Here is a 57095-nt window from a genome sequence, read left to right on the forward strand (position 1 = left end):
ATAGTCATTGAGACTATACGAACGTTTGGATTCGCAATTTTTTCGATGATAGTCCGTTGACCGTCGAGTTCTGGATGCAAGGATTGCGTGATTGCTTTTGATACTTTTATTTGTTCGCTTGCCGCTCCTCTCTCTAAAACGGTGTAGCAGTGACCTTGCTCTCTTAGTTGTTGAATAAGCGTCTGTGAACCAAATAAATTAATGGAACAGATTGTCCAACTTGAGTTTGTATTGTCTAACAATTCACTTGTGTATAGAGCCTGGTGTGCGCGATGAAAAGCCCCTAAACCAATATGAATAATTTTATTATCTTCTTTTATATATTGATTATTAACGTTTTTATTCATTCTATTGAACTCTTACCCTAATTTTGAAATTAGACAGCTATAAAAATTACCATTAGAGGGTAGCATTTATTTGTATGATTTAAATGGTATGTTAACAGTGATTTATTTTTTTGTGAGAAGCGTCAACCAATTGGTAGACCAATTTTGACAGTCAATATCTAGGGGCGATATAAAAGAAAGCGAAAGGTGTTTAGTTTTTAAATATCACGGTTAGGGCTCATTATGAATATCGATATACTTATAGTTATAGGCTACTTCGTTTTCCTCCTCGGAGTAGGTTGGATGTTTCGATCAGCAACGTCATCGACAAGTGATTACTTTAGGGGGGGAGGCAAAATGTTGTGGTGGATGGTTGGGTCCACAGCATTTCTTCAAGCACTGAGTGCTATGACGTTTACTGGCGTAATGGGAAAAGCTCTTGATGTTGGCTTATCCATCTCTGTTATCTTTTTTGCGAATGCTCTTGGTTACTTTTGTAACTACTTATTCTTTGCTGCAAGAGCTCGACAGATGCGAGTTATCAGTCCAATCCAAGGCATTCGCAAACGTTTTGGTCCTGTTAGCGAGCAAGTTGTAACGTGGGCGACGGTACCGTCGAGTGTACTTCAGGCTGCGCTATGGCTGAATGCATTAGCGATCTTTGCAAGTGCGGTATTTAATATCCCAATTGAAACAACGATAGTTGCTGCGGGTATGGTTGTACTTCTTATGTCTCTGGTCGGCGGAAGTTGGGCTGTAGTTGCGTCAGATTTTATACAGATGATCATCATTACTGTTGTTACCTTCATAGCGACAATCGTAGCGATATACAAATCTGGTGGTGTAACACCAATCCTAGAAGCAGGTTTGCCTGATCAAGGGTTTGTTGGAGAAGGGTATAGCTATACCTATTTATTTGTTGGCTGGTTTATCTGTATCTTCATCAAACAGTTCTTCAGTACAAACAATATGATTGATTCTTACCGCTATATTGCAGCCAAAGATACTAATAATGCACGTAAAGCTGCAATCCTGGCGTGTTGTCTCATGGCGTTTGGGCCTTTCATTTGGTTCCTTCCTGCTTGGTATGTAAGCGGGAATTACCCAGATATGTCTACATGGGGCCTCGATGTCCTAGGCAAAGATATTTCTAATGCCACCTATTTTGTCTTCGTTCGTAACGAGATGCCCGTTGGGATGGTTGGCTTGATGATGTCAGCTATGTTTGCTGCAACCATGTCGTCAATGGACTCTGCATTAAATAGAAATGCCGGCATATTCATTAAAAACGTTTATGAACCTTACATGGCAAAAGACAAATCAGATAAATCGATCTTGTTTGCAAGTAAAGTTTCTACCGTGGTATTCGGCTTGTTGATTATTGTTTGTGGCTTGTTCATGAGCAAACTGCAAGATTTTGGTCTATTTGATGCACTGATGATGGTGAGTACGCTTGTCGCGTTCCCTGTGCTTATTCCTTCACTGCTTTGTTTCTTTATCAAGAAGACTCCAGATTGGTCATGTTGGGCAACCATTGCCGTAGGCGCTTGCGTTTCAGCCGTTATTGCTTCAACAAATGCACCAATGATCGAAAGCCTGTTTAATTTATCTGAACCATTGTCTAGTCGTGAATTCGCTGAAATGAAATCGATAACCATGGGCGTAACAGGGCACATTATTATCACAGGTGGTTTCTTCTTGCTGACTCAACTTTTCTATAAAGAGCCAACAGGTAAGCGTGCTGAAGAAATCGCAGAGTTCTTTAGTAATGCAGAAACTCCAGTAATTGTAGAAGATTCGCCTCAAAGCTTCGAAGCTGATAGACAACAGTACATTTTACTTGGTCGAGTGTTATTGGCGACAAGTGCCGCGCTTCTTCTATTAACGCTGATACCAAACCCTATGTGGGGAAGAATGTTATTTGTATTAATGGCAGCGATTGTCGGGTTTATATCTTGGCTATTACTACGAGCTGGTAAGTTAAATGATGTAAAACTAAAAGCTTACACTGTCTAATTAAATAAAATATCAGATGAAGCCTTAATAAGGCTTCATCAAAAAATTAATAATAGGTAATAACTTATGAAGCAAACTTGGCGATGGTATGGTCCAAATGATATTGTAACGCTTAATGATATTCGTCAGGCTGGGGCAACAGGAATCGTAACGGCATTACATCATATTAAGAATGGTGAAATATGGTCTAAAGAAGAAATACTAAAACGTAAAAAGTTAATAGAAGAAAATTCACTTACATGGGAAGTTGTCGAAAGTATCCCTGTTCATGAAGAGATCAAGACTCAAACTGGAAATTTCATTCAATGGATAGAGCACTATAAGCAATCTATTATCAATTTATCTGAATGCGGAGTTGATACAGTTTGCTATAACTTTATGCCAGTTCTTGATTGGACGAGAACAGATTTAGAGTATGTACTCCCAGATGGCTCAAAAGCATTAAGGTTTGACCATATTGACTTTGCTGTTTTTGAGCTATGCATACTAGAACGAGAAGGTGCACATGAAGAGTATTCAAAAGAAGACATTGCACTTGCTCGAACTCGTTTTTCTAACATGCCTGATGACAAAATTGCACAGCTAACATCGAATATCATCGCTGGTCTACCAGGTGCGGAAGAAGGCTATACTCTTCAGCAGTTTAGAGAGCAATTGGATCAGTACCAACACATTGACGGCAATAAGTTACGTGAAAATTTAGTTTACTTCCTAAACGAAATTACCCCAGTGTGTGAAGAGTACGGCGTGAAGTTGGCCATTCACCCTGATGATCCACCACGCCCAATTCTTGGTTTACCGCGAGTGGTATCTACGATTGAAGATATCGAATTCTTGACGCATCGTGTACCGAGCAAAATGAACGGTATTACTATGTGTACCGGGTCTTATGGCGTGCGAGACGATAACGATCTTGTGAAGATGATTGAAACTTTTGGTGATCGAATTTATTTCACGCATCTACGTTCAACAAAGCGCGAAGAAGAACCCGGCAACTTCCATGAAGCAGCTCATCTCAATGGTGATGTTGATATGTATGAAGTGATATTTGCACTTCTTAAAGAAGAAAATCGTCGTACTAATAATGGACAAAGTGATTTAATTCCAATGCGGCCTGATCATGGTCACCAAATTATTGACGACTTAAATAAAAAAACAAACCCAGGGTATTCTTGCATAGGCCGTTTAAAAGGCTTAGCTGAGATTCGTGGTGTCGAGTATGCATTGACTAGGTCTCATTTTAATTAATGTGTTTTCAATTCGATATTGGGTTTTGAAATTAAGCTAACCCAGGGATATTATCGGCTTAGCTTATTTAGTGTCAGTGAAAATATTGATAATCAATAAGGGAAGTCATTACTGTTACTTCCCTTTATTTATAGGTGATGATGTGTCGGTTCAACAAAAATTTGGCGGTGAACTTTCGGATGAGGAATTTAGAAAATTCACCCTATATACAACACAAAGTAATAATAAACATGATGACGAGTCGAGAGCTCAAATCTTAGGCTTCACCAACAATAATGTTCGAGTTGCTCCAGGAGCTATCGTTCGCATTGGTGAAAACCAAATCGGAACACGAAGTTATATAGGCCTATATAGTTACATCAATGGTGATGTGGAGGTTGGTGAAGACGTTTTGGTAGGGCCACATGTTTCTGTCGTTGCGTCTAATCATTTATTTGACCCGACTTCAGAGAGCTTTAGTGGTCGTAGTGATTTGGAAAGCGGAAAGGTCACAATCGCAAAGGGTGTTTGGCTGACATCTGGTGTTGTTGTCACTCCAGGAGTGAACATCGGAAAATGTTCACTGATTTGTGCTAATTCGGTAGTGACATCCAATGTGCCTCCATATTCGATTTTTGCAGGGACCCCAGCGAAGCAAATTGGTCATATTGATGCAGAGACAGGGCAATATCATTGGTCGAAATAGAGGAGTAACACATGCTACAACTAGAAAGAACGCATGATTTCCAAGTTTTTTTGTCGCCTTGTAACGAAATTTCCTCAGTCAATCCCCCAAGTTTCAATTGGCCTCAAGGAGAGTATGGTTCTGCGTATAACATCGAACTTGAAGACAAAGACGGTGAGCAAACATGGGATTGGAAATCGGTGCAGTCTCCTTTACAACCGACATTTCAGTTACCTCAAGGCAGCTATCGCTGGAGAGTGACTTGCCTCAATACTCTAGCAAAATCTGATTGGATTGTTTTTGAAATCACGACGGAGTCAGAAAACTACTTGGCACCGGACGCTATGTCACTATTCTCGCTGTGTACTAATAAAGACCAGTTTATGATGTATCTCGATGAAGATATTGACGCAGTCAGCAATGCTTCATTAAGTGCAAGAGACAAGTTACGCAATAGTGTTGAACTAACTGATATAGATGACATTTTATATTCTAATCATTATCGCCGTGGTAATGAAGAAGGGAAGCGTACAGCTATCGCTAACGTAAGACGTTGGATTGATCGCGATCTTATCGCACTAACATTACTATATAAGGTGTGGGGTGATGAGGTGGCAGGACATAAGGCATGCCAAATTTTATTGCGCTTATCCGAGTGGAGCCCTGAAGGCCCGGCGTCACTGTTAAGGCCTTGCACGTGGGGAGATGAAATTGGCCTGTCAATGACGCGAAATTTGTATCTTGCCTATCATTGGTTGTCTCCATTGCTGACGACCGACGAGTGTTCATTCGTCAGGCCGCTCTTAATTCGATATGCCTATCAAATGGAAGAGCGCTTAGAGCAAGATAAGTTTAAACAGTACCCGGGACATTCACATACATCGCGTTTGCCTGCTTACTTAGGCGTTGCTGCCCTTGTGTTACACAAAGAGTTTGAAATTAAAACTTGTGAACGTTGGCTTAATTACGCCTTAATGATTTACCGAGGTGTGTTGCCTTTCTATGGCGGAAAAGATGGCAGTTGGGTTGAGGGGCCTTTTTATTCTTCTTCCTATACCAAGTGGCACCATCCGTTTTTCTTGTCGGTTGAGCGTTTAAGTGGCTTTTCTTTCTATAATCACCCGTTTTATAAGAATTACGTTAAGTTTGCTTTGGACTTTGTGGCGAATAACGATCGAATTCATCCCTTTGGTGATGGCTTCTGGTGCAAGAGAGAAGGTAAAGAGTGGCCTGGTTTCTTTGCGCAAAATCCACTCAGAATATATGCACCACGGTATGGTTGTACGAAGTCGATATTAGAGTCCAAGAAGTTAGAGTCCAATATTGAGACTTACAAGCTCCATTTATTAGATATAGTACCGACGTATCCGCAGTTACAATTTGAAAAATCGGATCAACATTCAACCGTTTCTAATACGTTAATGACTTCAAATGAGGCGTTTGTTTCTGACGAGACTACTCTGTGCGTGAGCCCTGCGTCGAACAACATTTACTATTCATACGCAGGGTTAGGTAAAACTGCCCATAGTAAAATGTCGGTGTACTACCGAGCAAGTAAGTTTGGTAATAGTTCTCATCGCCATGCTGATCAAGGGAATGTTGCACTAGTCGATGATGGCGTTAATGTTCTTACTCCGAGTGGCAGTTATGGCTATAGGTTTGGTAGCAAACATCATAGTTTATGGACTCGAACTACGCAGGCGCATAATTTACCCTTATTTGGTGGTGTCAATTTAGACGATAGCGTTACCAACGCGACTGAAGGTCAGAAGATAGATTGCGCAACAGCTCAAGCAACAGTAATCACTCGAATTGATAGCAATGAGTTTCAATGTGTCGTTCTAGATCTCGCGAATGCTTATGAGAGTTGTGAGTCGTTTGTGCGAACAATAATACAAGTTGCAGATAACGGGGTCGTTATTGTCGACAACATTAGGCTATCTGAACCCAAATCGATGCAATGGCGAGCCCATACCCCGCTCGAAGTTGTTATTAAGGGGGGAGTGTTGATTTGCACCATGAACAAGAAACTTATTATCTTGGAATGATGAGTGATCCTTCTTGTGTAGTTAAGTTAACAAGTGAAATTGATGACGGTGATGGTTTCAAAGGGAATGTTGAATCTGACGCTCAGAAAGATATTAAACATCTAGAATGGTTCATAGAAGAACAGCAGCAACATCAAGTGGTTATGAGTTGCTTAAAACAACCAATAGATTACGTGTTAACTGACGAAAATACTTTGATACTTGCCCATGCGGGCCAGTCTTTTAAGCTCGATGTAGAAACTGGTGAGGAGATCACTCCGTAAAAATCAGGTGACATAAGTATTTTATGTCACCTATTTTCTAAAGATTCTCTTTTGATGTCGCGATAGCGGGAATGGAGTTAAACAGATAACCATCAAAATTAGGGTCGGTAAAATCAGAAAGCTCTAAAAGCCTAATCTTCACATGTTCTAGATGTTGCCACATCGCTTGCTTGGCTTCGATTGGGTTCTTGCGTCTCATCGCTAGCAAAATAGCAGCATGATCATCTAGCCACTCTTTCCTATAGTCTTGGATCTCGATATGTGTATGCAGTGTCTTCCACATAGGGCTAGACTCACGACGTTCCCACGATTCCTTTAGAATATCGACCAGCACAGAATTCTGTGTCGCTTCGGCAATACACTGGTGGAACATTCTGTCACCAACCGGATTTTGGACATTGTTTTCAATTTCGCGGCGCTCAATTTCTAGAGCTTCACGCATTTTTTCGATATCAGCAGGGGTTGCTTGTGTTGCAGCAAACTCAGCAATACTGCTTTCCAATAACTGTCTTGCTTGAAGCATTTCAAAAGGACCTACATCTTCATTTTGTGCCACTGTTGATGTAGTCGGTAAGTTAACTATGTACACTCCCGAGCCTTTCTTTACTTCAACGAGTCCCTCAAGTTCCAGCATGATGATTGCTTCTCTAACCACAGCTCTGCTCACGGATAGACGCTCAGCAATATCTCGCTCGGGCGGTAAACGACTTCCAATCGGGTAAAGACCATCAGATAGTTCTTTTCTCAAGATAAGACCGAGGGTTTGATAAGGGCGTTTGGGTTCGAAGTTGATCATGGAAATGCAGTGTACCTTTGGATCTGTGGTTTGAATTGAAAGTTTTCGCTAACTCGAAAGTCATTGTAAACGCTTATAAATGTCAATTCGAGTAAAAACCTAACTAATCCAACTCTCATTGTATCAAAGCGTAACGGTTCGTTGTGGTCACTTTTATGTACATGAACAAAAGGTTATCAACTTCGATATTAAACTTTCAAAAGCCGTACAAGGAACGCGCTCATAGTTTTGAAGTGAGATTAAGCGTATTGCGTATAATCTTGAGTTTTTGATCAATAGCACAAGCCGTGAATAACCGCTATGTTCAATAGAGTTATATCACCTAACAAGTTGATATTGATAATAAACAACGGTGCTTGTAAAAATACAGATATAAACTTCAAGCCTAATCTGATTGAGAGTAAAAGGAACAACATGCACTACGACGTATTCAATGGAGATGCAGACGGCATCATCGCTTTACTGCAACTGCGCTTAAATGAGCCGAAAGAAAGTGTACTGATCACTGGTGTAAAGCGTGATATTAAGTTGGTCTCTCAAGTTGTTACTCAAATGATGGAGCCGGGTAAGCAAGGTAACATTTCTTCCGTTACCGTTTTAGATGTGTCGATGGAGAAAAATCTAACAGCATTGCATTCACTGCTAGACGCCAACATCCATGTATTTTATTGCGATCATCATCGAACTGGTGAGGTACCTGACTCTAGCTATTTGGATACTCTGATTGATACCGCGCCAGAGAGCTGCACGAGCTTACTAATTAACCAGAAATTGAATGGTGCGCATGTGGCTTGGGCAATCGCGGCTGCTTTTGGTGATAATCTAAAAACAGTGGCTGCGCGGCTAGCGGATGAAAATGGATTCGATGAATCTCAAACAGAGTTTTTGGAAGAGCTAGGTACCTTGGTGAACTACAACGGTTACGGTTCGTCACTCAGTGATTTGCATTTCACGCCAGCTGAGCTCTACAAAATTCTTTATCAATACCCAAATCCGTTTGATCTTTTGGATGATAAAAACTCTGTATTTTATCGACTACTAACTGCCTATCAAAATGATCGCCAACAGCTATCAAACCTTGCTCCTGTTTATGAAAGTGAAGTCGCACGTGTGTTTGAACTGCCAGGTGAGACGTGGGCAAGGCGCATCAGTGGTGTATTTGGTAATGAAATCGTTAATCAAGATCCAAACCGAGCGCAAGCAGTATTAACGAAAAACCAAGATGGCTTGTCTTACACGGTGAGCTTACGGGCACCATTATCAAACAGAACGGGCGCAGACGAAATTTGTTCTAGTTTTGATACGGGTGGTGGAAGAAAAGCAGCAGCGGGTATCAATCAACTCAATGAAGAAAATAAGATGAATTTAATTTCATTAATTGATACTTATTATTCGCCTGATGTTAAAGGCTAACTGAAAATTAGTCGGGGTGATCATACAAAATTCCACTCCTATATTCCGTTATACGTGTGTATCTCTAGCACATGTATGACGACCAAATCCAAGCTATTTTAGTGATGTCACTCGCAATGGTATCTGGTCTGAGGTCAGTAATTACGGTGTTTTTGAATCGATTTTTGTCGATTTAAAGTTCGTTTTTTCCCATTGGTGATTTTTTATATTTTCGGTTAATTATCTATGTGAATTAAGGTTGATTAAATATTTGCATGGTCAATGTGTCCGGCCGAAAATAACAGCTTTTAGCATTTCATTTTGAATGAAAAGTCAAAATCATATTGATTCTGATATTCAATCTGTGACTTAAAATCACAAGTTAAATCAAAGGTCATCTTTTCCTATAAATTCCATTACTTCTCTATAAATATTCATGATTACAATGAATTGGTTCGGTTGTGATTGGCACAGCTGTTAAGTAAGGAAGTGGGACTAATGTTGAAACGTAAAGCTCTACAATTAGCTGTATCGGTCGGCATGGCCGCAATGTCTGGCGCTGTTTATGCGAATGGTTCAGATATGACGAATCCAGATTCTGGTGTCGTGGTCGGGTATTGGCACAACTGGTGTGACGGTGGCGGCTACCAAGGTGGTAATGCGCCATGCGTGACGCTGGATGAAGTAAACCCAATGTATAACATCGTGAATGTGTCATTCATGAAGGTTTACGATGTGGCTGATGGTCGAATCCCAACTTTTAAACTGGACCCAACCATTGGGCTTTCAGAAGAACAATTTATTGACCAAATTTCTGAACTCAACAAACAAGGCCGTTCTGTACTGATAGCGCTAGGTGGTGCTGATGCACACGTAGAGCTAGAAACTGGTGATGAAAGAGCCTTTGCTGATGAGATTATCCGTCTTACTGAGCGTTACGGTTTCGATGGCCTAGACATCGACCTTGAACAAGCCGCGGTAACCGCAGCAAACAACCAAACGGTCATTCCTGACGCCCTTAAGCTAGTGAAAGACCACTACCGTGCTGAAGGTAAAAACTTCCTAATTACGATGGCGCCTGAGTTCCCGTATCTAACGACAGGCGGTAAGTACGTTCCATATATCGATAATCTAGAAGGTTATTATGACTGGATTAACCCACAATTCTACAACCAAGGTGGCGACGGTATCTGGGTTGACGGCGTGGGCTGGATTGCTCAAAACAACGATGCATTAAAAGAAGAATTCATCTACTACATCTCTGATTCGCTTATCAACGGAACGCGTGGCTTCCACAAAATTCCACATGACAAGCTGGTGTTTGGTATTCCTTCAAGTATCGATGCTGCAGCGACGGGCTTTGTGCAAGATCCTCAAGATTTATACGACGCGTTCGAGACCTTAACAACTCAAGGCCAACCGCTGCGTGGTGTAATGACTTGGTCTATCAACTGGGACATGGGTACTAACAAAAACGGTCAACAATACAACGAGCAGTTTATTAAAGATTACGGCCCGTTTGTCCACGGTCAAGTGACGCCACCACCAGTAGAGGGTGAGCCAGTTCTTAAAGGTGTCGAAAATGCCCGTGTTCTTCACGGCACAACGTTTGACCCAATGGAAGGTGTAACGGCAACCGATAAAGAAGATGGCGATCTAACATCTTCTGTCGATGTTGAAGGTTACGTGGAAACCAGTGTGATTGGCACTTACGTTCTAACTTACCGAGTGAAAGACAGCGATAACAACGAAACCACTAAAGCGAGAACGGTAGAGGTTTACAGCCAGAAGCCTGTGTTTAATGGTGTGTCTGACACTACTGTTGTGTTGGGAACTGCATTTGATGCTATGGCAGGCGTAACGGCGAATGATGCTGAAGATGGCGACCTAACAAGCACCATCACACACACTGGCAGTGTCGATGTAAATGAAATCGGCAACTACACGCTTGTGTATAGCGTAACAGATAGCGCGAACCAAACTGTAACCGCTGACCGTAAAGTGTCTGTGACGGATGGTTCTAACTGTGCAGCTGCATGGGATGCCGATACCGTTTATGTTGAAGGTGATCAAGTCTCTCATGATGGTTCAACGTGGGGAGCAGGTTGGTACACTCGCGGCGAAGAGCCAGGAACAACAGGTGAGTGGGGCGTTTGGAGAAAAGTTTCAGACTCTTCATGTGGTGGTAACCCAGATCCGGGCGATGACTTAGAGCTTGCAGTTTCAGGCCTTCAGTCAGAATATGCGCCAGATAACGGCAATGTTCGTTTAGACCTAACACTGACATCAAATGAAGCTTTAGATGTTACGGCTATGGTGATCAACAGTGCAGGGACTGTGGTTGAGCAAACTCAGGTTAACTTAACGGACAGCCGCGCTATTACCATGGACTTATACGATGTAGCTGAAGGGCAATATGCACTTGAAGTGGTCGGTAAAGCATCTGACGGTGAAATGGTGATGGTAAATGATTCGTTCGCTGTTAAAGACGGTGGCGGAACGACTCCACCTCCAGGTGATTACCCGCCATATGAAGCCGGCACAAACTACGCAGCAGGTGACATTGTAGTGGGCAGTGACAATGGTTTATATGAATGTAAGCCTTGGCCATACACTGCTTGGTGTGCAAGTGCATCTTACGCACCAGCAGAAAGCCAATACTGGCAAGATGCTTGGACAAAGCTGTAGTCTGATAGCTCGACGTTAGCAATATAAAGTAGACGATCAAAGAGAGGCCATTGTGCCTCTCTTTTTTTATGTTCAAACATTTCTGACTTAGAGCTTTAAACATTTCTAACTTAGAGCTTCAAACCTTTCCTAACCTCAAACTCGGTTCTGCATTTTGCTCTAGATCAAAATAAGAGTGATTATCAATTGTATTAATGGGGTGGTAGATGCACTATGCGCACACTGAATTTGCTCTGTTGTGAATATTTGCATAATGAATCTTGCCCAAGTTGACCTAAACCTACTCGTTATTCTTAAACACCTTCTTGAAGAGAAGCACGTTTCCAACACGGCGTTGGCGTTGGATATGAGCCAACCAACGGTGAGTCGTTCTCTGCAGAAACTGCGCACTGTATTTAACGATGACTTGTTGGTGAGAGCTGCTTATGGCTATGAATTGACCCCGAAAGCAGAGGTCATCAAGCAAGACCTCAACTCTGTGCTTACGCGCCTTGAGAAACTGGTTCACGGGGACGTGTTTGAACCACAAACGAGTGATAGTACGGTTCGTTTTTTTGGTTTGGTTCCTCAGGTCTCACACCTTTTGCCAAAAGTAGTGGCACAAATTCGCCAGCAAGCGCCGAATATGGTTGTCGATATCGACTCGATTCCTAAGCGACACTTTGAGCCTCTGTTATCCGGTGATGCGCACTTTGTGTTGTCGACGCATGAGCCATTAAGTTCTGAACAAAACCTGTATCGAATGTTCGTAATCAGTCGCGATTATCGGTTATTAATGAGCAAAGACCATCCTCTGGCGGATAAAGAGATCACCGTTGATGACTTATTGAATAGCCAGCTTGGCCAGATCTCACTGCAAGGGGATAAAAAGCTCTCGATTGAAAGTCGATTTAAAGAGCTTGGTTTAATTGATAAGCAGCGCCAACTCTCGATCCCAATTCAGTTGTCCAACTTCAATATTGCTGCGGATATTGCGGAGACGACCGATATCATCTTTCACTTGCCCACACCATTTGCGACAAAAGCTGCCAATCAACGAGATTTAATTTGTAAACGCGTTCCCAAAGCGATCAGAAGCCCATCAGAAGATGTTTATCTCTATTGGCATAAACGTTTCCATAATGACCCTATGTGTCGTTGGGTTCGTGATTTATTTAAAGAGATATACACCCAATCTATCTAGGTGGTGAATGCTATTGAGGTCATGCTATTAAAATGAATATGTATTGGTTTTATTATTTGAAAGTTGAATAATGAGAATCAATTTTTGGTATGAAACTTTCGTTGATAAGAATGGTACTAGATTGTTTAATGCAAACTATTATCATTACCAATCACATATAAGAATGAATATCATGTCTGAGAGATCTCTTTTGATTCGCAAACCTCTTTTGGTTCGTAAACCCCTTTCGATCGCAGTCGCTGTTATTTGTACCTCACTTTCGGCTAACGTGTTGGCGCAAGAAGAAGCGCAAGCAACAGATGAGCAAATGGTTGTTACGGCAACTCGTACTGAAATGGCACTAAAACAAGCGCCGGCTTCAATGTCAGTGATCACCGCTCAAGACATTGAAGACAGCCCTGGTATTACCTTGGCTGACATCGTTGCAGAATCAACTAGTGTCGAATCTGACTTTGATAGCACACGTGCTGGGCGTCAGATGATTTCTATTCGTGGTATGGATTCAGATTACACGCTTATCATGGTGAATGGCCGTCGTCTAAGCTCAGCGAGTGCCATCATCCGAGGTAACGACTTCGACCTATCGACTATTCCTGCTGATTCGATCGAACGTGTTGAAATCATCCGTGGTCCAATGTCTGCACTTTATGGTTCAGATGGCATGGGTGGCACAATCAACATCATCACCAAGGCTCCTGAAAATGACTGGAGCTCTACGTTAAGCATGGACACGTCTTCACCGTTAGATGGTGATGGCGGTGAAGAGTACTCGATGGGCTTCACGACCTCTGGTGCTCTAATTGAAGATGAATTGTTTGCACGCGTTTCTGTGAACCAAACTAGCCGTGATGCTTGGCAACCCTATTCTGGTACACATAGCTCTGGTTACGACCGCTCAGATGTTACGGCTTCAGAAGAACGAGACACACTAAGTTTACTCGCAAGCCTGACTTGGAATGCGACAGACAACCAAACGATCGACTTTGATTTTGGTTACAGTGACGACGAACGTGAATCATCTGCAGAAAACGTATCATCTGTGATTGAGTCTGACACACGAGTAGTGCGTCAGAGCCAAGCGATTACGCACAGTGGCTTTTGGAGCTGGGGTGATACACAAGTCCGCTACTCACGCGAAAACGTGACTGACAACGACGCTGCGGATTCTGATACTAACTACAGCAGTGACGTAGAAGAGTTAACTCAAATAGCAGAAGCATCAGCGACGACTTATCTTGGTGATAATCATACCGTAACGTTTGGTATGGACTATCAGTTGAGCGAATTAACCAACAAAGAAAACTTGGTCAATGGCACATCAGAAGCGTATCAAGGTGCGTTATTTGTTCAAGATCAATGGCTGATGACTGAGCAACTAACAGCAACCATCGGTGGTCGTTTAGATAAGCACGAATTGTACGGTGAAGAGTTCAGTCCTCGCGTGTATTTGGTGCACCAAGCAACGAATGACCTGATCATTAAGGGTGGCGTGGGTAAAGCATTTAAAGCACCAACATTGACTCAAAACCAAGCCGACTACACAGTTAACAGTTGTAAAGGTGCTTGTGATTTATATGGCAATGAAGAGCTGAAGCCTGAAACGAGCTGGAACTATGAGATTGCAGCGATATACAGCCAACCTCGTTGGAACGTTGAAGGTGCCTTGTTCCGCAATGAAATCAACGACCTTATTGATCGTGATGAAACCTACTGCGAGAATGGCGGAATGTTTGAATCGGGTAAAGGGTGTGCCGATAGTTCTAGCTCAACTGGCTATGTGAAAGGCAAACGTACTTATACCAATGTGTCTGAGGCTGTGGTTCAAGGTGCTGAGCTTACTGGTCAATTCCAAATAACGGATGAATGGGGCGTATCTGGTAACTACACGTTCTTAGACACTGAAGATAAGTCTACTGGTGAAGAACTGCTTGAGCGTTACAAGCACTCGGGTTTAGTTAAACTGAACTGGAACCCAACTTACGACCTGAACACCTTTGTTAGTGCGCGTTACCGAGGTGAGCGTAATATCGAAACTGATTTGACCCAAGAAGCATACACTACGCTAAATATTGGTGGGGTATACAACATTAATGATTCGGTTAGAGTACGCGCAGGCATTACTAACTTGACTGACGAAGCGGTATCACAAGAGCTAGAGAGCATGGGTTATGTTGAAGAGCCACGTACTTACTACGTAGGTATGACTGCGGACTTCTAATCGAGAGTTCGAACACCGATAGCTTGATACAAAAGAACCCACACTGGCTGGATGCTCGATAAAGAGTACGGCGAGTGTGGGTTCTTTTTTGTCTGTGTTTGAATCTGGCTAATTCGTTTTGTATCGACTGACCTAGATTTTTACACAAGCGATCAGAGCATTACCTGATTTGGTATCCCAAGGTAACAGCTTGTCATAATCGTGCTCAAAAATATGAACCTCAAAGTAGGGCTTCAATATCTCGATCAACTCCTTAAACGAGAATGCCACCATCGGGTGTTCATCATTCCAAACTTGTGTCTCACCGGATGTTGTCTTTTCGATACTGAGTTTTAACGCCTGCTTGTCACCCTTGCCAGAGTAATACCAGCCTGAGCTGAACGTGAAATCATCTTGTTCAAGATTGGTGGTGTGTCGAACAAAAAGATCATTGCTGATCTTGTCTTTATCCACCACATTAAAACAGAAAATTCCCTCTGGTTTTAAAGCGCGATGTACGCTCTCAACACATTCTTTTAGCTTCTCGAAACCATCGTTGTAATGGATTGAGTATAAGAAGCAGGTGATCAAATCCAGAGGTTCTGCCACTTCAAAACTGCTCATGTTTTGCACCGAGAAATGGGCTTCGGGGCAGCGAACCTGAGCGATATCTAGCATTGGCGCGTTGAGATCGAGTCCATTACTTTGGTAACCAAAATCGATAAAGTGACGAACGTGTGGACCAGTGCCACAAGCTAAGTCGAGGTGAGTCTTTCCACCATTTCCGAAAATTTGATGTAGCCTACGTACGCAGTTACTTTGCGCTTGATAGTCAATATCAACACACATTAAATCGTAGTAACTGGATAGGTCGGTATAAAGTGCGTTGGAAGAAATAGTAGCTGACATATTGGCGGACATAAGTGCCTACAGCGTTAGCTGATATAATGAGGGTGGCGCATCATATACCGAAATGTCGAAATCGCAATCAAATATTCGATCAAGTTATGTGCTTTAATTCTCGGTGGCTGTACCTTAATTATGTGCGGCTGTGCTCAATTTGTATGGTTAGCCGACTCATTTAGCGTTAGCTTAAAAAGGCGTTGGATTATGAAAGAGAGCTGGTGGGTTATGCAGGATAGCCAGTGGATTATGAAGGAGCACTGGTGGGCTATGCAGGAGAGCCAGAGGAACATGAAGGAGAGCAGGGAACTGCGATCAAGCTAGTGCTTCATAGCAAATCACATCATCGTTGATCGATACTTGATTTTTACCATTCGCTTTCGCACGATATAGTGCATCATCGGTAACACGAATAAGTGTATCAATGGTGTTGGCAGAGTGGCACTCGCATTGGTTGGTAACGCCAATACTCACGCTCGTTGTAAAAGCGCGGCGATTAATGCCAAAGAAGGTATGTTGGTTAAAGGTGTGGCAGATTCGTTCGCTGATGATTTTGGTATGGGCCGATTTCGCTTTTGGAATGAACACAATAAACTCCTCGCCACCCCAACGTCCAACTACGCCACCTAACAACTCAATGTGAGTTTTAATGGTGTCTGCTAAGTACTTAATCACCGTGTCACCCACTGTATGCCCAAATCGATCGTTAATCGATTTGAAGTCATCAATATCAATCAACAGACATGACATCGCCATATGCTGATTAACCGGCTTCTTGAGCCAACCGTAAATAGCACGACGATTGAACACATGCGTTAAATCATCATGCATCGCTCGATGCAGCAACTCCCGTTCTAGTAATACTTTATCGGTGACTTCTTCAAGGATCACTTGTATCGCGTCTTCACCTTCCCAGTTAATCACGTTGTCATAGAGGTTGAAGTATTTGTGGGTGCCATCAAAGCATTGGTTATACACCACGGAACTAAAGTTGGGTGTATTGCCATTGAGAATGTTCTCGCAGCGTCTGATGGCCGTTGAACGCTGATCTTCAGGTACGATGGATAGGATGGAGTCCATCGCAAGCACTTGCTCTATTGAGTCCGCACCTTGTTGTTCTACCCATGCTTGGTTGACCATTAAAGGTTTGAAGTTTCTATGGATCAGGATCCCTTGTTTCGATGTATTAAGTAGCTTGCGATACATGCGATCCGTTTCGTTACGTTTGCGCTGAGCTTCGACTACGGATGTGATGTCGATGATAGTGACTTGGAGGGCGGGTTTACTATTGAGTTCAATAATGTGTGATAGGCAAAAGATAGAGATGTTGCGGCCATTGGCTGGAATATCGGTGTACAATTTTCCTTTTTTTAGTTTGCCTTTTATAGCCTCTAAGTAACGTTTCTTGGCTAGCTCTTGGTAACTGTCAGGAACTAACGCATAAACAAATTCAACGTTCAATAACAGCTCTTCACGGGTTCGGTAACCAAAGATCTGAGCGATTTCGTTGTCGACATCAATAATTCGGTGATTTTGCAGTGTCATGCGCCCTTGCGCGGAATCGAAGTTCTGGCAGGGTGTCGTGGTGGTTAAATCTAATTGAATGCTCATATCGACCTGGCTACTTATTCGTTAAATTGAAACAGGTGTTGTTCCTCGCCGTAGTGACCACACAGGCATTGTGGAACACTTTTATGGAGAGACTAGATAAGAAAAATATGCTATCTAGGTAAGGTCAGTATGGCATTTATAATTTCATGATTAATCGGTAATTTTACTGGTTTAAACGAAGTTTTTGAAAAGAAAACAATCAGGAAAGCAGGCCAGTAATTAAAGCCAAATCACTCAAGCCAAATAAGCGAACTAAACAAGGAGAGTTGAGGTAATGAAACCAGAAATAAAAGCACAGGATTCAATGGGAAACGGAACAGCATTGGAAAGCAGCAAGTCAATAGAAATTAAGCTTGATGACTTGTCGGGTGGGGAAGTCGTTGAATTGCTTGAAGAGCACCTTGCTGACATGTATGCCACGTCACCAGCTGAAAGCGTTCATGCATTGGATCTGGATGGGCTCAAGTCGCCAGAAATTACCTTTTTCAGCGCTTGGAAAGACAGCCAATTGCTTGGGTGTGTTGCCATTAAAGAGCTAAATACCCAACATGCTGAACTGAAATCGATGAGAACCTCACAGTTTGCTCGAAAGTCAGGTGTTGCAAGCCAACTGTTACAGCATGTAATAGACACAGCAACCGTTCGCCAGTATCGACAAATCAGTTTAGAGACAGGCTCAGAAGATTACTTTAAGCCAGCGCGTAACCTGTATGAAAAGTTTGGCTTTGGATACTGCGAACCCTTTGCTGACTATGTGTTGGACCCGCACAGCCAGTTCATGAGTATTGAGTTGCGTTAGATGTGGTCGAAATTGTAGATCGAAGTAAAAGAAAGATTCCCTATCACGTTCGTTCCTCACTGTAGGGAATGACGGGCGGGGTGTATCTCTACGCAGAAAGTGACACGGTTGTAGTTCCTCGCTGTTAAGAGTGAGGTGGTTGTAGCGCCTCACAGTAGGAAGTGACGTGCACAACATTGACTTGATTCCCTAGCGTCATTCCAGAACCGAGGGACGAGGTATGTGGAATCTCTAACCGCAAAGCGAGATTCCCTATAACGCTCGTCCCTCGCTTTAGGGAATGACGAATATCCTGTATCAATGACTAATAGTTAAAGCGTTAGCGTGTTTCTAGTTCTGCAAATATCGCTTCGGCATCTACTACGCTGCCTGAGATAGAAAGGGTACTGAAAGGAACCAAATCTTCTGGGCTTGATGGCTTTTTAACAAGCAGCTCTGGGTAGATTTTTGATTCACCCATTAACATCGCCTTTAGCTCTTTTACCGATAAATCAGGATAGCGCGACCACACCAACGCAGCGACGCCAGAAACGACAGGCGCAGCCATACTTGTGCCACTTTTCGAACCGTAAGTATTCCCCGGTGTGGTTGACAGAATTCGATATCCCGGTGCAAATACATCAACCGATTTCTGACCGAAATTACTGAAGCTTGCGACCAAGGTTTCGTCTGCGTATTTCGCTGATGCGCCCACATCTAACCACGTTGAAATAGCCTTCGAGCGGTAGTGCTTAGCGTAGCGGTTTGGAAAGCTTGGTTTGATGTCGTTATCGTTGCGGCTGTTACCCGCAGAGTGAACGATCAATACGCCTTTACGAGCGGCATAACGGAACGCGTGGTCGACGATGTATTTACGTGGCGAGTAGCTTTTTCCGAAGCTCATGTTAATGATCTTCGCACCATTATCGACGGCATAGCGCACTGCGTTAGCAATGTCTTTGTCTCGCTCATCGCCATTTGGCACCATGCGTACCGCCATGATTTGGGCATGATCCGCGACACCTTCAATACCAATAAAATTGCCGCGTTCAGCAGCGATGATTCCAGCAACGTGTGTACCGTGCGAACCGACAGGGCCTTTTACATCGTTGTTGCCGTAGCCTTTTTCCCAAGGGTTAGAAATGTCATCCCATACAATATCGCCACGCGTATCAAGATCTAAGTTAAGGTGGAAATCTAGAGAGTCTTGATAACGGCTACGACGTGATTCTAGATATTCAAATGAATACCATGAATCAAACACACTCAAAAGCCCTTCAGCTGCAGTTACAATGCTCGGGGTTTCGTCATTCAATAGCGGTTGCAATCCGTTTACGGTGAAGTCTTTGTGATCGGTGAGCTCAAGGATTTCTGCTTTGTACTCATTAGCTTGATTAGTTGCTGATGTTACGCGATTCAACGCATCTTGGTCATCTTTTAGAGACGACAAATAATCAGATTCAACACCTTGATAGTACTTGCGTTTCTTTCGAGGAATCCAATGTCCATTTTCTTTTAACTCGAGGTACTTTTTGTATTCTCTGGTGACCTCTAATGTATCTTGATCAACGTTAATACCTAACGAGTTACCCAGAAAGTTCCAGCCGTGGACATCATCGATGTAACCATTGCCATCATCGTCAATCCCGTTGTCTGGGATCTCGTCTTCATTGGTCCAAAGTTTGTTTTTGAGGTCTTCGTGTTCAACGTCGACACCCGAATCAAGAACGGCAACGATGACAGGTTGTGGTTGAAGAGGGGGCATCAAGTAGTCGTATACCACATCAGAACCCACGCCCTGAAGTCTTGTGTAGCTCGCCGATAAGTTAAACCAATCGCCGCGTTGTTCATCGGCGTTACTCATCATTCTCATAGAGAAGAACGAAGGTTGAATGGTTTCTCGTGAGTAATCCTCAACAATCGTGCCTTTTACATCTTGAATAAAAGGTGAGTTGATGGGTTGTGGCTCTGGGCTACTTTTGTTCAGAGTCGTAGCTGATACGTGGGTCGAAGCCATAATAGCTAGGGCTATAGTGGTAAGTCTTTGTCCGTGATTCATCTGTGGTGCATCCTTATCATTGTGCGACTAAATAGTTGTGCGACTAACGCTGACTTCTTCGAAACGAAGTGTACAACGCGCAATAAGTCAGTTAAGTGAGAGGGAAATGCCCGCTCAAAACGCAGTTAAAAGGTAATATGCAATCAGACTTGTATCATTCGCTTGGTCAATGAAATGGTAGGAAGATCTCACTGTGATCGATTTTTAATTCTCAAACTTTGAGCTAAATTCTATTAATAAAATCAACATTTATAAAATAGAGCTTGGAATTAAAGATGTTTAAAATCAAGTGATTGGATTGTTAATTATTGTATCGGAGGGTAGGGTAACTCGTTCCGAGTAGAGTCGAAGTATGCGTCTGCTCCTCGTCTTTTGGTTACTCTAATGGCCAAAAATACACGAAACGTGTCATTGATAAACAACAGAGTCACTTGTTAACAATCTGATTAATTGGCAGTATTGTGTCAATTATTACCGTCACTACTTTTACAGATCTTTTTCCATGACGACTTATTTTGCTGGTTTCTCTCTGGGGCTTTCGCTGATTCTTGCGATTGGCTCTCAAAATGCGTTTGTTTTAAAGCAAGGGCTTAAGAACCAACACGTATTGGCAATTTGCGCTGTATGTGCGATTTCTGATGCCTTACTCATTAGCTTTGGTGTGACGGGCTTTGGCGCAATCGTTAAGCAGTTCCCACAAATTGAGCAGTTCGCCCGTTATGGTGGGGCTATCTTTTTGGGTGTCTATTCATTCTTAAGCTTCCGTTCAGCATTTACTGAAAATCACGCCTTAGAAGCCACTGCTGAAACCAAAGACTCGCTAACTAAAGCGATTGCGATGTGTTTGGCATTCACTTGGCTTAATCCGCATGTGTATTTGGATACTGTGGTATTGCTGGGTTCTATCTCAACCCAATATCAACCTAACCAAATGTTGTTTGGCGCTGGTGCAGTATCGGCGTCGTTTGTGTTCTTCTTTTCACTTGGATATGGAGCACGCTTTTTGGCTCCAATGTTTAAGAACCCGAGATCGTGGAAGGTGTTGGAGTTTGTCGTTGGCGTGATCATGGCATCTATTGCAATATCTTTGATCGTCTAGTTACTCGTAATTAGGCATTCAAATATATTATCTAAAGTTCCCACTTAAAATGACTGTCTTTAGTTGCCTTTGTATTTAATTATTTCCACAAAAATGGAATTATTTTTCGTCTTTCGGTTTTGGCGTTCGTCTTAGGGGTACAAATACAAATTAATGACCTAATTCGGAGTCAACCATGATTAAACTTGTTAGCTTTAAAAACTGCCCATTCGTTCAACGTGTAATGGGTGCTTTAGTAATGAAAAATGTCCCATTTGAAATTGAATACATTGAGCTAAACAATAAGCCTCAATGGTTCCTAAATATTTCGCCAAACGGACAAGTGCCGGTATTGATTACAGAAAATGACACGGTTCTGTTTGAGTCTGATGCAATTGTTGAATACCTAGACGATAAATATGCGCCGATAGAAGAGGTGTCTGCAGAGCAAAAAGCACTAGATCGCGCTTGGTCTTATCAGGCAAGCAAACATTACATGCCGCAATGTGGAACGATGGGCAGTAAAGATAAAGAAACCTTTGAGACACGTTTAGCGAATCTTCAAAAATCCTTCCAAAAGGCCGAGAACAAGCTGGGTGACAGCGACTTCTTCAAAGGCGATGACATCTCTAACGTCGACATCGCTTGGCTACCACTATTACACCGAGCGTCAGTGATTAAAGAAGGCTCCGGTTTTGATATGCTTGAAGGCTTCCCGAAAGTACAGAAGTGGCAAGCGGCGCTGATTGAATCTGGCTTGACCGATAAAACCGTTCCTGCGGACTTTATTGAGAAGTTCAGCGGCTTCTACTTAACGAATAACTATTTGGCTAGTCTCGTTGACGCTCGTTAATAATATGAATTAAATTGTAATATATTTTAATAGCAGGTCGTTCTAAATAAATGTCCTCCAAAAATAAAACTCATTCTTCTCTTTATATCTTTTATTGGGAAAAGAGAGAAACAGGATGAGTTTTTATATTTAGGCGTGAAGATTCAGGTTGTTTTTGAGAACGAGTGACAATTTGGCTAGTACGGTAACGACATGATTATAATGAACTTAATGTTGATGATGCTCAGGTTTACTATCAGGTTTATACGTATTTTAGTACTCGTTACTTCTCAGGAAATACATCTGTCTCATAAGTAAGACTGAATTAAATATCTATGATTGTTCGTTTGATGACCTAAAAATCTTGTGGTACTTTCTCATTCGCTCCGCAAATGAACAGTGTTTTATTATTCATTAGGGGCTGCTTATTTAATTTATTTTAAACAGTAACGCAACAGGTGAAATAGTGTCGGAAGCTATTGGCGGTTGATCAACGTTACTGTAGGACAGACAAAAAAAGGGTATTTTCATGCTTAAATCATCATTTCTATTGGGCCTAGTTGGCTTAGTTTCACTTCCTACATTTGCTGCTGGTATTGAGGGTGGTCCATACATTGGCGCCGGCCTTGGTGTGTATCAAGACTCAGACACTGACGGCGCAGGTAATTTAGATGCTGAAAGCATGGGATATAGCCTTTACGGTGGTTACCAATTTAACCGCATTGTAGGTATCGAACTTGGTTACACGGATTATGCTGACTATGAATCATTTGGAACGAAGGTGTTTTCGCCAACATCGCTTTCTGTTGCAGCAAACCTTGGCTACACCTTCGATAACTCAATTCGTCCATTTGTACTAGCGGGCTTGAGCTACGTAGATTTGAACTCAAACAACGCTAGCTCTTTTGATGATGATTCTGGTGCCGGCTTTCATTTCGGTATTGGTGTTGAATACACGCCAGTAGAAAACCTAACATTACGTTTGATCTCACAAGCAGACGCAGTAAACATCGAATTCTTCGATAGAACAACGGGTAATCGATTGGAAAGCCGTGATGTAGCCTTTAGCACAGTAACTCTGGGTGCTTCATACAATTTCTAATGGCTTCTGTTAAATAGCTTAAAGCTAAAGCTATGGACACCCAAAACCGCTCTAACGTTGAGCGGTTTTTTTATGTCAAAAATAACGATTGCTCACGCTGTGGGCGGAGTTGGTCCAAAGCCTGAAATTAGTTGGTTTTCACAAGCTTATAAAAGGGAATTATCTCGACTATTTTGGTAGATTAAAGGTATTACAGACTTCCAGTGAGCAGCAATGAAGATTCTTCACACGTCCGATTGGCACCTTGGCCAAAACTTCTACAATAAAAGCCGTAAGAATGAACATGAACGGTTTTTACAATGGTTACTTGAGCAAGTTACAGAGCACGACATCGACGCGATCATTGTTGCTGGCGATATTTTTGATACCAGCACACCGCCGAGTTACGCTCGTGAGATGTATAACAAGTTCGTGGTCGACTCGAACAAGATCGGCTGTCAATTGGTGTTGTTAGGTGGAAATCACGATTCGGTGTCTGTGCTTAAAGAGACACAACAGCTGCTCAAATACATGGGTACAGACGTGATTCCTAATACTAACGAAGATCATGCGACTCAGGTTGTCGAACTCAAAGGCAAGAACGGCGATGTAGAAGCGCTGGTTTGTGCTATTCCTTTTATTCGCCCTCGCGATGTGTTGACCAGCCAGGCGGGTGTCACTGGCGTTGAGCGTCAGAAGCAACTCGGAGATGCAATCAAACAGCACTACCAAAGTGTTTATGATGCCGCTGTAGAAAAACGTGCGACGTTTGAAAACAGCGAGCACATGCCGATTATCGCTACGGGTCATTTAACGGCGATGGGCGTTCAACAATCGGATTCGGTACGCGACATCTATGTCGGTAACCTTGATGGTTTTGCCGCTGATGGCTTCCCAGACGCAGATTATATTGCACTTGGTCATATCCACCGCCCACAAGTGGTGGCAAAGCGTGAATACATTCGTTACTGCGGCTCACCAATCCCATTAAGCTTTGATGAACTTAAATCTCAAAAGCAGATCTGCGTGGTTGAATTTGTTGAGGGCGTGCGCACCATTTCTCAATTGCCAGTTCCAACGTTCCAACCCCTAGCTGAAATCAAAGGCGACTTGAGTGAAATCGAATCTCAACTGAATCAATATTTAGGCTTAGATAGCGAACAAAGCGTTTGGTTATCGATAGAAGTGCAAGCGCAAGATTACTTGTCGGATCTTCAAGAACGTATGCGCGCACTAACAGAAGGTTTGAATGTGGAAGTGCTTCAATTGCGCAGAGCAAGAGAACGTCGCAATCAGGCATTAGAGCAAGAATCAGCAGAAACCTTATCTGAACTGAGCCCGATGGACGTTTTTAGCAAGCGTATTGCCTTAGAAGAGTTTGAAACCGATTCTGAAAAAGCGCGTTTAGAGCGAATGACGGTGAAGTTTAAACAAGTGATGGTTGAAGTGTCTGAAAGCGCTCAAACACCAAACAAAGTAGAAGAGTAACCAGTATGAAGATTTTAAGCCTAGAATTTGAAAACCTGAACTCTTTGAAAGGACGTTGGAAGCTCGATTTTACCCAATCGCCGTTTGCGGAAAATGGCTTGTTTGCGATTACCGGCCCAACAGGAGCGGGTAAAACCACCATTCTTGATGCGATTTGTTTGGCATTGTTCCACCGCACGCCGCGCTTAAAGAGCATTGCTAAAGGCAATAACGAATTAATGACGCGTGGCACGGGTGAGTGTTTCGCTGAGCTGGAGTTTGAAGTACAGGGCAAAACGTACCGCTCTAACTTCCATCAAAAGCGAGCGCGTGGAAAACACGATGGCGCATTACAAACGCCAACCTGTGAATTTGCCGATGCTGACACCGACAAAGTCTTAGAAACCATGCTGACCAAGAAGACAAAATTGGTGGAGCAGGTAACCGGTCTCGATTTTTCACGCTTCACTAAATCCATCATGTTGTCTCAGGGTGAGTTTGCGGCGTTCTTAAATGCCAATGCTAACGACCGTGCAGAGCTACTTGAAGAGCTGACGGGAACAGAAGTTTATAGCCTGATTTCCGAGCGCATCTACGATCATTTTAAGTCGAGTGAAGAGTCGCTTAATCACCTGAAAGCAAAAGCTGAGGGTGTGAGTTTGCTGTCTGAAGAGCAAATCCAAGCGCTGACCGCAGATCGAGAGACGTTAGAAGTTGAGCAGAAACGTTTAGCCGAGCAACTAAAAGAGTGGCAAGCCCATTTAAGCTGGTGGAAAGACGTGACTAAAGCTGAGCAAACTATTGCGACCAGTGAGCACGATCTTAAAACCACTCAAGATGAACTAGACCGTAACCAACCTTCACTAGAGCGTTTGGCAAACAGTGAGCCGGCTGAAAAGCTGCGCCCAATGCACAAAGATTTAAAGCGTTGCGAACAAGAGGTGAACACTACTCAAGCTCACTTAGATAACAGCATTAAGTTACTTGCTGTTCGTGATGCGGAAAAGCAAGACGCGAAAACTCAACTGACTCAAAGCAGTGACGCTGTTCAGAAGATAAAAACCGAACAACAAGATCAAGAGAAGATCATTGAACAGGTTCGTCCTCTAGATAACCAAATTGCCGTACTCAAAGATAAGCAAACTGCGGCTGTTAATGCAGCGAATACGCTAAACGAGCAACACACGCAGCAGCGTAATCAACAGGTCGATTTAGTTCAAAAAACTGATGCACTGAAGCAACAATATCAACTCAGCACTGAGTACTTAAATACACATCAAGCTGACCAACATCTGGAAAAATACTTAGGTCAGTGGCAAGCAAAGGTAGAGCAAGTTCGTACTCTAGAGCGTCAGCATTCAGAACAACTAAACTCAGCGAAGCAAGCTTTGTCTGCGGTTGATGCTCAGCAAACGATCATCAAAACCTCACAACAAGCTAAGGCATCGCAAGACAAAACTTTAAGTGAATTGGTTGTGCTAGAGAGTCGTGCAAAGCAACAGTGGGAAGCATTGCAAGGCAACACCAGCGAACAAGTATTGAATGCGCAAAAAGATCTGTTGGAGTTTTGGAATCGCAATACGCACTCATTACTTGAGATTAATCGTGGTTTCCTAAATGCCCAACAACAGCTGCACGTTAAAACACAAACACATCAAACTAACACTCAGTTGGTCGACAAGCTTTCGAAAGAGCGTGAAGTGTTGGTGGAGCGATATAAAGAGAAAGAGACTTCGCTTGAGCGATTAACGCGTTTGATTGATCAAGAAGGCGAGTTGGCGAAATACAGAGCAGCTTTAGAATCTGGATCTGAGTGCCCATTGTGTGGTTCAACAGACCATTCGATTGAACAGTCACAAGATATTGCAAATTTGGTTGCTCAAAAAGATAGGGAAAACCTAGAGTTAACGGCCATCAAAAAAGAAGGCCAAGAGCATCGTCAGCAGTTAGATTCTCTTGCCCCTATGATTGCAGCACTTAACGATGACATTCAACGTGCGCAAGCGGATATTCAGCAAGCTCAAATGAATTGGCAAGGCGTTGTCGGCAAGCTTCAACAGAGCTTACCAGATTTCGTTGGCACGGCTCCAGAGCTAGCAGTGCTAACGATTAACGATTTAGGCAATGAAGCTACAGTCGTGACCTTTGCTCAGCAGTGTGAACTTCAACTAAGTCAGATCTCGCAGCAACTCAAAGCGTTGGCTGATACGAAAGCACACTATGCTGAAGCTGAGAAACAACGCTTGTCTGCAAGTGTTATGGCTGACAAGGCGCAGTCTAATCTCGAGTTGGCCGAGCAACGCTTAGCGGATCTGAATAAGCAAAACCACAGCACGAGCGAACAAGTGGCTCAGATAGCTCTAACAAAAGAACAGCAATGGAACGCTCTGAAAGAGAGCATTGTTCAAACGGCTATCGAAGCGCCTGAACTTGAACATATCGATGATTGGTTTACTGCGAAATCACAAGCTTCAAGCTCGTGGCAACAGACTAAACAGCAACAGACCGATATTGAGAAGCAGCTGATCACTCAAAATGCCGAATTGAAAACCTTAGATGACAAGCTAAGCAGTGTTGAGAAAGAGTTTGCGACACTGACGCAACAGAGTGAGTCTTTAGTGTTAGAGCTGACTCGCATTAGTGCTGAAAGGGCAGAGTTGTTTGGTGACAAAGACATTCAAGCCACCAGCAATGCGATGAAGCAAAAAGTCACTGAAGCGGTAAATGCATTTGATGCAGCGCAGTTAGTGCTTAACCGCTGCGAACTGGAACATCGAACTGAGCAAACCAAACACATTAGCTTCTCTGAAGAGTTGGCCAGCAAGCAGTCAAGTTACACACAAGCGTCGAATGCTTGGTTAGAAGCGCTTAAAACGAGCCCATTTGAAGGTGAGGCTGATTTTGAAGCAGCATTGTTGGATGAAGAGGTTAGAACTCAACTTCAAAGCCTGAAGAAGTCTTTAGACGAAGCGATTGTCAGTGCACAAGCTAGGTTGAACAGCGCCAAAACGACACAAGTGGAGCTACAAAACCACGAAAATGCTAAAGCATGGCAAGAGCAAAACCAGCAGCAAGTTGAAGACGCGACAACTGAGTGTCAAAACGCACAACAAAGCCATGCGACAAAGATCGGCGCGATTTCTGCCAATCTTGAAACGGATAGCCAGAACCGCAGCAATCAGCAAGATCTGTTCAAGCAAATTGATGAGCAACAAGTCGAGTTTGATGATATCTCACGTCTTAACTCGCTTATTGGTTCTAAGAACGGCGATAAATTCCGTAAGTTTGCTCAAGGTCTAACACTGGAAAACTTGGTGTATTTGGCGAACAAGCAGTTACAGCGTTTGCATGGTCGTTACGAGCTAAAACGTAAAGCCGATGATGGTTTAGAACTGCAAGTGCTCGACACATGGCAGGGCGATGTGATGCGTGATACCAAGACTTTGTCCGGCGGCGAAAGCTTTTTGGTGAGCTTGGCGTTGGCATTAGCGCTTTCTGATCTTGTGAGCTACAAAACCAGTATTGATTCATTGTTCTTAGATGAAGGCTTCGGCACGTTGGATAGCGACACATTGGACATTGCTTTAAACGCGCTCGATAACTTGAATGCATCTGGCAAGATGATTGGCGTCATCAGTCACGTTGAAGCATTGAAAGAGCGAGTGCCTGTTCAGCTTAAAGTAACAAAACACTCTGGCTTAGGTGTGAGTGAGATGGAGAAGCAGTACAAGGTTGTTGCTTAGCTTCTAGCCATATTCATTAGCGCAGAATTAGAAGCAGATCCCCGACTCAGTCGTTCCTCCTTCTCGAGGATGACGGAGTCGGGAGTTGTCATCAATCATGTCTCGTACTCCCTAACACATGGAACGAACATAATAATTATCGTCATTCCCTAAAGCGAGGGACGAGCGTAATAGGGAATCTAGCTTTGTTGGTTTTACGTTCGTCATTCCCTAAAGTGAGGAACGAGCGTAATAGGGAATCTCTACTAGACGCAGGGAGTGGACTCATCAAAAAGGATACGGACATGCACAAGAAGCCCCATTTACCAACTAAGACATGTCCTATTTGCCAAAAGCCTTTCTCATGGCGTAAAAAGTGGCAGCGCTGTTGGAATGACGTGATCTACTGTTCTGAACGTTGTCGTCGTCATAAGCCAACTTTGGCGTAATTTCTGTTCGTTTTTAGAACACGTTAATAGTTTCGTCATTCATTTCTTAAGTTAATATTTCTATCTGTAAGACAACTAATGTATAAAGGCGGCATGAAGATACCTAAAAGAATACAGCCCTTAGTTGACGATGGTTTAGTCGACGAGGTGACAAGCCAATTAATGAGTGGCAAAGAAGCATCAGTGTACATCGTACGCTGCGGCGATACGATCCGTTGTGCCAAGGTATATAAGGAAATAAGCCAGCGCAGCTTTAAAAAAGCAACGGCGTATCGTGAAGGACGAAAAGTACGAAACAGCCGCCGTGCCAGAGCGATGGAAAAAGGCTCAGGATTTGGACGTGAGCAACAAGAGAAAGTGTGGCAAAGCGCCGAAGTGGATGCCTTGTATAAACTGGCAGAAGCGGGTGTTCGTGTGCCAGTCCCTTATGGCTGTTTTGATGGCGTGCTGCTTATGGAGCTAGTCACTGATGATGACGGTTATGTTGCTCCAAGATTGAACGATGTTGTAATGCCGCCAGAACAAGCGATTGAAGATCATGCAGTGATGATGACTTACGTGGTTAAAATGCTTTGCGTTGGTTTGATCCATGGTGACTTGTCTGAGTTCAACGTATTGGTGGATGAGTACGGCCCAGTAATTATCGATCTACCGCAAGCGGTCGACGCTTCGGCTAATAATAACGCCGAGTGGATGTTGGCTCGTGACATCAATAACATCCGTGATTATTACGCTCAGTTTGCCCCTGAATTGGCGAAAACCGAGTATGCCAAGGAAATGTGGGCTTTATACGAGAAAGGCGACTTAAAGCCTGACAGCAAGCTGACGGGCGAGTTTACAGAAACTAACGATTTGGCAGACATCGAAGCCATTATGCAAGAGATAGACGCTGCGCGAATTGAAGAACAACACCGACGCGAGCGTGTTAAAGAAGAAAAAGAAGGTGTGGACGACAGCAAGTTCAATTGGGCTGAGTAGTCGTAATGATCCGTTTTGATCTTTAGTTAAACATCAGCCATATCTCCTTAAATAATTGATGCATTCATTCTAAAAATAACCCAACAGAGTAACACTCGTTGGGTTTTCTTTTTTAGCACTCATCAAATTTTACCATTCATCAAAGCCAGGGTTTGGTATTCCTCACTACCAGTTTAACTGCTCACCATCGTAAGCGTAGAAGTGCCCACTTTTGTCCGGTGTGGCAGTGCGAATGATATCGACCAATTGATGGGCGACATAGCTCGACTCAAACAACTTACCTTCAGGGACATTGGTTTGAAAAGGCTTCGATAAAGCCGTGTCTGTTGTGCCCGGATGTAACGCTAACACGGTGCCTTTCTTTATGGTACGTTGCCATTCAATCGACATGGTTTTGATAAACATATTGAGTGCCGCTTTCGATGACCGATAGCTATACCAACCACCTAAGCGGTTATCTGAAATACTGCCGACTTTGGCCGATACCACTGCAAATTTTGGATTGTCACTGGCTCTGAGAATCGGCGTGAAGTGTTTCGCCAGTAACAAGCTAGGCAGGGTGTTTACCGAGATATTTTTCAGGAAGAATTCTGGGTCGATAGAGGACAAATTCTTTTCTGGGCCGAGCTCTGGTGTGTGAAGCATACCCACGCAGTTTATCAACCAGTCCAATTTTTCAAACTGTTTGCTGAGTTGCTCAATATCAGCTTCATTGGTTGCATCGACTTTGTGCCAGTTTAAGCGAATGTTTTCTAGTTCTGGCTGTTGAGAGTGGTAAGTCGCGTCGACATGGACATCAAGAAAATCAAAGCGAGACAGCTCAGATAATAGGTGTTTAACCACGGAGAAACCAATACCGCCGCTGCCACCAATGACCAATATGTGTAATCTGAGTTGTTCCACCATTATAAGTTCTCCAAGTTAGTCAGTCGTTGTTCTGCGGTGTCGAGTATCGCTTGTTGGTCTTGCTCATCCATATTGTCCCAAGAGCGATAAAGCATCCCCATTCGAGGGTTGCGATTTAAGGCCTCGCGATGTTTGTTCATGAAGCGCCAGTACAAGCTGTTGAATGGACAAGAACTCTCTCCACTGCGCTCTTTAATTTGGTAATGACAGCCTTTGCAGTAATCACTCATGCGATTAATGTAAGAACCGCTGGCAGAGTATGGTTTGGTTCCGACGATCCCGCCATCGGCAAAAAGTGCCATACCTCGCGTATTCGGCATTTCGACCCACTCAATCGCATCAACATAAATACCAAGGTACCAACTGTCGACTTGCTCCGGAGCAATGCCCGTAATTAAGCAGAAGTTACCGGTGATCATAAGCCTTTGAATGTGGTGCGCATAAGCAAACTCGAGGGATTGATCAATCGCGTGCTTCATGCAATTCATCTTGGTTTGTCCATCCCAAAAGTAATGAGGCAACTGACGGTCTGCTGCGTAGTGGTTTTTGTTTGCGTAAGCAGGCATGTTCGCCCAATAAACACCGCGTATGTATTCTCTCCAACCTAGAATTTGGCGTACGAACCCTTCGACTTGTGCAATATCGATAGTGGGTGCGTTTAGCTTAGAGGAAGCCTGATAAGCCGAAAGTGCCGCATCAATCGCTTCTTGGGGGCTTAGCAGTTTGCTGTTCAACGAAAAGGAGAGGCGACTGTGATACAAACTCCATTTCGAATCGTGCTCGGTCGTCATTGCATCTTGAAACTGACCAAACAGTGGTAAACAGACTTGGCAGAAGTGAGCGAGTAGAGACAGACTTTGCGCTCGATTGACTGGCCATAATAACTGTTCGCCAACTTCACCAATGGTTTGAACTTGATGATGCTCGATGCGTTCTAAAATCGCAGAAATGTCGTTGGCAAACATTAATGGTTGCGGCAGGTTCTCGATGTCTTGTTTTTTTAGCTTCTTGCGATTGTTTGCATCGTAATTCCATTTTCCGCCAACCGGTTTGCCATCGTCGAGCAGGATGTCGAAACGTTTTCTCATTCGACGGTAGAAATGTTCCATCATGATGTGTTTGTCTTTCGGAAACTGTTGTTCTATCTCTTCGAATGGAAAGAGGAAGTGTTCCGTATCACAACAACCTTTGGTTGCATTAGTAAGTTTGAGCTTGTTCATCTGCTCTAAAAGGCGATATTCATCTGGTCGTTGGTATTCAAATTTTTCAGCAGCAAACTCGTGTACATAGTGTTGCAATAGAGCATCGAGATTTTCAAATTGAGTCGTGTCATCCAGAGTTAGGTGGAGTACCTGATGACCTTGTTGTTTGAGTTCGTCGGCAAAGTAGCCCATCGCAGAGAAAAAAGCGGCCACCTTTTGGATGTGCGATGCAACGTAGTCCGTCTCTTGCTTAAGTTCGGCAATGATATAAATGACGTCGTCATCAACTTGTTGAAACCAAGAGTGCTGGATATTGAGTTGGTCGCCTAATACAAGGCGCACGGTTTTGAAGTTCATAACACATCCTGATTGTTGGTTAAGACAGGTTCTTTGCTGCTCGCATTCCACTTATCGATAAACGCATGGTCTGGATCGTACATATCCGTTTGCTTACCCAAATCAAAATGTCGTGATTTAGGTTTAGGTTGCTTAGCATCATTTTGCTTATTGGCTTGGGTGTTTACCTGAGAGTTCAGGGCTCCGGCTATATATGCCCAATTACCCCAGTTTGATGCCACGTCATAGTCAATAAGTTGGCTCTCAAAATAAGCAGCCCCGTGCTGCCAATCGATCCCTAGTTCGTAGATCAAACAGCTGGCCGTTAGCTGTCTTCCTCGGTTAGACATGTAGCCTGTTTCATTAAGCTGACGCATACATGCATCGACAATCGGATAGTTGGTATTGCCACTTTTCCATTTGGCGAAATTCAGGTTCGACGTCGCTGAGGAGTTTGAAGAGTTGAGTTCATGGTTTGAGGTTTCACCGAACAACGAGGAACCCAGTGACAAACACTTCCAATAGAAATATTCGCGCCACAACAACTCAAAGTAGATCCAATAGGTTGAACCGTTACTGCCATGTTCGGTTTCGAACTGTTTCAAATGACGATAAATCGTTTTAGGCGAAACGCAACCGAGCGCTAACCACGGCGAGAACTTGGTTGAGTTTTCGATGCCGTCAAATGCGTTTCGAGTCTGCTTGTAGTTAAGGGCGTAATCATGTGAAAAGTAGTTTTCTAAATGCGCTAGTCCTGCGTCTTCTCCACCCAAACAATCGCTTGTTACTCCGATTTCATCATTTGCTGAACTAAATAGTGGGATTGTCGATATTGGTTCAGGTGTCGCTATTGGTGTTACTGCTGGTGGAAGGCGTGAAATAACCGTCTCACTTTCATTAACGTCCAAGTGTTCGACTAGCTTTCTAAACTTGGTAAACGAGCTTGGGACTTTTGATAATTCAAATGGTAGCTCATGTGAGTCAAACAAGGTCGAGTGATGTGGTAAACACATTACTAAGTTAGGGGACTGTCTTTGTATTGACCGAGTCAATTGTCGCTCGTCGTAGCCGCAATGTGCGTTAGCGAAAAAGTGAGTGACGTGTTGAGTAGTGATGATTTGGCTGGGTGTTTTCTCAGCAGAGCCTGGCTCTATATGGTTACTGTGAATTACGACAAGTTGCTGCCCAAGCTTCACTAAATTTGATTCTAGATTAGCTATCGATTGTGAAATAAAAGCCTGGCGATGTGCGCCATAACTTTGCTCTTGCGCTAAATCAGCAGAGAAATGAACTAAAGTGGGTTCGACAATCACGCAAATGAGTTTATCGACGCTCTGCGCGGCGTAATGGAGCAATTGATTGTCGTTGATTCTTAAGTCGTTCGTAAAAAGATAGAGACCAATCTTTTTCATTGCTTGCACTCGTGATTTGTTAGTTATTAGACGCTTACGAGTGGATGAGCAAACAAGATCACAAATGATTACGCCGAATGGGTAATGGTTGAATTTGGGGAAAGAAGAGGATTGAGGAGGGAATAGAAGCCAACCAATAATACCGATAGAGGCTGGCGATTGAAGCTTGGCTTTATTAGCCCAAACAGCTATTTTTTAAGAGCGACAGTCTTTAGGAGCAGACAGTCCATAGAAACTCTAGTCCGTAGAAGCAGTCAGTCTTTAGGAACGAGCTCTAGTCCATAGGAACGACGAGTATGTCGACAGGAGAAGAGTCTATCAATTGCTTCGAGTGCGAGATGATCTTATGCCAAAAATCATGATGGTGACCACAGAGCATCAGGTCAATGTTGTGCGCTTTTACGGTGTCTTTGAGCTTGTCATTCAAATCACCCGTACCCACAAAGATGTGCTGAACCGGCTGTTTAGCGTAAGCCTCAAACTCTCTTAGTTGTTTTATGGCATCTTCATTGACAGGTAGGTCATTCTCATTTTCTTGAATATCAACGAGTTCTGGGTAGATTTCTCCGTGAGTACCGTCGATATAAACAAATGAAAGTTCCGTTTCTAGTTTGTTCGCGAAGAAGGTTGCTCTATCAATGAGTATTTTCGAGTCATCAGACATTTCAAGTGCGACCAGAATATGTCGGTATTCCATAATTAAAGCCTCTTGTTATTAGTGATGTTACAAGCATAGTTTCTCTCTAAGTAAATGATATCGAAGAGGTCTCATATTGCGTAAAATCATCATTCAAAGATCTTCTAAGTACTCTCGTATTTATATCGCTTTGATTGATAAGAAATTTACAAAAGGTTGTTATAGTGAAGTGAGTTCGATCTTTACGCTTTTTGCTATTAGATAAGCTCGATAGTCCAACTCGTCAATAACCAAGAGGCATCAATGACAGCATTACTCACCATCCCAACTCGAACATTAGGCTTTGACTACGATATTGAGATCCGCGATTGGTCGCAAAAACTTGTCGGTTTTCACGTATTTGAAGATGGTAGACGACCGCTCGATGGTGGTATTGGCTTGAGCTTAAACCTCGTTGAGCAGTTTGATGTGAATGGTCGTTGGTTAGATTCATTGCCAGCTCGTTATCGTGAGATCACCGATGATTTCCCAGAGTATCAATACCAGATGTTGTGGCTCGCGGCGAATACTTATGAAGCTGCTCAACTGCTTGAGTTAAGACCGGTTATCTTGGCGTTAATCTGCATGAAACACAGTGTCGATAACAAGAAAGCATTGGAACTGAGTCGCCTAGGGCAGAAGAGAATCTTAACCAAACTGGGCTTAGACGGCAGTAAAGCCACACTCAAATTTATCGATAAGCTAGAGCTTCATTACAACGTCGGTGATGAGCTTGACCACATTGTGCGAATTCTCGAACCCCTGCAAAGACGTGTTCTTAAATTCAAGCATTACTCCAAAGTTGGCTACACAGCGCTTCGTTTGGACCAAGTTCATCCATTTCTAACCGGCAGTCGATTGGGCATTGCGATGGTGGAAGAGGGTAGGCTTAATGCGCCTTCAAAAATGGCGATGTTCCAAGATGCGATATTGTTAGGACTAGATTTGGAGATGGATGATCCATTACGCGCCATTACCAGTCAGAACTCTTTTGCGATGTTCGAACAACTTCACGATAGATGGACAGAGCAACGTCAACTGCGTCGTTTAGAAGGTAACCGCCCAATGGATAAAGACATTCCTTACCCGGTTCCTTTGCTAGGTAACGACAATATTCATCCGCTTACTGATTACTACGACCTTGAAAAAGAAGGCATGGAGCAAAAACACTGCATTGGTGTTTATCACAATCGAATCATGAGCGATCGCTATGTGGTATTCCGCATGTTCAAACCTCAGCGTTTAACCATAGGTTTACGTCGTGTCCCGAGCAAAGCGTTTCCGTTTGAGATTGACCAAATTTGCGGAAAACGAAATGCACCGCCATCGGAGTCGGCTCGCCAAGTTATTCATGATTGGTTAGAAGCGAGTAAGCAAAAGTATCCGAAGCAATAGCAGTGACGTAGAAGGAATAACAGGATGTTTCAACAAGGTGATTTATGCCCGCATTGTGGTTTGATTATTGTCATGCCAACAGATTTGCAAGCCGAATGCTTAGGGTGTGGCGAAGAGATCAATCAAGACCCTGCAGACGATTACGACGAAGAAGAGTAACTTTATCTACACTGATATAAACCAAGGCTAGGATGGCCGTATTACCCCTTCAAAGGATGGGAAGACATGCAGAAAGTAATCTTTAGAAATTGCGATGAGAGTTCGCCATATTGGAGTGATTTAGAGCGCTTGTTTCAAAGTGAATGGTCGGATTTTAAGTTTAAAGATACCTATAAATACTGCGTACAACTCCCTCCAGTAATAGTAGTGCTTCGCGATAATGTGGTCATTGGTGGCTTGGCATATTCCCATTTTCAGGAACCTCATCAAGTAAGAGATGTGGTTTGGGTCAATACTGTTTATGTTGATGCTCAATGGCGAGGCCAAGGTATTGCAAGTGAATTGATTAATCGTGGTGTAAAACAGGTTTCTTCTACAGTACAAACTCAACTGTACGTGTACACCAATGTAATGGAACTCTACCAAGGGTTAGGTTGGTCAGTCGTCGATATCGACTCAGAAGCAAACCATAAAGTGATGAGTATAGAGCTTATTCGATAAGCTCAGAGCAAAGCCGACTATTAGGTTATCTACCTATCGAGTATTGAACCTATCTCTTTATCAACAACGTATAATCCTGTTAAATTTTCGTTTGAAATGATACCTATATCGCCTTTAAATCAAACAACTCGCTGTTGATTAAAACGATCACTACGATTTATTGCAGCAGTTGTTGAGCACAAAGCCTATATTGACTAGAATGGCGCACTTTTTTTATTTACGTACATACAGGTAATGAACATGAGCGATACTAATTCAAAACCAGCTTTACCAGATCATCTAGCAGGTAACCCACGCAGCCCACACCATGTGGCTGAGTGTTTCGAATACCCAATCGGCATTCGTCTAAATGGTAAAGAGCGTACTGATGTTGAAGAATACTGCATCAGCGAAGGTTGGGTTAAGATCCCTTCTCCAAAAGCGCTAGACCGCCGTGGTCAGCCAATGCTTATTACTCTAAAAGGCTCTGTAGAAGCTTTTTACATCGAAGAATAATCGCTTTGTGTGACGCGCTAATACTTCGTGTAGTTAGCAAATGTTTTGTCTAATTAGCCAACATAAAGTCACTAAGAGTTATTACTTGAAAGGGTCTAGAGAAATCTAGACCCTTTTTGTTTGCTAAATCTATTAGGCTTATTACCTTTACCAGGCGATACCAGCACCAATTGAGAATTCCAAGTCTTCACCTTCTGCTTTATCGAATCCTGCTGTCACTACAAAGCCGCTGTCCATAATATAGGTGGCATCTAAGCCTCCCACCTGTTTGGTTGATCTGTTAGAGAACTCGCGGCTATCTAAAGTTACGTCTGTATGTGTTCGCTTAATCCCGTAACCGGGAGTGATGTACAAGTTTTCGGTGATTCCAATAGGGGCGTGAAACTGATATTCGTTGTCACGTTGTTTGTATTCGTAAGATTCTTCGTCTTCGTTATAAGCCGAACGAGTAAATTCAATACCATAACCTATGCTACCCGGGCCGCGATATTTTATGTAAGAAGCAGACCAATCACGCCAACCACGTTCAGCCGATAGACCAAATGTAATCGCGGTTTCCTCTTGGTTTTGTTCATAGGCTTGTGCGTTAGACATAGTGAACAACAAGACAGCGGCTAATGTCAGAATGGGAAGCTTTTTGATGGTCATTGGATCTCTCGCTTATGTATACAAAATATCGGCGAATTCAAAGTATTGAACGCCAGTAGATTAGTAACCTAGTCCGGATCTTCCTTGAGCTTTTTGTTAGTGTTTTCTTCGTAGATGTTTTGAACGGCATCCTCTTAGGTTTGAGGATGCCTATTTGTTATGGGAATGGGGATAATCGTTATTTTAAAGTACGTAGCTTATTGACCTGCATCTTTGCACGAACTTTGGTAACTTCTGCCTGAGAAGGCAAGTTGTCTTTAACCTTATTTTTAATATCCGCAACTGGGATAAAGTTCCACTGGCCGTTGTGATACTTGACCACAAATGTCTCGCGCTCTATTTCTTCACGGAACACCCAAACACCATCGTCTAGGCGTTTAAAGTCGCCAACTACATTTCCGCTAGTGTCTCTAACTGTCCAAAAGGTATGTTCAGTATCAAGATAAGATTCCTTCTCACCTGAGATCATCTTGTCACCAGACCTGATTGTCACATAATCTTCACGAACGATGATTTCACCGACAGGCTTGTCATCTACGTAGATGCTGTATAGCGTTTCTTCATCATTAGAACGTCGTTTAACGGCGCTTATATGAGCATCACCGTTGTCTTTATTAAAGAAAGGAATGTCTCCCAACTCAGGAATATGAACAAAACCTAAATCTGCTTGAGCTATTCTGTCTTTTAACGTTGGGGCATCGGCACCATAACCAGGGTCGGATTCAGGGTTCTCATAACCGCCATCGTTATCTGAATCATCTAGTCCAAAACCGGGATCGATATTTTCGAAACCATAATCACCATCAAATTGAGGTTGTGCTGGTTCTGAACCACCGCCAGATGAACAACCTGCTAAAACAGCTGTAAGAACGAGTGCGATAAGTGATTTGTTCATGATATTTCCTATCATTTGTTGAATTCGTAAGATGCTCACTGACTAACCTCACTACAAGGTGACGGGTATACACCTTGTGTATAGACATTGCTGCATCGCTTGAGGTGTACAATAAACAACCTTGGTAATTCGATAAATAAACGAAAAGAAATACAATACATCACGATCTGCTATGTGTTATTTATGCAATGCATTGCGCAAGCTTATATTCTGACTCATTCACTATGCATGCTCTATGTGTACCAATCTATTGATCTGATAACTACCACACTGAAGTTCCGAACATTCTGTTAAGTGAAATTGATAATAAATTGCTCACTCGAAAGTATGATTTATATACAAATGCCTTCCTCGAATAAGAAACCAACAAACAAAAACATGAAGCGCAGTCTAATTAAATGAAACTAAAGTGCTGTATTTAAGGTTATTTATTGTTAATGGCTATCTCTATCACAGAAAATAATCCTGAAGCACATACAATTCCCAGGCTTTCGAATGAGCGCTAAATTTTTTCGTTCGAGCATTTTATTTCTATCGCCCAATACACATGAGGTTCCTATGTTTGGAATATTCAAACCTATGGCGCATATCGATCGCTTATCTACCGATAAGATCGATAGCACCTACACACGATTACGATGGCAGCTTTTTCTCGGCATCTTTGTTGGCTATGCCGGTTACTACCTAGTCCGCAAAAACTTCAGTTTGGCGATGCCATACCTGATTGAGCAAGGGTACAGTCGAGGAGAGCTAGGGATTGCTTTAGCAGCAGTATCCATCGCTTACGGTTTATCTAAGTTTTTGATGGGAAGCGTTTCTGACCGTTCTAACCCTCGTTATTTCCTCAGTGGCGGCTTGTTAATGTCGGCGTTGGTCATGTTCTGCTTTGGTTTCATGCCATGGGCAACAGGCAGCATCACTGCAATGTTTATTCTATTGTTCTTGAATGGTTGGTTTCAGGGCATGGGCTGGCCGGCTTGTGGACGAACCATGGTTCACTGGTGGTCGCGTAAAGAACGTGGTGAGATCGTATCGGTATGGAACGTTGCTCACAACGTGGGTGGCGGCTTGATTGGCCCAATGTTCTTATTGGGACTGTGGGCTTTTAACGATGATTGGCGAACCGCTTTTTATGTTCCTGCATTTTTTGCCACTCTCGTTGCTATTTTTGTTTGGTTCACCGTAAGAGATACACCTCAATCTTGTGGCTTACCACCGATTGAAGAACACAAAGACGATTACCCAGACGACTACGACACGTCCCATGAGAAAGAAATGACGGCGAAAGAGATCTTCTTTAAGTACGTTTTCTCTAACAAGTTACTGTGGTCAATCGCGATTGCTAACGCGTTTGTTTACCTTATCCGCTATGGCGTACTCGATTGGGCTCCAGTTTACTTAAAAGAAGCAAAAGACTTCTCAGTAGATAAATCGTCTTGGGCTTACTTCCTGTATGAGTGGGCAGGTATTCCTGGAACGCTACTGTGTGGTTGGATTTCAGATAAGTTGTTTAAGGGCCGACGCGCACCAGCAGGGATCCTGTTCATGGTTCTCGTTACTGTCGCTGTATTAGTGTACTGGCTAAATCCGGCAGGTAACCCAACGGTTGATATGCTGGCACTTATCGCGATTGGTTTCCTTATCTATGGACCAGTAATGCTAATTGGTTTGTATGCACTTGAACTTGCACCTAAGAAAGCGGCAGGTACGGCTGCGGGTCTTACTGGCTTGTTTGGTTACTTAGGTGGCGCAGTTGCTGCCAATGCCGTGCTTGGTTTTATGGTTGACCATTACGGCTGGGATGGCGGCTTCATTATCTTGGTCGGTGCTTGTGTTGCTTCAATAATTTGTCTGCTTTATGCCTTCTTAGGAGAGCGTGAACACCACAAACAAAAAGAACTCGAACAACAGAAAGAAGCATTAACTCAGTAGTTCATTAACTGGACAACGTCATACTAATAAACAACAGAGGCAGGTATATCCTGCTTCTGTTTTATCAAGGGAAACAATAATGAAAACAACGTCACTGTCTCTGACTTTATTAGCTCTTAGCTTATCTGCAAATGCGTTCGCCGATCCTTTAGTGATTGCACATCGTGGTGCTTCTGGTTATTTGCCCGAGCACACATTACCGGCTAAAGCACTCGCTTACGCAATGAAACCTGACTATATCGAACAAGATGTAGTGATGACCAAAGATGACCAATTGGTGGTTTTGCATGATCACTATTTAGATCGCGTCACTGATGTTGCTGACCGCTTTCCAGACCGTGCACGAGCAGATGGCCGCTATTACGCGATTGATTTTACGCTTGCCGAGATCAAATCATTAAAAGTGACTGAAGGCTTTAACTTAGATGACCAAGGTAATCGAGTGGCTGGGTTCCCAACGCGCTTCCCAATGTGGCAGTCTGATTTTCGTGTCGCTACCTTTGCGGAAGAAATTGAATTAATCCAAGGTCTAAACAAGACGCTCGGTTATGACGTGGGCATTTATCCTGAGATTAAAGCACCTTGGTTCCATCGTCATGAAGGCAAAGATATCTCGAAAGCTGTGCTTGCCACCTTGCAGCAATATGGTTATCTATCAAAAGACGACAAGGTCTATCTACAGTGTTTTGATGCCAATGAGTTGCAACGTATTAACGATGAATTAATGCCTGCGATGGAAATGGATCTTAAGCTCGTTCAGTTGATGGCTTACACAGACTGGAACGAAACCATGACTTACAAGGGCGATAAAGCGACGCCGTACAGCTATGACTGGATGTTTGAGAAGGGCGGAATGGCAAAAGTCGCTAGCTATGCTGATGGTATTGGCCCATGGAAACCTATGTTGGTGGACGATGCATCGACCAAAGATAACATCATTATTAAGCCATTAATGAAGTCAGCAAAAGACGCGGGCTTAGACGTTCACCCCTACACGTTCCGTGCTGACCCTGGGAGAATCCCAGCTTATGCCGATAATTTTGATGGCATGTTGGATGTCTTTTACAATCAAGTAAAAGTCGATGGTGTGTTTACCGACTTTCCGGACAAAGCGGTCGACTTCTTAAAACGTTAATTTCCTGCTCAGTTACGAGGTACTAGTAACGAAATACGAAGAGCTAAAAGCACAGCCTAAAGGCGCTTTTAGCTCTTTTTACTTTTTGGCTCTTCTGGTACTGGCCTCGAAATCCAACCTATATTCTTCTTTCTCAGCCCACATTTTGATATTCACTCGGTTTACAGCAATAACCTGACTTGATAGGTTACTTCCGATGCAGTCAAATGCTTAATCTATAAGTATTTATCGGCTCAACTTAATATTGAATTTGGAAAGATCATGGAAAAAAGAAGTAGAGCTTATCTTGATAGCTACCTCAACACATTGCCAGCAGACGTTGCTTCGCAATACACCTCCTTTAGTGCTGATTATTACTGCGCCGACGAGTACAACGCCAACCTCTGCGCGCAGTTGATTTTGAAAGGTGAAAAACAGGCGTCCTGCGGCCTTGAACACTGGTATACCCATGAAGGCGAGACGAAACCCATAGTTGGTCACTTGCAAGTCGTCACCGATTGGGATGGTGAGCCCGTCTGTATTGTTGAGATCACGTCGGTGTCGTCGTGCAAATACAACGAAGTGAGTGCGGAGTTTGCTGCTGCAGAAGGCGAGGGTGACAAAACACTAGAATGGTGGAGAAAAGCACACTGGAATTTCTTCTCACGTGAATGTGAAGAACTCAAGATCTCACCAAGTGAAGACATGTTACTTATGTTAGAGCGTTTCAAAGTGGTTTATCAACAGTGAACTCCCCAGTGAGTGCCATGTTGAATCACGAGGCATGGCACTTTAGTCTTCGTTTGAACAATACAAGATAACTAACAATCACAAGGAGAGTGATGTGAAAATAGCGATATTGGATGACTACCAGAACGTTGTTAAAGACCTCGATTGCTTCAACAAACTCGAACAACACGATGTCACTGTATTTACCGAGACTTACTCAGAGCAAGAGCTCGTCGCTAAGTTGGACTCGTTTGAAGCCATTGTGCTCATTCGTGAAAGAACCGAGATCACCGAAACTTTGTTATCGCAACTCCCAAACCTCAAGCTTATTAGCCAGACGGGCAAAGTGAGTAACCATATCGACCCGCAAATGTGCGAACGATTTGGTGTTACTGTGTTAGAAGGCCGAGGCTCGCCAGTCGCACCCTCTGAATTATGCTGGGCGTTGATTATGGCTGCATCGCGCCACATTCCCACTTACGCTTCAAACCTTAAACAGAACCAGTGGCAGGATTCTGGCTCGCTAGGGTTAGGTCGAACTTTGAAGGGCTTGAAGCTAGGTATTTGGGGCTACGGAAAAATCGGAAAATGCATTACACAATATGCCCAAGTATTTGGGATGTCTGTCGTAGTGTGGGGTAGCAAAGCTTCACGCGATCAAGCACAAACAGATGGCTTCGAAGCCGCAACAACCAAACAAGACTTCTTTAGAGAAGTTGATGTGCTTTCTTTGCATTTGCGTTTGAATGATGTCACCAGAGGATGTGTTACGGCACACTACCTTAGCTTGATGAAGCCGGACTCACTGTTTGTGAACATCAGCCGTGCCGAGTTAGTCGAACCGATGGCCTTGTATCATGAACTACGCGAGATAACGACCAAAACTGCCGCTATTGATGTGTTCGATTGTGAGCCAGTAACAACAGACACCGAACCGTTATTGTCCTTACCAAACGTTACTGCGACTCCACATTTGGGCTATGTTGAACAAAATAGCTACGAACTCTACTTCGATATCGCCTTCGACAACATTCTGTCCTATCAAAGAGATGGCCTATAAAGGCGCGATGACTAATGCAGGAGGCAAGATGACAAAGCTAATCGAATTAACAGAAATAGTCTTATTCGACTGGGGCAATACGCTGATGGTCGATTTCTCAGACGCACAAGGGAAGATGTGTGACTGGGAAACCGTACAAGAAGTGAGTGGTGCTCGTGCATTACTTGCTGAACTCTCCAAAAATCATCAAGTCTATGTTGCCACCAATGCCGGTGATTCAAGTAAAAACGACATCATTCGAGCCTTTGAGCGTGTTGGCTTGTCTCAATATATCTTGGGTTATTTTTGTAAGGCGAGCATTGGCTTTTCTAAGTTCGAACCGGAGTTCTATCCCGCCATCATTTCTAAGCTCGGTGTTGAACCACAACACATCACAATGGTGGGTGACACCCTAAAGAAAGACATTTACCCAGCACTTGAAGCGGGTTTGCAAGCGGTGTGGTTGAATACGGAAGGAGTTGAGCTTAAGTCAGAGCATCCGAATGTCATGCAAGTTCAATCCCTAAGCGAACTGTTGGAGAAGTGCGATTAACTACTTGATATTAAGTTCAGATAAAGCGCTTGTCCGTTTTGACGCCAACTTCTCATCTCTTTGTTATTTAATCCTCTAAGCTAAGTCTAGTTTCCACTATGAGGGCTAGGCTATGAATATCGAACGTCACGGAATATCGTTTGGAATTGAACGTGTTAGTGGTGAAACCATTGTTGTGTTTAAAGCGAAAGGTAAACTCACACATGATGACTATCAAGCAATGATGCCAATTCTAAATACCACGCTAGAAGAACTCGATTCATCCGAACTCAAGATGCTTGTCGACATCTCCACTTTAACGGGATGGGAGTTGCGTGCTGCTTGGGATGATTTCAAATTGGGATTAGAGCTCAATTCGAAGATAGACAAAATCGCGATTTATGGTGATAAAAGCTGGCAAGAATTCGCTTCAAAAGTAGGGGGCTGGTTTGTGTCCGGTGAGATAAAGTCATTCGAAGAGCATGACTCTGCGCTTCAGTGGCTAGTCGATTGATACTATTCGCGGGCAGCTAGAAGTAGTTCGTAAACATCGCCAATGACAGTTGATGAGCATTGTGCTTAAAGGCTGTCATTTTTTGTTTTGACTATGATATTTCCTATTCGATTCAATAGAGTATATTCATTCCAGCGTGTAACATACGCAGGCTTGGTTTGGTCGTGACTAATAACGCGGCCAGATTCAGTAATAACGAGAACTAAAACAGAAATAAGGTCTAACGACATGCATAAGGTAATTGATAAGCTGGCTTGGATATTCATCAAAGACGGCAAGTTGTTGATGGTGAGATCAAAAGGCAAAGAACTGTTCTATCTACCGGGTGGTAAGCGTGAAGCTGGCGAAAGTGATGAGCAAGCACTGGTTCGCGAAATCAAAGAAGAGATCTCGGTAGATTTGGTGCCTGATTCCATCAAATACGTTGAGACGTTTACAGGCCAAGCTGACGGTAAAGCAGAAGGCGTATCGGTGCAATTGACTTGTTATCTTGCTGATTATACTGGCGAACTGTCTCCAGATGCCGAAATTGAAGAGCTTAAGTTTGTGGATGGCAACGACAGAGCAGTATGTTCACTGGCGGCACTGGTTGCGCTTGATTGGTTAGAAGAGAACCAGTATTTACCACTTATCAGTAAATAATGGTTCGTTAATACAAAACGACTGTTTATATAGATCAGTGCTTATGAAAAGCTTGAAGGGCGACTGTCTTTCATCAGAATGTCGAGTTTTCTTTGAGCTTTTTTCGTATCTTGTAGATCCACCACCTCAATCATTTCACACTCATCTCGTACCATCTCATTAATCAGGCTTGGATAGTGTCTGCAATCTTCTGGTCGGTCTAAGTAAATACTACAGGTGTACTTGGCTTGAGCCTTGGTGTCTTTCGTCGGAACCAGCTCCAGAAAAGGGCAGCGAGTTAAACGTTCGCCAGATTCAGGGTCAAACCATATCTCGCTTCCTCGAACATATTCAAAGATGTCTGGGTTGAACAACTCCCACAAATCAATCTCTTCTTGCGTTGCGGCAAGGTCACCATCTCCGTATTTGATACAGCATTTCCCGCATTGATTACAATTTTTCATTAGTGACTTCATTGGTTGGTGAGCTTTTATCATTTTACCACTGATAGGCGTGGCACGTTGACTTTGTTGTTCATGGTTAAACGGTTTCGGGAAGGAGCCTAAAATAGAAGTACTTAATATGACTTTAACTACCTAACACCACTCCAAACAAGGCTGTAAACAGTGATACAATTTGCGCCTAGTAAGTTATTAAAATAAGGCATAGAAATGAGAACCGTATACACCACCGAAGGCGATATCAACGCAAAGAAACAGAAAGACGCTTACCCAAAGTTAGCGCTATGTGATAACTGCGTTCGAGGTTATGTGGTGATTGCTCAAGGCGAACGTACCTACAAGCCATGCGCAAAATGTGGTGCTGACGATTAATGCGCCTTGATAAATACCTATGTAAAAGCACTGACCTAACCAAGCCTGAAGCGATTGAAAACATCCATAATGGCGAGGTGAACGTAAACAATAAAACAGTCACCGATGAATCGACTCAGGTTCATGAAAGCAACACCATCTTGTTAAATGGTACGCTTCTTAAGTTGCGAGAATTTCGATACCTTTTAATGCACAAGCCAGCGGGTACTATTTGCTCCAATATCGATGAGGTTTATCCTTCGCTGTTTAACTACATCGAGGTAGACAAAGCATCAGAACTGCACATCGCAGGGCGCTTAGATGCAGACACAACAGGCTTAGTCTTGATTACCGATGATGGGCGCTGGTCATTCAATATCACGCTGCCAACCAAGTCATGTAAGAAGGTCTATCGCGTGACATTGTCACGAGATATCAAAGACGATGTCGCTGGCAAGTTCAAAGCGGGCATTCAATTGCAAGGCGAGCAAAAACTGACGCGTCCGGCAGAGCTCGAAGTGATTACCAGTAAAGAAGTGCTGTTGACCATTACAGAGGGTAAGTTTCATCAAGTAAAACGAATGTTTGCCGCGGTAGGGAATCGCGTTGTTGGCCTTCACCGTGAACAGATTGGTGATGTTCGTTTAGATGTTGAAGCAGGCCAGTGGCGTTATTTAACCCAAGCCGAAGTCGACTCATTTCAGCAGGGCTCTGAATAAACGCTGTAACCACTTAAGGCGTTAAGCGTGGCAGGAGCAGAATATCAACCCTATAAGGATGTAGGATGGAAAACCTCAAAGTCTCAGAAATTAAGTCTTTCGTACCCACGAAAGACTTCGATTTATCTAAACGTTTTTACCAGTCAATCGGCTTCGAAGTGATGTCTGAATTTCACGATATCACCTATCTACGACACGGCAGTTGTGCCTTCCTTCTGCAAAATTTTTATGAACCTGCGCACTGTCACAATTACATGATGCACTTGCTGGTTGAAGACGTAAAAAGTTGGTATCAACACATCCAAAACTCTAATGTAGTGTCGGAATTTGAAGTTACTGTTTCCGAGGTTGTTGAGCAGCCTTGGGGAATGCTTGAGTTTTGTATCACTGACCCAAGTGGTGTGCTGTGGCGTGTGGCTGAAAACATCAGGCCGCGTTAATTCATCCAACTTGCATTGAGGCCAGTGAAAACTTCAAATTATTCATCTGTTTCTTTATTTATGCCGACATAAGGCAATGATCAAATAGGTTCAAACATGGATATAAAGGCTAAAATGCACAGCCAAGACGTTTACTATTGTGACGACGTTGATTTGGTTGCTGAGCAAATTCAATGCTTAGAAGTGCTATACGATTTCAACCACACTCGTCCGAGCGAAGGCGATAAACGACAGCAAATCATGAAGCAACTGTTCGCCGAAGTCGGTGAGGGCTGCTACATCGAGCCGCCATTACGCGCGAACTGGGGGCGTCACACCCACTTAGGCAACAACGTATACGTTAACTTCAATCTAACTCTGGTCGACGACACAGACGTATTCATCGGCGACAACGTGATGATTGCGCCTAACGTGACCATCGCCACTGGCACACATCCCATCAGCCCAGAACTCAGGCTAAAAGCAGCGCAGTTCAATGTTCCTGTTCGTATTGGCAACAACGTATGGCTTGGCGCACACACTGTCGTACTTCCCGGTGTCACCATTGGTGAAAACTCGGTTATCGGAGCGGGCAGCATAGTCACCAAAGACATCCCAGCTAATGTCGTCGCAGTCGGAAACCCATGCTGCGTGGTACGCGAAATCAACGAACGCGATCGAGAGTATTACCACAAAGACCACCGCATTCCTGATGAACTAAAGTAAGCGATTTTTCACACGCCTGAAATTAGCTGTGACATAACTCATTGTTATGCAATGGCTTAGTTGTATATTACTTGTGCATATTAGAAGCTAGACAGAATTAGTCAGTATTTAAGTGCAGAATTTTCTGTCTGATAGCTGTTATATGTACAGGGAGTTTCAATGAAGAGTTTTCTCAAAGGGATTTTAGCTTATCTTGTTGTGATTTCAGTAGCTCTGCTAATTTCTCGCAATTTTTTTAATTACCTATCCACAATAGACTTGGTTGACTACATTGCATATAGCGGTGTTTTACTTGTTGTATTGGCCGGCATTACATTTGATGGTAACAATCCAGCTAATCAAGACTTTTTGTCGTTAATGATTCATCGTGAACTTGTGTCCCGAACCAATGACTTTCAAGACGAAAGTAATAAAGTAATAAAGTAAGTTTTGCCGTTAATGTCGGATTGATAGGTATATTTTTACTTATTGCTAGTGGTGTAATTGCTTGGCAGATTAGTAAGTAAAACATATAACGAGGCGCCTAAATCTGATTCGTAAACGCGTGCCGAACTCGCTTCGCTCAGACATGGCACACATTCACTCACAGTTTGGCTAAGCGTTGCCTCGTCATTCTCCCCGAGTGAAAGTAACCATCGATATCTAGTATTAATAGTTTGTTTAGGTTCACGGTGCTTTTCTTAACTATTTGTTAGAGTGGCATTTCAGTGTGCACGGAGGTTTTATCATGGGAACTGTAATCGGTTTGGTGATTCTAGCTGCTATAGATTTGTATCTTTTTCGTAAAACAGGGCTTCATATTCATAAATGGATCTCTAAAAAGTATGCCGCGTATCTGTCGGATAAGGGAAACAAAAAATAGCCTTTTCTTATTAAGTCATCGGTATAAAAAGCGTTAGCTGTTATTAATTTTACACACATTACAAAGATTGGAGGATTCATGAAAGGTAAAGGAAAGTGCCTATGTGGCTCGGTTGAGTTGGAAGTAGAGTACGCCAGTAATGAATTGGGGGCTTGTCATTGTAGTATGTGTAGAAATTGGTCTGGCGGTCCGATGTTAGTCATTGATTGCGCTGACTCAGTTAAAATATCAGGTGAATCAAATGTAGTGAGATATAAGTCATCCGATTGGGCTGAGAGGGGGTTCTGCGGTAAATGTGGTACGCACTTGTTTTACTTTTTGGTGCCAAATAATCAGTATCACCTTCCTGTCGGGTTATTGATGCCTGGGGATGACTACAAGTTAACTCATCAAATATTCATCGATGAAAAGCCTGAATACTACGAATTTAAAAATGAAACACAAAATATGACTGGTGCAGAGGTTTTTGCCTACTTTGAAAGTAGAGAGTAGCACTTAGTTTTTATTAGCTTAAGACTAATTCACAAAGCTCGGCATTTTTTAGTTTCGGTCGAGTTTTGTGTTTGCGGTGCAATGGTTTCGGTCAGGTGGTAGCGTTGTTCACGCTTAATCTCCCAGCCTCAACCCCCAATTTGAAGTGCCTCGAAACTCGATTGTGTGAACTCCGAATAGCTGAATAGTTACTCTAATATACACTGAGTTTTCTAATGGCTCTTCGGGGGCGGAAATGACGGATATGGCAATATCAAGTTACCTTGGCTGGTTGTTACTTCTTATAGGTTGTTACCCTTTCTTGCTTGTTGGTGTCAGTATGTTTTTCTATGATGCAGAGCGTAAACAAGCATTAAGGTGGTTGAATGGAGTTAGTTTTCTATTGGCTGCATTCCTTCTTTACATGCATATGCAGACAGAAGTCATCTATGGTCGGGAACTGCTCGAAGCTTGGTATCGTGATAACCCAGAAGATAGGCCTCAATAAAAAGCACATAACAAGTGTTTATCATCCATTTCGGTATATAAGAGTGATGTCAGCCACTTCAAGCGGCGATAACACGTCTATCCAATTATGCTTATTGGAGTGAACCATGCTCTCTTATAAAGTGTCTGATATTTTAGATATTCAAATATTGAGGCTCCGATGAATTTTCTCCGTAAGTATAAAATCAGTTTCCTTTTCTGCGTTAGTGGTCTTTTGTGTTTCATTGCTTATAACACCATCGGTTCATACGTAGATGAAAATGGTGTGTTGGTTGAGCCATTCGGGCTTATTCCTCTATTTTGGCTTTTTGAGTTACTTGCGTTGCTGGCTTTGGTTGTAACCTTCGTTAGACACAGAAAGTGTCAGTAGACCAGTTAAGCTGCGAGTAAACGAAGATGTTTAGTTATCACAAACAACTTAGGCGCGATTCGGTACGCGTGGCATTTTGGGCATGCGGCGGTATTGGTGTTTCCACTCGTTTTAACCTAAGTGGGTTAGGTGTTAAATTTGAGAGCATTGGTAGCGTTGCCATCTGCTCAAGCGGGCGTTATGTTACTAATTGAATTCAACGTTTATAAAGGATGAACATGGTAGTACTTAGAGGAATGCGCCAAGACGAATATCCAGCTTATTGTCAGTATTTTATTGACGATTACAGTCAGGAAATAGCTAGAAACTATGGGCATTCTTTAGACGTTGCAGTCGAATTGGCAAAGAAGGACTTGCATCGCAGCTTCCCTAATGGACTAGAGGGCAATGAGCATTCGCTATTATGCATTGATGCTGAAGTCGATGGTGAATGTAAGCTTGTGGGTTACCTATGGCACTCAGTAAATATTGGGGATAAATCTACGTTTATCTATGACTTCTTCATTTCGAATGAACATCGAGGTCTAGGTTATGGTACTCAATCCATTTCTGCGTTAGAGACCCAATTACTCGCTATTGGTATCAATCAAATAAAACTGAGGGTCGCATATCATAATGAGCGGGCGCTTAAGTTGTATAAAGAAGTTGGCTTTGAGATTACCGGTTTCAATATGTCTAAGAAACTAAGCGGGTAGCCTAAATAGATAAAGCAACATACATAGACCGGCAGGTTTCATTCAAACATGGAGTGAAAATATGAAGTCAGACTTTTCAAAACTTGCGACAACCGATTACGGAAACATACTAAGTAACGACCACTTTATTAATTTTAGTATTGGTCCTCTTTGGCAGGGAATGCCGCCAATTTTTGGAGAAGCGTTTACTGTCCAGTTAACGTCTGGTGATAATTTAATGCTTCATTCAGCCATATACGAAGCACCAGAAGGTTCCATCATTGTAGTGGATGGAGTTGATAGCGAATATGCAGTAGCCGGTGGGAATGTATGCGCAGTCGCTAAGAGTCGAGGTATCAAAGGTTTTATTATTGATGGTGTCATTCGAGATTTGAGTGAAATTTCAGATATGAAGTTTCCAGTTTTTGCGAAAGGTGTTCATCCAGTACCGGGAAAGAAAGAGATCTATTCTGAATTGGGCGCTCCGATCTCTTGCGGGGGAGCAAAGGTCTCTACGGGAGATATCATTGTTGCTGATGTAGAGGGTATTGTCGTTATTCCTAAATCAAGAAAAGATGAAGTGTTTCTAATGGCTTCAAAGAAAGCAAGTGACGAAGCTTCATTAACACTCGCTGAGTGGGAAGCGAGTCATAGGGCTAAGATAGCCAAAGCAATAACGTCTGCGAAACAAAAAACTTAATTGGTGCAGCAAGTTGATTTGTAATGCGTGGCATTTGTCATCAATTAACAGGCGTTAGGCGACAACGAATAAATTCATCCATGGAGAAGAGAGTGATCGTAAGGACTGCGACGAAAGAAGACTCAAGTGTCTTGTTAGAGTTTATTGAACAAAAAGCTGACTTTGACCGGAGTATGAAAGGGTTTAGTGGTGAAATCTCGACAACTATAGAGAAAATCGAACGCACATTATTTGGTGATTACGCATTTGCCCATGCATTAATATTGGAACGGAATTGTGAGCCTTTTGGCTTCGCACTGTATCACGATCGATATTCATCCTTCAGTGGAGAGCCATCAATCTGGCTTGACGACCTAATGGTTACAGGAAATCAAAGATCAAAAGGGTATGGCCGTGAACTTATGTTGGCTTTAAAGTCACAAGCGGAGTCATCATATGCCTCTCACATCTCATGGACGGCAAGTCCACATAATAAGAAAGCGCATGATTTCTACAAAAGGTTGGGTGCAGAGGTTGAGCGAATGGATGGTCAAAGACCTTATTTCCGTTGGGCAATGTGCGATTCGTAAATGAATCAAAAGGGAACTATGAAAATAACGACGCTGGTTGATAACTCTCGACTGGATAACAGGAAAGATTTAGCCGTTGAGCGCGGACTATCACTGCATATTGAAACTGAATCGCTAAAGATCTTGTTCGATATGGGAAGTGGCGATACGTTTTGTCAAAACGCACCATTACTGGGTGTTTAAGTCACGATGAATAAACAAAAACTAAAGAACCTCATTCAACAAGTTCCTGAGCTAATCGAAACAGCCAACGTATGTCGTGAGGTGGGCTTGCCAAACTTCTATATTGCAGGCGGTGCTATCACTCAAATCATCTGGAATGATATCGAAAACAAACCGCTTCTAGACCAAGTCAAAGACTTCGATGTTGTCTATTTCAATAGTACCTCAGCTATCACCGAAGATGAGTTCAAAAACCGCATTCGTTCGCGGTTAAGTCATTGTGTCGACGTGGACGTAAAGAACCAAGCGACCATTCATGAGCATTACGCTAAGAAGTTCGGTTGCTTCATTCAACCGTACGTACGTGCGGAGCAAGGTATCGAGTCTTGGCTCTCTGCGTTTGCTATCGGGTTTACTCTGGATGATTCAGGCGATATCAAGTTGTTTGCACCATACGGTGTAGAGGACGCGTTTGATATGCTGATTAAACCGAATAAGCGAGCAATGGTAGAAGCGAACTACAACAAAATGACCGCTGGTTATAAGGCCCGATGGCAGCAAGTAAAAGTGCTCCCTTGGGGTTGATTGATAGAATGTTAAGGAGTTTTAAGTGAGTCAGGAAGTAAGGGTAGGTGTAGCTGCGGTTATTCTACGTGAAGGGCGAGTGCTACTTGGAGAACGAATTGGTTCTCATGGGGCTCATACTTGGGCAACGCCGGGCGGACACCTTGAGTGGGGTGAGAGCATTGAAGAGTGTGCCAAACGCGAAACACTCGAAGAGACTGGCTTAGTTGTTAGTGCATTTGAGAAGCTAACTTTTACCAATGATATTTTTGAGAAAGAGAACAAGCACTATATAACGCTGTTTGTTGTTGCTTCTGACACAAGCGGAGAGCCTCAGGTGATTGAGCCTGATAAATGTAAGCAATGGGAATGGTTTAAACTAGATGAGTTACCTGAACCACTGTTTCTTCCTCTGACGAATTTGCTTAACGATCCGGTCATCCTTGGGAAGTTAGCGCAGTAAAACAAATTGTTAGGCCGTTGCTATGTGAATACAGGGAGTAATCAAATGGAATTAAAGTGTCACTGTGGAAATGTGAGCTTAGATCTGAGCTCGCTTCCAGACGAAGTCGGGGAGTGTAATTGTTCTATCTGTCGTCGTTATGCTGCCGTTTGGGCGTATTTTTCTCCGGAGCAAGTTCAAATCAACTTGAGCGATAAAACTGAGTTTTATTGTTGGGGCGATAAAGAAGTCGAATTTCATCGCTGCAAGTTGTGTGGATGTTTAACGCATTACGTAACGACAGAGAAATGCTCCGCAGATATCTTGGCTGTGAACATGAGAATGGCCGAAAATGAAGTGCTTGCAAGCATCCCAGTTCGTAAGATCAACGGCGCAGCGTACTAAGTCAACTAACAAGGTACTTTCACTACGCCTTGCAGTATTGAAACGGTAGATTTGGTCGTATTAAGGAGAAGTTCGATGTTCAAGTGTCCAAATTGTGGGGCGTCGGTTTCTATTAAAGAGAAATCGAAGCTACATCCTTCCAAGCACATGCCATGTAAACAATGCGCTCAAGTATTGAAGCCTTTTACTATTTATTACTATTCACTCTTTTTTATTGCCCCTTTTACGGTTTCGATTTCAATGAATTATGCAGGGTTTAGCACTTTAGGTGCCATGGTGCTTACTTTTACATTGTTTTACGTGCTGTTAGTGTGTCAGCCAATAAAGAAAGTAACGCAATAGCCCTCTAGCATTAAAAGCAGATGACTAATCAGCAATAAAATAATGAGACAGGTAAATCATGACATTACGAGTAGTTCCAGAGCTTTATTGTTTCGATATTAATGTGAGCAAATCCTTCTTTGTCGATGTGTTGGGGTTTGAAGTGAAATACGAGCGCCCAGATGAAGAGTTTGTTTATCTAACGCTTAATGGTGTTGATGTGATGCTTGAAGGGATTGCGGGAAAAAGTCGAAAATGGCTTTCAGGTGATCTGGAGTTTCCGTTAGGGCGTGGTGTTAACTTCCAATGGGATGTTATCGATATCGAACCTCTATATCAGAGAGTTAACGAAAGCGCCGCTGATTCTATTTACTTAGCGTTAGAGTCAAAGTCTTATCAATGTGGGGATTCGATCGCGACTCAGAAGCAGTTCATCGTTCAAACTCCTGACGGTTATCTCTTTAGGTTCAGCCAAGATATTCGTTAACACATAAATATTATTGGTTACTTACTACGAGAAACATGGCTAACTAAGTACCTGCTTAAACAAGGAGAGTAGAGTGGTCAACATTCGGGAAATGGCAATTTCAGATTACGACTCAGTGATCGCGTTGTGGTGCCAGACAGAAGGCATGAGTATTCGAGATTCCGATTCGAAAGAAAGCATTGCGAGCTATTTAGATCGTAACCCCGGTCTGAGTTTTGTGGCTGAAAGTAACAGCGAGATCATTGGCGCTGTCTTGGTCGGAACGGATGGACGTCGTGGGTATTTACAACATTTAGCTGTCTCGGCCAACTTCAGAGGGCAAAAGTTAGGTTGTAAGCTTGTCGCAGAGGCGGTCAACGCACTTGCAGGGCTAGGTATCCCCAAGACTCACTTGTTTGTTTATAACGACAACATCAATGCTCAACAGTTTTACGAAAAGTTGGGCTGGTTTCCTCGAGATGAAGTTCGAATGTACTCGTTTAATAGCTCGGATAATAGTAACGTTTAGCCTTATAAGTTAGCGTTGGCTGAGCTTGAATTTGCAACAGGTTCGCGCGCATCCGTCTAATATCAAAAAATCCTTGGAGTATTTAGAAATGTTGTTTTCTAGTCTGTCTAAATCATTGGTTCATGGCTCCGAGTTATGTTCTGAGCTACTCAATTTCTTAACCGAGCATAAGAGTGACTTTGAAGAAAAGTTAATCCCAGATCTGTCATACATCGATGATATGGCACATGTGGTGAACGGCATTAAAATCAAAGACGTTCTACACATCAATTCGAATCAATACCGACTTCAATATTCGTTTGATTGGGAGCTATTTCTCGGCTGTTCAGATAGAAACGAAACCGGTGTAGAGAATGGAAGTGTGCTATTCACTCTTGAGGACAATAATGTTCTTAATATCAACTTCCCAAACTACGGTTCTCGAGATACTAGCGATGAGCTTTAGTCGGTTTTTCGTGCGTGTTGTATAGAAGGAACAACAATGATAGCTATCGAAAAGCTTGAAGAATCACATATGGCGTTAGTTCAGGCCATCCAACTCGCCGATGAACAGGTTAAGTTCGCTGGCACAGCTGCGGAGTTTTTATTAGACGGCAGTGCAACGACGCACTTGCACGTGATTAAGTCTGATAACGAAGTTGTTGGTTTCTTTAAGCTTGATATCGCTTACGCAGATTCTTATGAGTTTTGCCCTGAAGGAAGCATTGGGTTAAGAGCTTTTGTGCTTGATAAAAATCAGCAAGGTAAAGGTTTAGGAACAGGCACGGTGAAGGCATTGTTTCCGTATTTACAAGCGAATTACTCAGCGTATGAGTCGATTTATTTAACCGTGAATTGCAAAAATCCCGCAGCATTTAACTGTTATCAGAAAGGTGGCTTCGAAGATACCAATGAACAGTATTTAGGTGGCGCAGCAGGCCCGCAATTTATCATGCGCGGTCGAATCGCTTAGTTCTGATTAACTGTTGATGAGAAATACCTGCACAGCTGTCTGCAGATTAAGAGTCTTAAAAAATACGAAAAGGAAATTTGATGAAAGTTCAATACCTTGAAGTGGTTACTCCAGGAGTCGATGTTGTTTGTGCAACATACGCTCAGCTCTATAACGTGAAATTCAGTGGTGCTGATGTGAACCTTGGTGGGGCGCGCACTGCAAAGCTATCTAATGGTGGGGTAATAGGTATTCGAGCACCGCTTAGTGAAACTGAAGAACCAACTGTTCGACATTACACGCTGGTTGAGGATATTCAGTCTGCAGTAAATGCAGCCGAGAAACTAGGCGCCGAAATCGCAGTACCGCCAGTAGAGTTACCACGTCACGGCATGTGTGCAATTGTTATTCAAGGTGGCGTCGAGCTCGGATTCTGGGAATTATAGGTGATACATAGCCTTTAGATTGTGAAGGACGAGATACTGCGATTTATGATACGACACCTAGTGTCTTTGCCGGCTTCATGGCATCATTCCACGCAGCTAAAACCCCAACAAGGTATGTTATGAAACAGAATATTGTCCACATTGCACTCGTGGTAAAAGACTACGATGAAGCGCTTGATTTCTATGTAAACAAGCTTAAGTTTGATCTCATCGAAGACACGTATCTACCAGAAGAAGATAAGCGCTGGGTTGTTGTTGCTCCACCAAATTCAACCGGTGTGAGCCTGTTACTTGCTAGAGCTTCCAAGCCAGAGCAACTTGATTTCATCGGCAACCAAGCTGGTGGACGTGTATTCCTATTCTTAAACACCGATGACTTCTGGCGTGATTACGAACGCATGACATCTTTGGGTATTAACTTTGTCCGAGAGCCAAAAGAGCAAGGCTACGGTACCGTTGCTGTGTTTGAAGATCTTTACGGTAACTTGTGGGATCTGCTTCAGTTAAACCCTGAACACCCTATGGCTAATAGGTAGAATAGCTTAGTCAACAACCCTAATTCTAGTCATACGGATTGACAGGAGCGACATGGAAGTCACAAAGTATCATCCCAAGTATTTAACCGCTTTACAGGCAATCTATTTAGAATCGAGACAGAAAACCTTTCATTGGGCTGATACTAACGGTTTTAAGTTATCCGATTTCGACTTAGATACAGAAGGTGAGCAAATATGGGTCGCTGTTTCTGGCAATAAGGTTTTAGGTTTTGCCTCTATTTGGATACCTGAAAGCTTCATCCATCACCTCTATGTTTGCCCGCGAACGCTACGTTCTGGGGCTGGTTCTGCTTTACTCAATACCAGCAAACAACATTACTCTGGTCTGACATTGAAGTGTTTGACTGCCAATGAAAATGCGATTGGCTTTTATCAGTCGCAAGGCTTTGTTATCTCGTCCACAGAGGGAGAGGGATTAGAGCGTTATCACTTAATGACTTACTAAGCTTGGTAATAATAAGCTTAGTAATAACAAGCCCTGCAATTACAACAAGGGTAATCAAGTCGGGAGTTTAAACAGAGAATATGGAAATAAAACAGCTTTCAGCGATTGAGGTA

At 43.0% G+C, this 57095-nt stretch carries 61 protein-coding genes and 2 pseudogenes (2 of these 63 only partly in view); 51 read left to right on the forward strand and 12 right to left on the reverse strand.

Going from position 1 to position 57095, the window contains the following annotated elements; genetic code table 11:
• Positions 1–347, reverse strand: partial view of a mannitol dehydrogenase family protein gene (locus DUN60_RS05890; RefSeq protein WP_114633462.1) — the 5' end (the start) only. Its footprint begins 1108 nt before the window's first position; only the first 347 of its 1455 coding nucleotides appear in the window; it begins with the start codon at positions 345–347; its stop codon lies off the left edge, out of view.
• A gap of 222 nt (positions 348–569) precedes the next feature.
• Here DUN60_RS05890 and DUN60_RS05895 point away from each other — a divergent pair, with 222 nt between their 5' ends.
• The 5 genes from DUN60_RS05895 to DUN60_RS24735 all read left to right on the forward strand — a co-directional run bounded on the left by DUN60_RS05895 (position 570) and on the right by DUN60_RS24735 (position 6565).
• On the forward strand, positions 570–2342 hold the full coding sequence (locus DUN60_RS05895; RefSeq protein ID WP_017075019.1) for a sodium:solute symporter family transporter: 1773 nt from the start codon (positions 570–572) through the stop codon (positions 2340–2342).
• 66 nt (positions 2343–2408) lie between these two features.
• Positions 2409–3590: a mannonate dehydratase gene (gene uxuA / locus DUN60_RS05900; RefSeq protein ID WP_065583620.1), complete on the forward strand. Its 1182-nt coding sequence runs from the start codon at positions 2409–2411 to the stop codon at positions 3588–3590.
• A 142-nt stretch (positions 3591–3732) separates the two neighbouring features.
• Positions 3733–4275, forward strand: a complete 543-nt coding sequence (locus DUN60_RS05905; protein WP_114633463.1) for an acyltransferase — start codon at positions 3733–3735, stop codon at positions 4273–4275.
• Between the two features lie 11 nt (positions 4276–4286).
• Positions 4287–6302, forward strand: a complete 2016-nt coding sequence (locus DUN60_RS05910) for a heparinase II/III domain-containing protein (RefSeq protein WP_244212207.1) — start codon at positions 4287–4289, stop codon at positions 6300–6302.
• Positions 6266–6565 (forward strand): hypothetical protein, encoded by a 300-nt coding sequence (locus DUN60_RS24735; protein ID WP_244212208.1) that lies wholly within the window; start codon positions 6266–6268, stop codon positions 6563–6565. Before DUN60_RS05910 ends, DUN60_RS24735 begins: the two co-directional genes overlap by 37 nt.
• 37 nt (positions 6566–6602) lie before the next feature.
• Here the strand turns inward: DUN60_RS24735 and DUN60_RS05915 are convergent, their stop codons facing one another.
• Positions 6603–7361 carry an FCD domain-containing protein gene (locus tag DUN60_RS05915; RefSeq protein WP_114633464.1) on the reverse strand — a complete coding sequence of 253 codons (759 nt, stop codon included), beginning with the start codon at positions 7359–7361 and terminating at the stop codon, positions 6603–6605.
• A gap of 414 nt (positions 7362–7775) precedes the next feature.
• Here DUN60_RS05915 and DUN60_RS05920 point away from each other — a divergent pair, with 414 nt between their 5' ends.
• The 4 genes from DUN60_RS05920 (at position 7776) to DUN60_RS05935 (ending at position 14842) form a co-directional block, all read left to right on the forward strand.
• Entirely contained in the window at positions 7776–8774 is a 999-nt protein-coding gene (locus tag DUN60_RS05920) for a DHH family phosphoesterase (RefSeq protein ID WP_114633465.1), read from the forward strand.
• Positions 8775–9251: 477 nt separating this feature from the next.
• Positions 9252–11441 carry an immunoglobulin-like domain-containing protein gene (locus DUN60_RS05925; RefSeq protein ID WP_114633466.1) on the forward strand — a complete coding sequence of 730 codons (2190 nt, stop codon included), beginning with the start codon at positions 9252–9254 and terminating at the stop codon, positions 11439–11441.
• A gap of 253 nt (positions 11442–11694) precedes the next feature.
• Complete coding sequence (locus DUN60_RS05930; protein WP_114633467.1) at positions 11695–12624, forward strand: LysR family transcriptional regulator; 930 nt, start codon at positions 11695–11697, stop codon at positions 12622–12624.
• A 172-nt stretch (positions 12625–12796) separates the two neighbouring features.
• Positions 12797–14842, forward strand: a complete 2046-nt coding sequence (locus tag DUN60_RS05935) for a TonB-dependent receptor domain-containing protein (protein WP_114633468.1) — start codon at positions 12797–12799, stop codon at positions 14840–14842.
• A 132-nt stretch (positions 14843–14974) separates the two neighbouring features.
• Here the strand turns inward: DUN60_RS05935 and DUN60_RS05940 are convergent, their stop codons facing one another.
• Entirely contained in the window at positions 14975–15730 is a 756-nt protein-coding gene (locus DUN60_RS05940; RefSeq protein WP_114633469.1) for a class I SAM-dependent DNA methyltransferase, read from the reverse strand.
• Between the two features lie 309 nt (positions 15731–16039).
• Complete coding sequence (locus DUN60_RS05945) at positions 16040–17335, reverse strand: sensor domain-containing diguanylate cyclase (RefSeq protein WP_114633470.1); 1296 nt, start codon at positions 17333–17335, stop codon at positions 16040–16042.
• Between the two features lie 274 nt (positions 17336–17609).
• Here DUN60_RS05945 and DUN60_RS05950 point away from each other — a divergent pair, with 274 nt between their 5' ends.
• On the forward strand, positions 17610–18134 hold the full coding sequence (locus tag DUN60_RS05950; protein WP_114633471.1) for a GNAT family N-acetyltransferase: 525 nt from the start codon (positions 17610–17612) through the stop codon (positions 18132–18134).
• Positions 18135–18453: 319 nt separating this feature from the next.
• Here the strand turns inward: DUN60_RS05950 and DUN60_RS05955 are convergent, their stop codons facing one another.
• The gene (locus DUN60_RS05955; RefSeq protein WP_114633472.1) at positions 18454–20172 is read right to left on the reverse strand and encodes a S8 family peptidase; all 1719 of its coding nucleotides are present in this window, start codon (positions 20170–20172) and stop codon (positions 18454–18456) included.
• A gap of 502 nt (positions 20173–20674) precedes the next feature.
• Here DUN60_RS05955 and DUN60_RS05960 point away from each other — a divergent pair.
• The 7 genes from DUN60_RS05960 to DUN60_RS05990 all read left to right on the forward strand — a co-directional run bounded on the left by DUN60_RS05960 (position 20675) and on the right by DUN60_RS05990 (position 29779).
• Complete coding sequence (locus DUN60_RS05960; protein ID WP_114633473.1) at positions 20675–21271, forward strand: LysE/ArgO family amino acid transporter; 597 nt, start codon at positions 20675–20677, stop codon at positions 21269–21271.
• A gap of 175 nt (positions 21272–21446) precedes the next feature.
• Positions 21447–22103, forward strand: a complete 657-nt coding sequence (locus tag DUN60_RS05965) for a glutathione S-transferase family protein (protein ID WP_114633474.1) — start codon at positions 21447–21449, stop codon at positions 22101–22103.
• A 508-nt stretch (positions 22104–22611) separates the two neighbouring features.
• Positions 22612–23184 (forward strand): porin family protein, encoded by a 573-nt coding sequence (locus DUN60_RS05970; protein ID WP_065205291.1) that lies wholly within the window; start codon positions 22612–22614, stop codon positions 23182–23184.
• Positions 23185–23397: 213 nt separating this feature from the next.
• The gene (sbcD, locus tag DUN60_RS05975) at positions 23398–24651 is read left to right on the forward strand and encodes an exonuclease subunit SbcD (protein WP_114633475.1); all 1254 of its coding nucleotides are present in this window, start codon (positions 23398–23400) and stop codon (positions 24649–24651) included.
• Positions 24652–24656: 5 nt separating this feature from the next.
• Entirely contained in the window at positions 24657–28373 is a 3717-nt protein-coding gene (locus DUN60_RS05980) for an SbcC/MukB-like Walker B domain-containing protein (protein WP_114633476.1), read from the forward strand.
• 284 nt (positions 28374–28657) lie between these two features.
• Positions 28658–28801, forward strand: coding sequence for a DUF2256 domain-containing protein (locus tag DUN60_RS05985; RefSeq protein WP_114633477.1), 144 nt, complete (start codon positions 28658–28660; stop codon positions 28799–28801).
• 93 nt (positions 28802–28894) lie between these two features.
• Positions 28895–29779, forward strand: coding sequence for a PA4780 family RIO1-like protein kinase (locus tag DUN60_RS05990; RefSeq protein WP_114634303.1), 885 nt, complete (start codon positions 28895–28897; stop codon positions 29777–29779).
• A 165-nt stretch (positions 29780–29944) separates the two neighbouring features.
• Here the strand turns inward: DUN60_RS05990 and DUN60_RS05995 are convergent, their stop codons facing one another.
• The 4 genes from DUN60_RS05995 to DUN60_RS06010 all read right to left on the reverse strand — a co-directional run bounded on the left by DUN60_RS05995 (position 29945) and on the right by DUN60_RS06010 (position 34332).
• Positions 29945–30685: an SDR family oxidoreductase gene (locus DUN60_RS05995; protein ID WP_114633478.1), complete on the reverse strand. Its 741-nt coding sequence runs from the start codon at positions 30683–30685 to the stop codon at positions 29945–29947.
• Complete coding sequence (locus DUN60_RS06000; RefSeq protein WP_114633479.1) at positions 30685–32244, reverse strand: cryptochrome/photolyase family protein; 1560 nt, start codon at positions 32242–32244, stop codon at positions 30685–30687. Before DUN60_RS06000 ends, DUN60_RS05995 begins: the two co-directional genes overlap by 1 nt.
• Positions 32241–33635 carry a DASH family cryptochrome gene (locus DUN60_RS06005; RefSeq protein ID WP_114633480.1) on the reverse strand — a complete coding sequence of 465 codons (1395 nt, stop codon included), beginning with the start codon at positions 33633–33635 and terminating at the stop codon, positions 32241–32243. The genes DUN60_RS06000 and DUN60_RS06005 overlap by 4 nt, the downstream gene beginning before the upstream one ends.
• 274 nt (positions 33636–33909) lie before the next feature.
• Entirely contained in the window at positions 33910–34332 is a 423-nt protein-coding gene (locus tag DUN60_RS06010) for a universal stress protein (RefSeq protein WP_054546383.1), read from the reverse strand.
• 243 nt (positions 34333–34575) lie between these two features.
• Here DUN60_RS06010 and DUN60_RS06015 point away from each other — a divergent pair, with 243 nt between their 5' ends.
• The 4 genes from DUN60_RS06015 to DUN60_RS06025 all read left to right on the forward strand — a co-directional run bounded on the left by DUN60_RS06015 (position 34576) and on the right by DUN60_RS06025 (position 36861).
• A complete protein-coding gene (locus DUN60_RS06015) occupies positions 34576–35706 on the forward strand; it encodes a PcfJ domain-containing protein (protein WP_102444681.1) in 1131 nt (376 codons plus the stop codon).
• Positions 35707–35730: 24 nt separating this feature from the next.
• Positions 35731–35865, forward strand: coding sequence for a hypothetical protein (locus tag DUN60_RS24885; RefSeq protein WP_009846853.1), 135 nt, complete (start codon positions 35731–35733; stop codon positions 35863–35865).
• 66 nt (positions 35866–35931) lie between these two features.
• Positions 35932–36366, forward strand: a complete 435-nt coding sequence (locus DUN60_RS06020) for a GNAT family N-acetyltransferase (RefSeq protein WP_114633481.1) — start codon at positions 35932–35934, stop codon at positions 36364–36366.
• A 240-nt stretch (positions 36367–36606) separates the two neighbouring features.
• Complete coding sequence (locus DUN60_RS06025) at positions 36607–36861, forward strand: DUF3297 family protein (RefSeq protein ID WP_004733911.1); 255 nt, start codon at positions 36607–36609, stop codon at positions 36859–36861.
• 147 nt (positions 36862–37008) lie between these two features.
• Here the strand turns inward: DUN60_RS06025 and DUN60_RS06030 are convergent, their stop codons facing one another.
• Together DUN60_RS06030 and DUN60_RS06035 are read right to left on the reverse strand one after the other, a co-directional pair.
• Positions 37009–37509, reverse strand: a complete 501-nt coding sequence (locus DUN60_RS06030) for a hypothetical protein (RefSeq protein ID WP_114633482.1) — start codon at positions 37507–37509, stop codon at positions 37009–37011.
• Between the two features lie 178 nt (positions 37510–37687).
• Positions 37688–38404 carry a membrane lipoprotein lipid attachment site-containing protein gene (locus DUN60_RS06035; RefSeq protein ID WP_114633483.1) on the reverse strand — a complete coding sequence of 239 codons (717 nt, stop codon included), beginning with the start codon at positions 38402–38404 and terminating at the stop codon, positions 37688–37690.
• Positions 38405–38962: 558 nt separating this feature from the next.
• On the opposite strand from DUN60_RS06035, the gene glpT reads away from it, so the two are divergent.
• The 7 genes from glpT (at position 38963) to DUN60_RS06070 (ending at position 44906) form a co-directional block, all read left to right on the forward strand.
• Positions 38963–40336: a glycerol-3-phosphate transporter gene (gene glpT / locus DUN60_RS06040; RefSeq protein WP_114633484.1), complete on the forward strand. Its 1374-nt coding sequence runs from the start codon at positions 38963–38965 to the stop codon at positions 40334–40336.
• Between the two features lie 79 nt (positions 40337–40415).
• The gene (glpQ, locus tag DUN60_RS06045; protein WP_114633485.1) at positions 40416–41471 is read left to right on the forward strand and encodes a glycerophosphodiester phosphodiesterase; all 1056 of its coding nucleotides are present in this window, start codon (positions 40416–40418) and stop codon (positions 41469–41471) included.
• 261 nt (positions 41472–41732) lie between these two features.
• Positions 41733–42200 (forward strand): ASCH domain-containing protein, encoded by a 468-nt coding sequence (locus DUN60_RS06050; protein ID WP_114633486.1) that lies wholly within the window; start codon positions 41733–41735, stop codon positions 42198–42200.
• A gap of 94 nt (positions 42201–42294) precedes the next feature.
• A complete protein-coding gene (locus DUN60_RS06055; RefSeq protein WP_114633487.1) occupies positions 42295–43239 on the forward strand; it encodes a D-2-hydroxyacid dehydrogenase family protein in 945 nt (314 codons plus the stop codon).
• Positions 43240–43267: 28 nt separating this feature from the next.
• Positions 43268–43771 (forward strand): HAD family hydrolase, encoded by a 504-nt coding sequence (locus tag DUN60_RS06060; RefSeq protein WP_114634304.1) that lies wholly within the window; start codon positions 43268–43270, stop codon positions 43769–43771.
• 112 nt (positions 43772–43883) lie between these two features.
• Entirely contained in the window at positions 43884–44264 is a 381-nt protein-coding gene (locus tag DUN60_RS06065) for a SpoIIAA family protein (RefSeq protein WP_114633488.1), read from the forward strand.
• A gap of 228 nt (positions 44265–44492) precedes the next feature.
• Positions 44493–44906: an NUDIX hydrolase gene (locus DUN60_RS06070; RefSeq protein ID WP_114633489.1), complete on the forward strand. Its 414-nt coding sequence runs from the start codon at positions 44493–44495 to the stop codon at positions 44904–44906.
• 41 nt (positions 44907–44947) lie between these two features.
• Here the strand turns inward: DUN60_RS06070 and DUN60_RS06075 are convergent, their stop codons facing one another.
• Positions 44948–45349: a YkgJ family cysteine cluster protein gene (locus DUN60_RS06075; protein ID WP_054546373.1), complete on the reverse strand. Its 402-nt coding sequence runs from the start codon at positions 45347–45349 to the stop codon at positions 44948–44950.
• A 207-nt stretch (positions 45350–45556) separates the two neighbouring features.
• Between DUN60_RS06075 and DUN60_RS24540 the strand changes: the two genes are divergently transcribed.
• From DUN60_RS24540 to DUN60_RS06195, 23 genes and pseudogenes are all read left to right on the forward strand, one after another.
• Positions 45557–45718 (forward strand): hypothetical protein, encoded by a 162-nt coding sequence (locus DUN60_RS24540; RefSeq protein WP_167409361.1) that lies wholly within the window; start codon positions 45557–45559, stop codon positions 45716–45718.
• Positions 45718–46416: a pseudouridine synthase gene (locus DUN60_RS06080; protein ID WP_114633490.1), complete on the forward strand. Its 699-nt coding sequence runs from the start codon at positions 45718–45720 to the stop codon at positions 46414–46416. The genes DUN60_RS24540 and DUN60_RS06080 overlap by 1 nt, the downstream gene beginning before the upstream one ends.
• Before the next feature lie 65 nt (positions 46417–46481).
• A complete protein-coding gene (locus DUN60_RS06085) occupies positions 46482–46856 on the forward strand; it encodes a VOC family protein (RefSeq protein WP_114633491.1) in 375 nt (124 codons plus the stop codon).
• 96 nt (positions 46857–46952) lie between these two features.
• Positions 46953–47561: a sugar O-acetyltransferase gene (locus DUN60_RS06090; protein WP_114633492.1), complete on the forward strand. Its 609-nt coding sequence runs from the start codon at positions 46953–46955 to the stop codon at positions 47559–47561.
• A 159-nt stretch (positions 47562–47720) separates the two neighbouring features.
• Positions 47721–48067 (forward strand): annotated as a pseudogene (locus DUN60_RS06095) (hypothetical protein).
• 434 nt (positions 48068–48501) lie between these two features.
• Complete coding sequence (locus DUN60_RS06105; protein WP_017078097.1) at positions 48502–48915, forward strand: GFA family protein; 414 nt, start codon at positions 48502–48504, stop codon at positions 48913–48915.
• A gap of 235 nt (positions 48916–49150) precedes the next feature.
• The gene (locus DUN60_RS06110; protein ID WP_004733888.1) at positions 49151–49402 is read left to right on the forward strand and encodes a hypothetical protein; all 252 of its coding nucleotides are present in this window, start codon (positions 49151–49153) and stop codon (positions 49400–49402) included.
• 159 nt (positions 49403–49561) lie between these two features.
• Entirely contained in the window at positions 49562–49771 is a 210-nt protein-coding gene (locus DUN60_RS06115) for a DUF3955 domain-containing protein (RefSeq protein WP_114633493.1), read from the forward strand.
• A 218-nt stretch (positions 49772–49989) separates the two neighbouring features.
• A complete protein-coding gene (locus DUN60_RS06120; protein ID WP_114633494.1) occupies positions 49990–50466 on the forward strand; it encodes a GNAT family N-acetyltransferase in 477 nt (158 codons plus the stop codon).
• Positions 50467–50527: 61 nt separating this feature from the next.
• Positions 50528–51145 carry an RraA family protein gene (locus DUN60_RS06125; RefSeq protein ID WP_114633495.1) on the forward strand — a complete coding sequence of 206 codons (618 nt, stop codon included), beginning with the start codon at positions 50528–50530 and terminating at the stop codon, positions 51143–51145.
• A gap of 80 nt (positions 51146–51225) precedes the next feature.
• On the forward strand, positions 51226–51714 hold the full coding sequence (locus DUN60_RS06130) for a GNAT family N-acetyltransferase (protein ID WP_114633496.1): 489 nt from the start codon (positions 51226–51228) through the stop codon (positions 51712–51714).
• 18 nt (positions 51715–51732) lie between these two features.
• Positions 51733–51894 (forward strand): annotated as a pseudogene (locus DUN60_RS06135) (MBL fold metallo-hydrolase); the annotation flags it as partial.
• 9 nt (positions 51895–51903) lie between these two features.
• On the forward strand, positions 51904–52461 hold the full coding sequence (locus DUN60_RS06140) for a nucleotidyltransferase family protein (RefSeq protein ID WP_114633497.1): 558 nt from the start codon (positions 51904–51906) through the stop codon (positions 52459–52461).
• Positions 52462–52486: 25 nt separating this feature from the next.
• Complete coding sequence (locus DUN60_RS06145; RefSeq protein ID WP_114633498.1) at positions 52487–52903, forward strand: nucleotide triphosphate diphosphatase NUDT15; 417 nt, start codon at positions 52487–52489, stop codon at positions 52901–52903.
• 45 nt (positions 52904–52948) lie between these two features.
• Positions 52949–53287 (forward strand): GFA family protein, encoded by a 339-nt coding sequence (locus DUN60_RS06150; protein ID WP_114633499.1) that lies wholly within the window; start codon positions 52949–52951, stop codon positions 53285–53287.
• 400 nt (positions 53288–53687) lie between these two features.
• On the forward strand, positions 53688–54095 hold the full coding sequence (locus tag DUN60_RS06160) for a bleomycin resistance protein (RefSeq protein WP_114633501.1): 408 nt from the start codon (positions 53688–53690) through the stop codon (positions 54093–54095).
• A 73-nt stretch (positions 54096–54168) separates the two neighbouring features.
• On the forward strand, positions 54169–54603 hold the full coding sequence (locus DUN60_RS06165; RefSeq protein WP_114633502.1) for a GNAT family N-acetyltransferase: 435 nt from the start codon (positions 54169–54171) through the stop codon (positions 54601–54603).
• 88 nt (positions 54604–54691) lie between these two features.
• The gene (locus tag DUN60_RS06170; RefSeq protein WP_114633503.1) at positions 54692–55048 is read left to right on the forward strand and encodes a hypothetical protein; all 357 of its coding nucleotides are present in this window, start codon (positions 54692–54694) and stop codon (positions 55046–55048) included.
• 36 nt (positions 55049–55084) lie between these two features.
• On the forward strand, positions 55085–55555 hold the full coding sequence (locus DUN60_RS06175) for a GNAT family N-acetyltransferase (RefSeq protein ID WP_114633504.1): 471 nt from the start codon (positions 55085–55087) through the stop codon (positions 55553–55555).
• Between the two features lie 80 nt (positions 55556–55635).
• Positions 55636–55980, forward strand: a complete 345-nt coding sequence (locus tag DUN60_RS06180; protein WP_114633505.1) for a VOC family protein — start codon at positions 55636–55638, stop codon at positions 55978–55980.
• A 119-nt stretch (positions 55981–56099) separates the two neighbouring features.
• Positions 56100–56516: a VOC family protein gene (locus DUN60_RS06185; protein WP_017061801.1), complete on the forward strand. Its 417-nt coding sequence runs from the start codon at positions 56100–56102 to the stop codon at positions 56514–56516.
• A gap of 52 nt (positions 56517–56568) precedes the next feature.
• A complete protein-coding gene (locus DUN60_RS06190) occupies positions 56569–56982 on the forward strand; it encodes a GNAT family N-acetyltransferase (RefSeq protein ID WP_114633506.1) in 414 nt (137 codons plus the stop codon).
• A gap of 80 nt (positions 56983–57062) precedes the next feature.
• Positions 57063–57095, forward strand: the start of a protein-coding gene (locus DUN60_RS06195; protein ID WP_114633507.1) for a GNAT family N-acetyltransferase. 375 nt of this gene lie beyond the right edge of the window; only the first 33 of its 408 coding nucleotides appear in the window; it begins with the start codon at positions 57063–57065; its stop codon lies off the right edge, out of view.

The sequence above is a fragment of the Vibrio splendidus genome (assembly GCF_003345295.1).
GTDB classification, from domain to species: domain Bacteria; phylum Pseudomonadota; class Gammaproteobacteria; order Enterobacterales; family Vibrionaceae; genus Vibrio; species Vibrio splendidus_K.

Coding starts and splice junctions, on each gene's coding strand:
- DUN60_RS05990 (WP_114634303.1), top strand. CDS start 28,895: ATGAAGATACCTAAAAGAATACAGCCCTTAGTTGACGATGGTTTAGTC.
- uxuA (WP_065583620.1), top strand. CDS start 2,409: ATGAAGCAAACTTGGCGATGGTATGGTCCAAATGATATTGTAACGCTT.
- DUN60_RS06110 (WP_004733888.1), top strand. CDS start 49,151: ATGACGGATATGGCAATATCAAGTTACCTTGGCTGGTTGTTACTTCTT.
- DUN60_RS06080 (WP_114633490.1), top strand. CDS start 45,718: ATGCGCCTTGATAAATACCTATGTAAAAGCACTGACCTAACCAAGCCT.
- DUN60_RS06005 (WP_114633480.1), bottom strand. CDS start 33,635: ATGAAAAAGATTGGTCTCTATCTTTTTACGAACGACTTAAGAATCAAC.
- DUN60_RS05995 (WP_114633478.1), bottom strand. CDS start 30,685: ATGGTGGAACAACTCAGATTACACATATTGGTCATTGGTGGCAGCGGC.
- DUN60_RS06085 (WP_114633491.1), top strand. CDS start 46,482: ATGGAAAACCTCAAAGTCTCAGAAATTAAGTCTTTCGTACCCACGAAA.
- DUN60_RS06105 (WP_017078097.1), top strand. CDS start 48,502: ATGAAAGGTAAAGGAAAGTGCCTATGTGGCTCGGTTGAGTTGGAAGTA.
- DUN60_RS06175 (WP_114633504.1), top strand. CDS start 55,085: ATGATAGCTATCGAAAAGCTTGAAGAATCACATATGGCGTTAGTTCAG.
- DUN60_RS05955 (WP_114633472.1), bottom strand. CDS start 20,172: ATGAATCACGGACAAAGACTTACCACTATAGCCCTAGCTATTATGGCT.
- DUN60_RS05920 (WP_114633465.1), top strand. CDS start 7,776: ATGCACTACGACGTATTCAATGGAGATGCAGACGGCATCATCGCTTTA.
- DUN60_RS05985 (WP_114633477.1), top strand. CDS start 28,658: ATGCACAAGAAGCCCCATTTACCAACTAAGACATGTCCTATTTGCCAA.
- DUN60_RS06030 (WP_114633482.1), bottom strand. CDS start 37,509: ATGACCATCAAAAAGCTTCCCATTCTGACATTAGCCGCTGTCTTGTTG.
- DUN60_RS06050 (WP_114633486.1), top strand. CDS start 41,733: ATGGAAAAAAGAAGTAGAGCTTATCTTGATAGCTACCTCAACACATTG.
- DUN60_RS06075 (WP_054546373.1), bottom strand. CDS start 45,349: ATGAAAAATTGTAATCAATGCGGGAAATGCTGTATCAAATACGGAGAT.
- DUN60_RS06170 (WP_114633503.1), top strand. CDS start 54,692: ATGTTGTTTTCTAGTCTGTCTAAATCATTGGTTCATGGCTCCGAGTTA.
- DUN60_RS06150 (WP_114633499.1), top strand. CDS start 52,949: ATGGAATTAAAGTGTCACTGTGGAAATGTGAGCTTAGATCTGAGCTCG.
- glpQ (WP_114633485.1), top strand. CDS start 40,416: ATGAAAACAACGTCACTGTCTCTGACTTTATTAGCTCTTAGCTTATCT.
- DUN60_RS06015 (WP_102444681.1), top strand. CDS start 34,576: ATGACAGCATTACTCACCATCCCAACTCGAACATTAGGCTTTGACTAC.
- DUN60_RS05910 (WP_244212207.1), top strand. CDS start 4,287: ATGCTACAACTAGAAAGAACGCATGATTTCCAAGTTTTTTTGTCGCCT.
- DUN60_RS06180 (WP_114633505.1), top strand. CDS start 55,636: ATGAAAGTTCAATACCTTGAAGTGGTTACTCCAGGAGTCGATGTTGTT.
- DUN60_RS05965 (WP_114633474.1), top strand. CDS start 21,447: ATGATTAAACTTGTTAGCTTTAAAAACTGCCCATTCGTTCAACGTGTA.
- DUN60_RS06125 (WP_114633495.1), top strand. CDS start 50,528: ATGAAGTCAGACTTTTCAAAACTTGCGACAACCGATTACGGAAACATA.
- DUN60_RS05940 (WP_114633469.1), bottom strand. CDS start 15,730: ATGTCAGCTACTATTTCTTCCAACGCACTTTATACCGACCTATCCAGT.
- DUN60_RS06190 (WP_114633506.1), top strand. CDS start 56,569: ATGGAAGTCACAAAGTATCATCCCAAGTATTTAACCGCTTTACAGGCA.
- glpT (WP_114633484.1), top strand. CDS start 38,963: ATGTTTGGAATATTCAAACCTATGGCGCATATCGATCGCTTATCTACC.
- DUN60_RS06060 (WP_114634304.1), top strand. CDS start 43,268: ATGACAAAGCTAATCGAATTAACAGAAATAGTCTTATTCGACTGGGGC.
- DUN60_RS05970 (WP_065205291.1), top strand. CDS start 22,612: ATGCTTAAATCATCATTTCTATTGGGCCTAGTTGGCTTAGTTTCACTT.
- DUN60_RS05935 (WP_114633468.1), top strand. CDS start 12,797: ATGTCTGAGAGATCTCTTTTGATTCGCAAACCTCTTTTGGTTCGTAAA.
- DUN60_RS06010 (WP_054546383.1), bottom strand. CDS start 34,332: ATGGAATACCGACATATTCTGGTCGCACTTGAAATGTCTGATGACTCG.
- DUN60_RS06130 (WP_114633496.1), top strand. CDS start 51,226: ATGGAGAAGAGAGTGATCGTAAGGACTGCGACGAAAGAAGACTCAAGT.
- DUN60_RS24885 (WP_009846853.1), top strand. CDS start 35,731: ATGTTTCAACAAGGTGATTTATGCCCGCATTGTGGTTTGATTATTGTC.
- DUN60_RS06065 (WP_114633488.1), top strand. CDS start 43,884: ATGAATATCGAACGTCACGGAATATCGTTTGGAATTGAACGTGTTAGT.
- DUN60_RS06025 (WP_004733911.1), top strand. CDS start 36,607: ATGAGCGATACTAATTCAAAACCAGCTTTACCAGATCATCTAGCAGGT.
- DUN60_RS06020 (WP_114633481.1), top strand. CDS start 35,932: ATGCAGAAAGTAATCTTTAGAAATTGCGATGAGAGTTCGCCATATTGG.
- DUN60_RS06090 (WP_114633492.1), top strand. CDS start 46,953: ATGGATATAAAGGCTAAAATGCACAGCCAAGACGTTTACTATTGTGAC.
- DUN60_RS05950 (WP_114633471.1), top strand. CDS start 17,610: ATGAAACCAGAAATAAAAGCACAGGATTCAATGGGAAACGGAACAGCA.
- DUN60_RS06120 (WP_114633494.1), top strand. CDS start 49,990: ATGGTAGTACTTAGAGGAATGCGCCAAGACGAATATCCAGCTTATTGT.
- DUN60_RS06160 (WP_114633501.1), top strand. CDS start 53,688: ATGACATTACGAGTAGTTCCAGAGCTTTATTGTTTCGATATTAATGTG.
- DUN60_RS06140 (WP_114633497.1), top strand. CDS start 51,904: ATGAATAAACAAAAACTAAAGAACCTCATTCAACAAGTTCCTGAGCTA.
- DUN60_RS06185 (WP_017061801.1), top strand. CDS start 56,100: ATGAAACAGAATATTGTCCACATTGCACTCGTGGTAAAAGACTACGAT.
- DUN60_RS05980 (WP_114633476.1), top strand. CDS start 24,657: ATGAAGATTTTAAGCCTAGAATTTGAAAACCTGAACTCTTTGAAAGGA.
- DUN60_RS06000 (WP_114633479.1), bottom strand. CDS start 32,244: ATGAACTTCAAAACCGTGCGCCTTGTATTAGGCGACCAACTCAATATC.
- DUN60_RS24540 (WP_167409361.1), top strand. CDS start 45,557: ATGAGAACCGTATACACCACCGAAGGCGATATCAACGCAAAGAAACAG.
- DUN60_RS05945 (WP_114633470.1), bottom strand. CDS start 17,335: ATGAGCATTCAATTAGATTTAACCACCACGACACCCTGCCAGAACTTC.
- DUN60_RS05895 (WP_017075019.1), top strand. CDS start 570: ATGAATATCGATATACTTATAGTTATAGGCTACTTCGTTTTCCTCCTC.
- DUN60_RS05925 (WP_114633466.1), top strand. CDS start 9,252: ATGTTGAAACGTAAAGCTCTACAATTAGCTGTATCGGTCGGCATGGCC.
- DUN60_RS06035 (WP_114633483.1), bottom strand. CDS start 38,404: ATGAACAAATCACTTATCGCACTCGTTCTTACAGCTGTTTTAGCAGGT.
- DUN60_RS05930 (WP_114633467.1), top strand. CDS start 11,695: ATGAATCTTGCCCAAGTTGACCTAAACCTACTCGTTATTCTTAAACAC.
- DUN60_RS06070 (WP_114633489.1), top strand. CDS start 44,493: ATGCATAAGGTAATTGATAAGCTGGCTTGGATATTCATCAAAGACGGC.
- DUN60_RS05915 (WP_114633464.1), bottom strand. CDS start 7,361: ATGATCAACTTCGAACCCAAACGCCCTTATCAAACCCTCGGTCTTATC.
- sbcD (WP_114633475.1), top strand. CDS start 23,398: ATGAAGATTCTTCACACGTCCGATTGGCACCTTGGCCAAAACTTCTAC.
- DUN60_RS05960 (WP_114633473.1), top strand. CDS start 20,675: ATGACGACTTATTTTGCTGGTTTCTCTCTGGGGCTTTCGCTGATTCTT.
- DUN60_RS06115 (WP_114633493.1), top strand. CDS start 49,562: ATGAATTTTCTCCGTAAGTATAAAATCAGTTTCCTTTTCTGCGTTAGT.